Here is a 45,745-nt window from a genome sequence, read left to right as displayed (position 1 = left end):
AAAGTTGACCGGAAAGGGATCGGGTGTTGGCGTGTTGGGATGGACGAACGCCCCTCCTCCTTAACCGAGTGGCATTGGACCCTAATCTCGCATGGCTCGGATTTGTCGAAGCGGAGAGAAGACTCAATGGCCCACGGCAGCAACCTGTGCGCCCAGCACGTGGCCGGTGCTTCCTGGTATGGCAACGGTCTAGATGCCGGCTCCTACCTCGCAGCCGTCCGCGCGGAGACCGACGCCCTACCGCGCTCGTGCTCACAGGACGACCACATCGTGCGGCATGGGTATGGCGTCGGATTCGGCCAGTGGTTCTTCTTCTACGACCTCGCGCCCGCACTGGCATTCAGCAGATCCGCCCGGATGTCGCTGGACTGCCGCGGGATCGGAGTCTACCAGGCCGTGCACGAACTGCGGTTCTGCCACCGCCACAACACAGACGAGCGCGTGCTACACCTCGCCGGCCCCAGCATCACCACGACCGACGAAGACCAGGTGGCCCACCTCAAGCGGTTCGTGCAGGGCGTGAAGGAACGACCCTGGTCTGCAGCCTGGCACTCGCCAACGGGCTACATTACGGACTACAACAACGGGCGTCCGGTCCAGACCAAGCGGCGATCACTGCCCCTGTAAGGTTTTTCATGGTGCCGCCGGCACCCACGTCTTCGGGCCGCGATGCCTCGCAGTCACCCAGCGCCAGCGGGACCAGCTCGACGAGGCTGAAGAGAGCATTCGTGCTGCGCTGAACCTTCTGCCCGCCACGCGGGCCGGGGCCTGGGACGTGCCGCCCGGCGACGACTCGCCGGCCAGACTGCGCTACCTCGACGAGTCCGCCCGGATCGTCGAACGTCAGCGCGAGCGGGCGGCGCTCGACAGTATCGTCGCGGCGAACCCAGTGGTGGGTGAGGAGCTCGAGACCCCGCGGTGGCTGCGCGATCTCCGCGTGTTGGCCCAGCCGGCCCTGATGGTCGCCGTCCTAGCTGCCACTCGCTTACACCGCCTCCCGTGCGGCGATCTCGGCATCTTTGCAAGCAGGACAAGGAGCAAGAAGATCATCCTTCGCCTGGAGACTCGATCGACATCCGAGGGGCCCGTCAAAGTACGGGGTAAGTACGGGATGATCTCCGAAGCACGCAAGGTTGATCACCCTAATGTTGCCGTCTACCTGCGGATTTGGTGGGGCGGGTGGGGCTCGAACCCACGACCGGAGGATTATGAGTCCCCTGCTCTAACCGGCTGAGCTACCGCCCCGTGCCGGCACTCCACGCGGTGGATGTGGCTCCGGCCTCTACAGGGTAGCGGGTGGGCGGTCAGCTCGGTCCGGATACCGGCTGTGGGCACCGCGAGCCAGGGTGTGGGAACATGCCGACAACGTTCGGCCGGGCGGGTCCAGGCCCGCCCGGCGCGGTGCGGGTCACGTCGGCCGGGGCCGGGTGGTCGATGCGGTGGCCGCCGGCGCGGGAGGCGGGTGACCTCACGCGGTAGCGGTCGGTCAGAGGTAGTCCTGCGGGCAGGCGGCGTGGTTGCTCGCGTAGCTGGCGGTGTTCCACAGGGTGGCGTCGCCGATGCGGCGGCGGTAGAGGCCGCACATCTTCGACTTGCCCGAATAGACGTACGCCAGCAGGGCGAACGGCACGTCGCCGTAGCGCGGGGGGAGCGCCAGCAGGGCGGTGCGGACGCTGCTCTGGCCGGTGATGTAGGCGGGGCCGACGTTGTAGAGCCAGTCGACTAGGGTATCGAACTGGTGCTGGAACAGCGGCGTGCTGGGAATTCCGGTGCGGATCGCCGGGACAATGCGTGATTCGATGTCGACATAGGCGATGAACCTGGCCTGGTCGCGAGTGATGGTTCCCCACTGAAGCCGGTCGGCATCGGTGCACACACCACGGTGGATCAGGTGGCCGCTGCCGATGGTGCAGTTTCCGGTGGCGTCGTCGTACGGGGTGGCGCGAAAGCCTTCCCAGGTGAGGATGTATTCCAGTCCGGCGGCAGAGAGGTCGAGGTCCTTCGGGAACGCGGCGAACAGGCCCGCCGCGGGGCTTGCGCCGGGCAGTGCCGACGGCACCGCCGCGACCGCGGCCGACGCGGACTCGACCACCCCGGCACCGGCGATGGTCAGCGCGAGCCCCAGGGCCAGCACTCCCCGCGGTCCGCGGGACACGGCCCGGGCCGTCCGTCGGGCCTGCCGGCGGCGGCGCGCCGGTCGCATGACGGCGGCGGCTGTGCGCCGTAGCGCGTGCGCGGTCGCAGTGCGCACCGATCCTCCTGATATTCGGAAATCCGTGGATGAGAACCGTCCGGCCCACGGGGAATCGCACCATACGAGCTGGGCCGAGCAAAGCCAGGAGCACAAAGATTGGGCCGTCTTAACAGACTCGGTGCACCTTCCGCACTGACCCGAGGGTGGACGGACATGCGTTCGGGCCCGGTCCGTCCCATAGTCCGGACGGACACATCCAGCGCGGCGACTCCCTTCGGTCCGGTGGGGTCGATCCTTGCCGGCGACGGGCCACGGGGCGCGGACGGTGGACGGCGAACCTGCGGTCGCGGGGCGGCGAAGCCGGGCCACGACCGGCGGATCTGGGCTGCGGGCGTGGCGGTTTCGGGCCGTGGGCCGGTGCGGGCCTGGGCGGGATGTTTCCGGATGAGCCGATCACAACCGGCAAACCGGCGAGCCCCGAAACAGACCGATAGTTGTCTCTCGTCTGTCGTCCTCAGCAGGACCCGGACGGGTACTCCGACCCCCGTGGCAAGGTCGTTACGGCACTCGACTCACCCTCAAGAACCCCACACACTGGTTTCATGCGATGGATCACCGAAACGGGAAGCCGGATCGAGCTACTCAACCCCCGAGCGGCGGAGGAGTACGCCGACTACCTGCTCCGGGTCACGGCCGCCGATGGCACCGAGATCGGCTTTTTCGCGTCCGTCACCGACCTGCAGAACAACGTCGACCTTGCCGGTCTGCGGGCCGTGGGAACGGCCGAGATCTGAACCGCGCCGACCCGGACGGTCGGCGTCTCGTCCAGGTGGATCTGATGTTCGGACGGCGTGTTCACCCTGCGGATACCCATCGCCCCGCAGGCTGGATCACGCCGCGTCACTGGCGAGGCGGTCCGTGTCCCGGCCGGCCAGGGTGGGCGGTGCGCCGCCAGGGGCCAACGGTGCGCCGGACGGGGTGGGGGTGCGCATCGCCGCGACCAGGGCGGCGCGGCTGGTCAGGCCGAGCTTGCGGTACATCTGCTCCAGGTGTTTCTGGACGGTGCGCGGGCTGATGCCGAGCGCGCGGGCGATGTCGCGGTCACCGAGCCCGTCGGCCAGGCAGGCCGCCACCTCACGTTCGCGTGGGGTGAGCGCCGCGAGCCGGTCGGCGGCCTGATCGGTGGCCGCGCCGTGACGCTGGGCGTCGCGTAGGGCGGTGGTCAGGGTGGCGAGCCGCGCCCGCTGCGCGATCGCCTGGCAGATCAGCGGTGAGGCGAGGTCGAGCAGCTCCCGGGTCCGGCTGGAGAAGCCATGCCTGGAGCGGTTGAACACGAGCACGCTGCCCTGGCGGCGGCCGATCGTGACGAGGCTGAGCAGCTGGTCGCACATCTGGCGCGGCCGGTAGAAGTCGGCGTAGATCGGCAGGTCGCGCAGGGCCGCGCCATCCACCAGGTCCGTCAGGGCCACCGACATGCCCGACCGCAGCTGTCGGTTGCGATGGGCGATGAACGCCGGATGCTGGCCGAGCACCGCCGCGAATGCGGCCGATCCACTCAGCTCGTCGCACGCCGGTGTGATGACGGCGGACAGCACCCGCCGGCTGGCATGATCCACCCGACAGTACGATGCGGAGTCGCAGCCGACCATCCGCGCCAGGTGCGCGAGTGCCGGTGTGGGTAGCTCGCCGCCGGGGCCGTCGGCGTGCAGAACACGCACCAGCTCGAGAACGTCCCGCAGGTCCTTTTTTGTGGTTGCGCCCGACATGTTTCGCTACCCTCCCTGGTTATGGTGCGCCGGTGCGCGCCAGCATTCCAGGATGGGTCGGCGCCATCGTGGAACTGACCGGAATCCGACACCTGCAATGCGCCCGCCACCCGCGTCCGCGCCCGGCGCTACGCACAAGTGCGTATTACCCGACCGCCGGTCGACCTGGTTCCGTGAGGCATCGCATTCACCGGCCACGCCTGCTCGAAACGGCGTCGCCTTACGCCAGCGGAGGTCACCACAATGTCCCGTTCCCTCATCACCCGTCCCCGTCTGCTCGTCGCCGCGGCCGCGCTGGCGGTCACCACCGCGGTGGGCGGCACCGCCTTCGCCGCCGACAACGCGCCGGAGAACGTCGGGGAGACCTCGCCGCGCACGTCGGCTGCCGCGGCGGTCAGCGCGCTGCCGGTCGACGCGCCGCGGTTCGCCGTGGTCAACGCGGCCGGTCAGGTCGTGCGCGGCAGCGCGGGCACCAGCGCCGGGCTCACCAGCGGCAACAACGTCGAGGTGCTGTTCGACCGGGACGTCCGTGCCTGCGCGTACACGGCGACCGTCGGCGGAGTGGGGACGGAGAGCCCCGCGGCGTCGTTCATCCGGGTGGCCCAGCGCTCGGGTAAGCCCAACGGCGTCTTCGTGTCGATGAAGTCCGGCAGCCAGGCCAGTGTGGTCGTGCCGTTCCACCTGGCCGTGACCTGCTGAGCCGGTCGGCGCGGACGGGGTTCGCCGGCCACCCCGGGCAGCGGCCCCGGGGTGGTGGCCCCGTCCGTGTCAGCGAAGGTCGTTCAGGGCGTCGGTCAGCTCCGCCCAGGGGAACACGGTGTTCTCACGGCCCGGCTGGTCCGCTCCCCCGCGCGGGTCGCCGGGCCGGCCGAACACCAGCCGCACACCCCAGCCGCGCAGCGCCTCGAGGCTCGCGGCATAGGCGGGATGACCGGCCAGCGCGCTGTTCGGGTAGGGCGCCATGACGATCGGCCGGCCGCCGCCGAGGGCCTCGTTGAGCAGGCCGAGCGCCAGGGTGTCCGAGATACCGGCCGCGATCTTGTTGATGGTGTTGAAGGTGGCCGGTGCGACGACGAACGCGTCGGCCGGCGGCAGCGCGTCCGGCTCGCCCGGGCGTTTGTACCGCGACCGGACCGGATGGCCGGTCAGCGCGGCCAGCCGCTCGACGTCGAGGAAACCCAGTGCCGCCGGTGTCGCCACCACACACACGTCCCACCCGGACGCCCGCGCGGCCTCGACGAACACCGGCAGCTCAGCCGCGGGATATCCCCCGCATGCCACGACGTACAGCACCCGCGGATCGGCAGCCATCCACCCATCCTCGCGTGTTCCGGCGTCGCGATCAGGTGACCAGGACAGGTGACCGGGACCACCGAACGGGTGGCCGATATCCGACCCGTCCCGCTCCGGCCGGACATCGGTGCTAGCCTCCGCCGACCGCACTATTCCGGGGGTTGACGTGGCACGCATGCGCATCATCGGCACTGCGAGATCGGTAGTGCTCCCGGCGACGATCGGTCTCGCTCTGGTGCTGGGTGGATGCCAGGGCGATCAGAAGGGCGGCACCGGCACCACCGCGCCAACCACGGCGTCCCCGACCGCCAGTGTCACCGCGTCCCCGGTGCCCCTTGTCACGACGACCCCCGAGATCGCCGCCACCGCACCGCCGACGTCCACCGACGAGCCTCTCTCGCCGTACGCCGAGATCGTCGCGGCCGTGAAACGTGAGCCGGCGCTCGCCACCGACGCGGCCGTGACGGCGGTCGCGGTCTCGACGATCGATCCCACCTGGGCCACCGCCGCCACCGACTCACCGACCGCCGGTGGCGCCAGGGTGCTTCTGCACCAGACCAGCGGCGTCTGGAAGGTCACCAGCCTCGGCTCCGCGGACATCGGCTGCGATGACGGAACACCCCGTGCGATCCTCACCGAGTTCCATCTGGAATGCCCCGAGTAAACGGTCAGTACTCGACCGGTCCCACCTGGGCCGGCGCCGGTGTCGTTTCGCCCACCGCCGGAGGGGTCCGGGCGCTGTTACATCGGACCGGCGGCACCTGGAAGGTCGTCTTTCTCGGCTCCGCCGAGGTCGGCCGCACCGGGCGCCTCTCCCCCGCGATCCTGGCCGAGCTTGGTCTGGACTCCCCCAGCTGAGACTGCTCACTCCCGGTCACTCCGCGGCAGAGCGACGGGCCGGACGGACGCATCCTCACCGCCGATGCCAGAATGGCAATACGGGCCTGTGGTCGGGGGTGGGTCCAGACGGGGGTGGGCCTGGTGTCGCCAGGAGAAGAACGCGACTTTCTCCTTTCCTACGTCGCGCAGGACAAGGACTGGGCAGAGTGGCTGGCCTGGCAGCTGGAGTCTGCGGGTTACAGCACTCTGATAAAGGCCTGGGATCTGGTTCCGGGCTCGAACTGGAGTGCGCATACGAACGCCGGCATCACCCGTACCAAACGCACGATCGTCGTGCTCTCCGCAACCCATCTTCGCTCTCTCGACGGCTCGCCCGAATGGCAGGCCGTGGTCGCGATGAACCCATCCGGGTCGGAGCGGCGGCTCCTTCCGATCCGGGTTGAGGAATGCAGGGCGTCGGGGCTGCTCGCCACCTACGTCCCGATCGACCTGTTCGGTCTCGGCTTCGAAGCAGCCCGTGAGACCCTCCTGCGGCAGGTCGGCCATGCCGTGGACGGCCGCGCCAAGCCCACGGTCGAGCCCGCCTTCCCCCGTCGTATCCCTGGCCTGGCGATGCGGCCCGAACCCGCCTTCCCTGCCGCCGCACCCGACCGCGCGGTCACGCCCGACCGCAGCCCTCCCGAACGCACCTCTCCCGAACGTCCCAAACGCACAACCGCGCCTGGGCGTGACGGGTCAACCACCCGTCGTCGAGGGATACCGGACAGATGTGAAGCGGGCCGGCCGGCCGGCAACGGTGATGGCGGACGGGGTGCCCACCAGAAACCTCTTCGCGCGGGGCGGCCGGCAGTGCCGTCGCCCCCGGTTGTTCAGGAGGCGCCGGCAGCCCGCATGTCCTGGGAGGCGTTGCCGACCACTCGGATGATTCTGCTGCAGGCAACGACCGACGCCGCCGTCCGCCGCGCGCTCGATCCGCTGCCCGAGGACGCTCCCGCGGCCGTGGCCTACCGCCCGCCGGCTCACACATCCATGTCGGCCCAGCGCCAGGCACTGCTCGACGAGCTGGAATCGCTGGCTATGGCCATGGTGCCCGCCTGGCTTTCCGGCAGCGAGGCGCTCGGGTCCGCTGACGCGTCCGCATCGGCCGCGATTCGCCGGCTTGCCGCCAGCGCCGCCGACGCCCACGGCGGTTCCGGACCGTATGTGGCGGCTTTGGCGGAACAGGCGCTGTTGGGCGGATCACGGTCCCGGACGATCCGTTTTCCGCTGGATGTGCGGGCCGCCGGGGTCACCCGGGCGATCTCCGCCGCGTTCGACCGGACGGACCTCGCGCTGATCGTCGACCCCGCCACACAGCCACAGCCCGCCGGGCAGCGCGCCCTGCTGCACGCGCTGGAGTGGTTCGCCTATCAGGGACGCGCCGGAGTCTGGCTGACCGGCCCGCCCGTGGCGGCACACGCCGACCGAATCCGCGTTCTGGCCTGCCCGGTAAGCCCGAGTCAGCGACTTCCTTCCCATGGCGACCCACCGGACGTACCGACCCGCGGCGCGAACGCGGACACGGACATCGGCACGGACACGGACATCGGCACGGACACGGACATCGGCTCGGACACGGAGTCGCGGCCAGCAGCATCATCGCCCGGCATCCCGCCACCAGCGACGACGCCGGCGGTACGGGGGCGGCCACACCCGGCGAGCCTGGCGGAGCAGCGGCTCGAACGCATGCTGAGCCGCCAGGCCTGGGCGCACGGTCGGGCCTGGAACCAACCGCATCGACCGGGGGCACTCTCCTCATTGATCTACGTCGACCTGGCCTGGTTCGTGGAGCGAGTGATCGTCGAGGTCGACGGCCCGGAGCATCGCGCGATGACGCACTACGCACGGGACCGTTGGCGCGACAACGAGCTTGGGCTCGAGGGGTTCACCGTGTTGCGGTTCGTCAACGAAGCAGTTCTCGGCGACGTGGAGACCGTCGTCGAACAGATCAAGCGTTGTGTCACCGCACGCAGGACAAAACCGAAAGAGAAAGTGAACCCATGACCCGCGATTCCTCGGCGACCCGCCATGGTGGCGCCGCCACTCTCACAGGCCGGCAGGCCGCCTTCCTCATCGCGCTGCTCGCGCAGAGGCAGCCCATCTCCAACGGCGAGTTGCGAGACCGTTTCGGGTTCACTCTGGTGGGCGACGACCGGCGCCGCCTCAACGACCTCGGCCTGATCAACAGCAGCAAGATCCGCGGTCACGGCAACACCCTGTTCCACGAGGCGACCGATGCCGGCTGGGCCCGCGGGCGTCGGGAGCTTGCCCCGCGTGCCGAACCTGTTCGCATCAGCGTGCCGGCCGGGCTCCTGTTCGCCCTCGCCGAAGGTGTGCACCGATTCCTGGATCGGGCGGACCAGACCATCGGCGACGTCCTCGGCGATCACACTCCGACCGCGGCTGAGGCGCTCGAGCAGGGTCCGGACCCCGCCGCCGGGCAACCCGACAGCGATGCTGTCCCGCTCGAGGCAGCGATTCGCGCGGCCTACGCCCGGCTGGCGGCGGCTCCCTACGACTGGGTGCGACTGACCGAGCTCCGCCCGCTGCTCGGTGGGGCCGCCAGGACTCAGGTTGATCAGGTGCTGCGGCGGATGGCACGCCAGGACGATGTACGGGTCGTACCGGATGAAGACCGGCGCTCCCTCACCGCCGGCGACCATGCCGCGGCTGTCCGGATCGGGGATCAGGACAACCATCTCCTGCTGATCGGGCCCGCCTGATGGACGCGCTGACTGCCCTGAGCACCGTAAAACTGGACTGGGTGCATGGCCTGGAAGACGTCTGGCAGGCCTCACCGGTGCACGTCGACGATGTGCACATCATGCCCCGGCAACGCATACTGCGGGCACTCGCCGCCGCGGACACCGGCAGGTCGCGCGGGATTCTTGTCCAAGGGCAGGCTGGAGCCGGCAAGACGCACATGCTCAACTGGGTTCGGCAGGTGGTGCAGAAGCACGGCGGATACTTCTTCCTCATCGGGCCCGTCGGCGGTGACGATTTTGTCGAGAGCGCCGTGGGCGCGATCCTTTCCGGCCTCTTCCAGACCTTCGAGGGCGAGATCCAGGTCCGCCGGTTCCTGCGCCGGCTGTGCGGCCTGCTCGGCGCCACCACGGAACTGGCCGCCGCGCTCGCCGGAGACACAGCGCTGGGGCCGACCTCGCTGAAGGATCTCATCGTCGCCTTCAACAAATACAATAACTCCCTGGCTCGACAGTGCCAGGACACGCTGTGCGCACTGGTCCTGTTCACCTCGGACGATCTGGACGACCGGGCCGTTGGCGAGACGTATCTGCGGTCCATGGAGGAGCTGGAGCCCGGCGAAAGAATTCGGCGTGGTATCCAGCCACGGACCCGCAACAGCAGGGAGATAACCCGCGATCTGTCCCGACTGCTCTCGCTGACCGGAGCGAGCGTGATCGCGATCGACCAGGTCGACGGGGTCATTGCCGAGGCCACCGCCCGTGACTCCGACCAGGACGGGCAGACCGGCGGCGCCACGACGCGGCTGAACATGCTCGCGGACGGCCTGATGGTTCTACAGGAATGCACAGATCGAACGTTGTTTGTGCTGACCTGCCTGCCGGCTGCCTGGATCGCGTTCCGCGAGCGTGCCATCGCCTCGGTCCAGGGTCGGTTCGAGGAGATGCTGCCACTGAACCGCCTGGACGATCCCGCGATCACCGCGAAAATCATCGAACGTCGGTTCCAGGAAAATTATGACCGGGTCGGCTTCGTACCTCCGTACCCCACCTGGCCGGTCACCCGGGCCGCGTTCGACCAAGCACCGCACTTCACTCCACGCGAACTGCTGCAGCGGATCAACCACCATCTTGAATGGTGTCTTTCCCATGGTGTCGTACGCGAACTTCACGACTTTGCCACCGAGGACAGAGCGGTCTCCGGTCCCGCTCCCACGGTGCGGTCAGATGGCGGCGATGACGGTGCCCGAACCGCCGGCGACGGCCCCGATCGACGCATCTTTTCCAGCGACGTCGCATGGTCCGCGGCGGCATTCACGGTGGGCGGCGGCAGCGCCGGCCAGGTATCCAGCGGCCAGGGTGCCGGTGGCCTCGCGGAGTTCGACGCCGAGTTCGCCGCTCTGCGCGCGAGCGTGCCGAGCGTCACCGATACGAACGAGGACAACCTGATGCCCAGGCTGCTGGCCGCGGGCCTCGAGGCGTGGATCATCGAGAACGACCGCGTGCACGACTACAGTCTCGAAACCAGCCCGAGCACCCGCCCGCCGCTGCATGCCCGGCTCACCCGAACCCTCGACGTCGACACCGGCGAACAGATGCACTGGTGTTTCCGGGCCATCACCGCCAAACACGGAAATGCTATTCTGCCGCGCGTCACCGCGGCCTGCACCTCGGCGACAATCGCGGCCGACAATCCGCGGCGGCACCTGTTCCTGCTGCGCAACGGCGGGTGGGGTACCGGCGCAAAGGTCCTGCAGGCGCTGGATGCCTTCCACGCCGCCGGTGGACGCAGCCTGCCCCTGCCCTCCGACGACCTGGCCACCTTCGCGGCTCTGCACACCCTGCTCGATCGGCGTCCGCCGGGCCTACGCTCCTGGCTGACCACCCGGCGGCCAGCGAGCGGCACGGACCTGCTGCGCCAGGCACTCGGCAGCGTGGCTGGGGCGCCTGGGAGCGGGCACCTTCCGACGCGGCCGGCGACGCCGCGTGACTCGGCGCAGGCCAGTAGCGAGGCCAGGGAATCCGTGGAGTCCACCGCGCGGCCCGAAGAAGGGGATCATCGGATCGGCGACGAGCGCGGCGCACAGTCCTCCCAGGGGACGGCCGGCACAGCCCCTGACCCGAGGCCGGAGTCGGCGGAGTTCATCCTCGGCACGGCGGTGCGTGCCGGCGTGCCGGCACGTCTGGACCTTGCCGTACTGCGGCGGCATGTGGCGATCTTCGCCGGGTCGGGGTCAGGCAAGACGGTGCTGATTCGCCGGCTGGTCGAGGAGTGCGCCCTGCGCGGGGTGTCCTCGATCGTGCTTGACCCGAACAACGACCTGGCCCGGATGGGCGATGCCTGGCCGGTCGCGCCGACCGGCTGGCGCCAGGGCGACGCCGATCGCGCCACCGAATATCTGGCCAGGACCGACGTGGTGATCTGGACGCCGCGCCGTGACGGTGGCCGGCCGCTGAGCTTCCAGCCGCTGCCCGACTTCACCGGCCTGCGCGCGGACCCGGACGAGTTTCGTGCCGCGGTCGACGCCGGGGTGGCCACACTTGCCGCCCGGGCGCATGTCACCGGGACCACCCATCGGGCCAACGTCGGCCGTGCCATCCTGACCGCGGCGTTGCGGCACTTCGCCCGGGGCAACCGCGGCGGCCTGGACGCGTTCGTCACCCTGCTGGCCGAGTTGCCCGACGGGGTGGCCGACGAACTCGATCCGACCGGCAAGCGGGCTGCGGAGCTGGCGCAGGCACTGCGGGCGGCGATGGTCAACGATCCGTTGTTCGGCGGCCACGGTGAGCCGGTCGACCCGGAGGCGCTGCTGTGCCCGGCTCCGGGACGACTAGCCCGCGTATCGGTGATCAGCATGGTGGGCCTGGCCAACGACGAGCAGCGCCAGAGCTTCGTCAACCAGTTGCAACTCGCGCTGTTCTCCTGGGCCAAGCGCAATCCGGCTGCCGATCGGCCGCTCAGCGCGCTGTTCGTGATGGATGAGGCACAGACGTTCGCCCCGTCCGGTTCGAGCACCGCGTGCACCGCGAGCACATTGGCGTTGGCATCACAGGCCCGCAAGTACGGCCTGGGTCTGGTCTTCGCTACGCAGGCACCGAAAAACCTGCACAATGGCATTCCGGGGAACGCGACCACCCAGCTGTTCGGCCGGCTCAACGCGCCGGCTCAGATCGAGGCGGCCCGGATGATGGCCCGGACCGCCGGCGGGGAAGCCGCCGACATCGGCCGGCTCGGTGTCGGCGAGTTCTACGCCACAAGCGAATCCCTGCGATTCAGCCGGATTCGCACCCCCATGTGCCTGTCCCATCACCCGGCGGCACCGCTCACCGCGGAGGAGGTGATTTTTCGCGCCCGTCCGCAGTGAGCGGGCCAGCATCGGTTTTCTGGCAACCGGGACGCCCGCTCTGAGCCGCTGGACGGCAACGGATGCCATGGCCAGGCCAGGCCCATCGGTCCCGTCTCGCGGATGTCCTGATCGGACGGATCAGTACAGGACGCGGCGGCCGGGTCCGGCGACACCGGCGGCGAGATCACCGGCGGTGAGCCGGTACACGCCCGCCTGGGAGGCGTCGTTGCAGGAGTAGTACAGGTCGCCCGCCCGGTCGACGGCGACGCCGAACAGCCGCTCGGTCGCCCCCACGCACGTCCCGCGCACCACCACCCGCGTCGCACCGGGCCCAGCCGCCGTCGGCGGGTCCAGCAGTGTGATGGTGCGCGCGTCCGCGTCGGTGAACAGCACGCCGCGTCCACCGGGGGCCGGGGCGAGTGTGGTGAGGGCGGACTCGTCGAGGCGGCGCTGCACGACCGTGGTGATCCTGGCGTTCTCGATCAGGTGGATGCGGGCGTAGCCGGCGGCGTACGACAGGACGAACACCCGCCCGACGCCATCCACCGCGACCGCGTAGGCGTTGTCCAGCCCGACCGCGGTCGCCGACTCGGCACCGTCATAGCGACGTTCCCCGGCACCGCGCCGATCCTGGCCGCCACCGCCACCGCCACCGCCGCTGGTGCCGGTGCCGGTGCCGGCGACAAGGGTTGCCGGGGTCGAGCGGTAGTCGCCGGACGCGCCGGCCGGGTCGAGCCGCCACACCTGCCCGGCGTAGCCGGTGGTGAAGTACACCGCGCCGTCCCCACCCACCGCGACCGAGGTCGGCGTCCCGACCCTCGTGCCGAGTGCCCGCGGCGTGGACGACGCCCCGCCGGCCGGGCAGATCTGCTCCGGTGCCCGTCCGGCGTTCGGATCGCCCCCGCCGGCTCCGGCTCCGGCGATCGTGGTGCCGGTGGGTTCGGCGGCGGGACGTCCGGCGATGGTCTCGGCCCGCCAGGGCTGGCCGAGCGGCTGGTAGAGCCGGCGCACCACACAGTTCCACTCGTCCGCGACGAACACCGATCCCCCACCGGCGCTCAGTCCGGCCGGGCGGTGCAGCCCCGCGTCGGCCGCCGGCTCGTCCCGGGCGACACCCGGCAGCCCGATCCGCTCCGGCCGTTCCAGTCCGCCGGTGCTGCCCGTCCCGGTGGGGGTGCTCGTCCCGTCGGGGCCGGGATCGGTCGAGGTGGTCGCGACGTTCGCGGGACGTCCCACGATCGAGGTGACCTTGCCGTCGACGAACCGGGTGAGGGTGTGCTGGCTGGAGTCGGTCAGCAGGATGCCGCCGGCCGGGTCCGCGGCCAGGCTGATCAGCCCGCGCAGCGGCAGCGGCGCGCTCACCGGGTAGACGATCGGCGCGGCGGCGGTGGACGTGGCTCCAGCCCCCTCACCGCTGGCCGCGGTGTTCGGACGCCCGACGCTCAGGATGCCGGTGGCGAGCAGCGCCACGACGATCGCGACGACCGCCACGGTGGTCGCCACCGACACGCCGACCGGCGCCGTCCACCAGCGCCCGAACCGCGCCGTCGACCAGGGGCCGAATCGCGCCGACGGGCCGAGGCTCGGCGACGGGCCGCCTCGTCGCGCCGGCCCGACCTGGCCCGGCATCCGCGCTGACATGCTGGCCGGCCCAGGCGGCCCAGGCGGCCCAGCCGGCCTGGGCTGGGCCGGCGGTGCGGGCTGGGCGGGGCCGTGGGTCCGAGCGGGGCGGCGCAGGTCGTCATCACCACGGAAGCGGATGCCGGTGTGCGTCAGCCAGTCGGGGCCGAACGTCAGGTCGGCGGCGTCGCACAGGTCGGTGGCGAAGGCCAGGGCGCCGGGCTGACGGTCGGCGGGGTCCTTCGCCAGTGCCCGGCGGGTGACGGCGTCCAGCGCGCCGAAGCGGGCCGGCAGCGGTGGGGGCAGCGCGCTGCGATGGCGTTCGGCCATCACGTGCGGTCGGGGATCGGCACCGAACGGAGGCGTCCCGGCGAGCAGTTCGTAGAGGACGGCACCGAGGGAGTAGACGTCGACGCCGGTGCCCGGCACGGCCAGTTCGAACTGTTCGGGAGCCAGGTAGGGGGTCGAGCCGACCACGCTCGTCTGCGCGATCCCGACGGTCGTCTCCAGCAGCCGGGCGATCCCGAAATCGGTGAGTCGGGGCGCGCCGTCCGCGGTGAACATGATGTTCGACGGCTTGATGTCGCAGTGCAGCAGCCCCTCACGGTGCACACGGTCGAGCGCGACGGCGATCGCGGCGGCCACCGCGCACCCCCCGGGAGCCGACAGGCCGTCCCGGACCCGTTCGTCGAGTGTTCCGCCGGGCAGCAGTTCCATGACGATCAGTGCCGTCTCCGGCGTCCGCACGAAGTCGAAGACCCGAACGATGTGCGGATGGTCGAGGCTCGCGACGATGTGCGCCTCCGCGTCGACCCTGCCCGCCGCGAGCACGGCCGTCCCCGCGGACCGCCGCCCGCCGAACAGAACGCCAACGGTGCCTGTGCCCGAGGGGGTGTCCGTGGGTTCGGCCTCGACCGCGTCATCGTCGGCCGCCAGCGGCAGGACCTTGACGGCCACCGCACGGTCCAGCCGACGGTGGCGTGCGGCGAAGACCCGCCCGAACCCGCCGCGCCCGAGTTCACGCCCCACGTCGTAGTCCGGCAGCGCCGACCGCACGTACTCCGGCAGAATCATGAGCGGCTCATCAGGAACACCCGCCGCGGGAGGACCCCGGCCTCGACCAGGCGCACCCGCCGCGGTCTCGCCGGTCATCGCCCGGTTCACAGCTCGCGAGAAGGCCCTGTACGTCACTCAGCCGCATCACGCGCCCCCCGCGCCACCCGCGTCACCCGTGGCTTTCGGCCGACTATAACCAACGACCCTCCGGGTCGGCCCCATTGTGATCCGACGGCTTTGACCCACCCCGGGTCAGCGCCTCGGAACCGGCCCGCGATCACGGTGTTCCGCGGAACCGGCGGGCGGCCCTGCCCGGCACGTCCATCCTGGCTGTGCCATCCCTGCGATCAGGGTGGGCTCAGGCCGGACGGTGTTCCCACAGCGGCCGGCGGGAAGGTCCGGGTCAGTCGGTGCTGAGACGGACGGGAAGGGTGCTGGCGCCGCGGACGGCGAGGTGGGGGCGGTAGCTCGGGGCCGCGGTGACCTCGACGCGGGTGGCGTGGTCGAGCAGCGCGTTCAGCATGATCTCGGCCTCGAGACGGGCCAGTGGCGCGCCGAGACAGTAGTGAATGCCCTGGCCGAAGCCGAAGTGCCGGGCCGGTTGGGCGATGCCCGCCGACCCGGGGACCGCGTAACGGGTGACGTCGAAGCGGTCCGGATCGGGGAAGACGGCGGGGTCACGTTGGGCTGCGGCGAGCAGACCGAGGGCTCCGTCACCGGGACGCAGGGTGTGGCCGGCGATGTCGACGTCGGCGAGGACGGAACGGGCCAGCCACTGGATCGGCGGGTCGTAACGCAGGGTCTCCTCGATCGCGGCGGGGACGAGGTCGCGCCGGGACCGTAGCAACGCGTACTGCTCGGGGTCGTTCGCGAGCGCCAGCACGGCGCCGGAGACAAGGTTGACGGTCGTCTCGTAGCCGGCGACGAGCAGCAGCACGCACAGATCAACGAGTTCGTCGCCGGCGAGCCGGTCACCGCCATCGGAGACGGCCACGAGGGCGCTGAGCAGGTCGTCCGCGGGGTCGGTGCGGCGACGGGCGATCAACGCGGTGAAGTACTCGGCGAACCCACGGGTGCCTTCGGTGCGGGCGGCGCGTTCGGCGGGCGAGAGCATCTGGTCGGGATCCAGGCCGCGGGTCAGGGCGGAAGCCCAGTCAGCGAAGATCCGATCGTCCTGTTCCGGGACGCCGAGCAGCGTGCAGATGATCCGCAACGGCAGTGGACGCGCGAAGGTCTCGACCAGGTCGACCTCGCCGCCGCGGCGGCGCACCGCGTCGTCGAGCAGTTCGGCGGCCAGCAGCCGGGCGGAGTCACCGAAGCGGGCGATACGCCCGGCGGTGAACTCCCGACTGACCAGACGGCGCAGCCGGGTGTGGGTCGGCGGGTTCGCGCGCAGCATCGAACGCAGGCCCTCGTCGACGTCCGTCACCGGACGGAAGGCGCTCTGCGCCATGCTCAGATGACCGAACGCCGGGTCGGTCATCAGCTGACCGCAGTCGTCATGGCGGGTGAGCACCACGATGCGCGGGGAGGTCTCGGACAACCAGTGGACGCGACCGGCCTCGCGTAGCGCCCGGAGCACCGGATAGGGATCGTCCCGGCGCCGCGGATCGAAAACAGCCCGCACGTCAACAGGCTCAGTGGTCACGGTCGCTTCAGTGGTCACGGTCGCTTCAGTGGTCATAGCCGCCCTTGGTCATAGCCGCCCTTGGACATGCCCTGCCTCCGCTGCCCGGAAAACCGGCGAGGCCGGTCCGCCGGCATACTATCCGAATAGTTTCGGACGCGGACCCGAGTCGTCCACCAGGTCGCGGAGAATTCGCCGAAAAAATACCGTCCCGACAGCCGCCGGTAACACGGTTTCCAGCACGCCAGGAAGCGACCACAGGGGCCGTCCATCTCGTTTCCTGATCGCATGATAAACAATGCGTCGAAATGATCTGCTGTCTCTTGACCCGGACTGACACCGGCCCGGACGATGGCGCCCGCGCCTGGTCTTTTCCTCGTCCGAAGGAGCCGTATCCATGACTTCAACGGAGATCATTTCCGACGGCACGGTACCCGACGCGCGTGCGGTGTTCGACGCCGCCCAGCACCTCAACCCCTACCCGGGTTACCAGCGGATGCGTGAGACGCCCGGGCCGACCACCGTCCGCCTCGGCGACACCGAGGTCAACGTCCTGTCCCGCTTCGCGGACTGCGCCGCGGTGCTGGGCAGTCAGGCCTGGGGGCACGGCAACGTCGACCGGCTCAGCCCGTTCTGGGATCAGGAGGCGAGCCTGCCCGGCTCGTTCATCCGCATGGACCCGCCCGATCACCGCCGCCTACGAGCCCTGGTGAACAAGGCGTTCAGTGCACGGATGGTCGCTGATCTGGCGCCGAGGATCACCGCTCTGGTGGACGACCTGGTGGACCGGGCCGTCGCGGCCGGCGGGCTCGACGTGGTGCGCGACCTGTCCGCGCCGCTGGCCCTGGCCATGGTCGGACGCCGGCTGCTCGGCGTCCCGGAGCAGGACGCCGAACTGCTGCGGTCGTGGGAGCTCGCCGTCGCCCGCGGCACCGACCCGGAACCGCTGCTGTCCCCCGAGGAGATCGCCGCGCGGGACACCGCCGGCGCCAGCGTCGTCGCCTACCTCGCCGAACTGGCCGCGAAGCGCCGCGCCCACCCCGAGGACGACCTGCTCAGCCGGCTGGTCGCCGTCGAGGAGTCCGGCGAGGTGCTCACGCCCGCCGAAGTCATCGGCATCTGCGTGCTGCTGCTCGTCGCCGGCATGGAGACCAGCATCAACCTGGTCGGCAACGGCATCCTCGCCCTGCTGGCGCACCCCGAGCAGCTGGCCCTGCTACGAACCCAGCCCGATCTCGCCGGCCCCGCGGCCGAGGAGATCCTGCGCTACGACACACCCACCCAGTTCACCATGCGGGTGGCCCTGGCCGACTCCACCATCGACGGCCACGACTACCACCGCGGCGACGGCGTGATCGTCCTGATGGGCTCGGCGGACCGCGACCCCGATGTCTTCCCCGCCGCCGACACCCTCGATGTCGCCCGCTACGCCCGCGCCGGCCGCGCCCCCCGCCACCTGGGCTTCAGCCTCGGCCTGCACTACTGCCTCGGCGCCCCGCTGGCCCGCCTCGAGGCCTCCACCGCGATCCGCACCCTGGTGCAACGCGCCCCCGGCCTGCGCCTGGCCGTCGACCCCGCCGACCTGACCTACCAGCCCAGCGTCATCCACCGCGGCCTGCGGTCCCTCCCCGTCGAACTCACCGCCACGACCGCCTGACCCCACCAGCCCCGTCCGACCTGGGCGCCGACACGAGCCGACTCGAGCCGCCCCGAGCCGAGCCGCCCCGGCCTGGCCTGGCCTGAGCCGGAAACCAGCCTGGCCACAGTGACCAGCCGGCCCGCCGAGCCTTCCGTCAGCGATATATACCCAGGGTCGCCGTCCAAGAGCGCATCGGATTGTCGCGGCTCGGTTCCTGGCCGCTTTCCCATCCACGGTCCGGCGCCTCGCCCATTGGCGGCCGACGCGCCGGGCCGCAGCCACATGCCGAGGGTTGTGAGGCCGCATGCCGAGGGTTGTTCGGATCTCGGAGGCCGAAATCCCCGAACAACCCTCGGCATATCGTGATCTTGCTGGATGGCGCGGGTCGGACGCGACACGACACGACGGGACGAGGCGCTACGGGACGAGGCGCTACGGGATTCGGCGCGATGCGACGGGTTAGACGGGTCAGGCGGCGTGGAAGCGGGTGGGGAGGGCGGCCAGGCCGCGGATGAGCATGTTGGGCTTGTACGGCGGGGTGTCGGTGAGCAGGTCCATGGTGGCGACGCGGCGCAGCACGGCGTGCAGGAGGATGTCCATCTCCAGGAGGGCCAGCGGGGCGCCGAGGCAGTAGTGGTGGCCGAGGCTGAACGACAGGTGGCGGCTCACCGGGCGGGCGCCGGGCGCGACCGGGCGGGAGCGGTCGAAGCGGGTGACGTCGAAAAGCTCGGGGTCGTCGTAGGCGGCGGGGTCGCGGTTGGCGCAGGCGATCAGCGCGACGGCGCCGTCACCGGGGGCGAAGGTGCGTCCGGCCACCGTCATCGCACGCTTGGCGGCGCGGGTGTTCATGTGGATCGGGGAGTCGTAGCGCAGCATCTCCTCGACGGCGGGGGCGACCAGGTCCGGGTTGGCGCGCAGCAGGGCGAGCTGGTCGGGGTGGCGCAGCAGGGCCAGCATGCCGTTGCCGACGAGGTTGACGGTCGTCTCGTGGCCGGCGATGAGCAGGGTGACGCACGTGCCGAACAGTTCGTCGGCGGTGAGCCGGTCACCGGCCTCCTCGACGATCGCGAGCTGGCTGATCAGGTCGTCCCCGGGTTCGCGGCGGGCCCGCTCGACGAGCTCGCGGAAGTAGCCGAGGAAGTCGGGGATCACGGCGTTGCGGGCGGCGAGTGCCTCGGAGGTCATCAGGACGTCGGGGTCGAAGGCGCGGGCCAGGGCCTGCGACCAGACCTGCACCTGGGGGTGGTCCGCGGCGGGAACGCCGAGGATCTCGCACACGACCGTCAACGGCAGCGGGTAGGCGATCGTCTCGATCAGGTCGAACTCGCCGGCGCGTAGCGCGGTGTCGAGCAGCTCGTCGACGAGGGCCTCGATCCGTGGTCGCAGGCCGGCGACGACCCGCGGGGTGAAGCCCTTGGTCACCAGGCCACGCAGCCGGGTGTGGTCGGGCGGTTCCATCCACAGGAAGGTGGTGGGGAACGCGCCGACGGGCATCGTGGGGTGCAGTTGTTCGGGCTCGCGGTCGTGGCCCCAGTCCAGGTTGGCGAGGATCGCCGAGCAGTCGGCGTGGTCCGTGGCCAGGGGCAGGCCGAACGGTCCGTCGTGCAGCGGGCCGAGGGCGCGCATCCGGACGTAGATCGAGTACGGGTCGTGCCGGTTCGCCGGGTCGAACAACTCGGTGAGCAGGGCCGCCGACCTGTCCGTGGCCGCCGGGCCCTCGGCGGTCTGGGTGGAGTGCGGGGGGTGGACGGTGACCATCGGGTCTCCTCGGAAGGTCGTGCGGCCGGACGCGCTCACCTGCCGCGGGGTTCCGGTGCCAGGACGCGGGCCGCGAGCGCGGGACGTAGCAGCGCGGTGGGGGGATCGACGAGGTTGACGACACGCATGAGGGTGCGGGCGACCGCCGGGTCGTGGTGCGCGCGACGCTGGGCGCGGGCGGCGTAGCTGGCGGTGATCCGTCCACGCAGGTCGCGGTGGCCGGCGACCTGCGGGTAGCGCAGGTCGGACGAGACGGCCATGTCCCAGGCGACGTCCACGATGGGGGTGACGGCCGTGTAGAAGCGGGCCGGGGCGCCGGCCGGGCCGTCGCGCAGCGCCGCGCCGAGCACCAGCGCCTGCTGGGCGGCGACGGTCATGCCCTGGGCGTAGAGCGGGTTGAAGCTGCACAGGGCGTCACCGAGGACGATCAGCCCCTCGGGTGGCTGGCGCTGCCGTTCGTAGTGGCGGCGCACCGACTCGCGGAAGCGGTAGGGCACGGGGTCCCCGAGCGCCTTGGCCTCGCGGATCAGGTCGTACACGTCCGGGACGGGCAGCGCCGCGGCGAACTGCTCGAACCCGTCATGGTCGGCGGGCGGATGGGCGCCGAGCAGCCCCGCGAGGGTGACCAGCCAACGTCCGCCCTCCACCGCGACCGCCCCCGCGCCGACCAGTCCCGGCGCGGTCGCGACGATGATGCTGCGCTGCCCGTCCAGATGCTCGGGCCTGCGTTCGTAGAGCCGGGACGCGTAGCCGAGATCGATCGCGACCCGGGTACTCGCCGGCGGTGGCAGTCCGACGCCGACCAGCCAGTCCAGGCTGCGTGAGTTCCGTCCGCTGGCGTCCACGACCAGCTCCGCCGCCAGCGACTCGCCCATGCCCGCCAGCTGCCCCTGACCGGACGGCCCACCGCCGTTGGACGGCCGGATCCCGCCGGGTGGAACGGAACGTCCGGTGGGGGTGGGGGTGGGGGTGGTGTCGGAGCGGATGCGGACGCCGACGACGCGGGTGCCGTCGACGATGAGGCCGACCACGGTGGTGCGTGGGCGAATCCGCACCCGGGGCAGTGCCGCCGTACGCCGCCGCAGCTCGCGTTCGAGGAGCGGGCGGCTGGCGAGCACGCTGGTCAGGCCGGTCGGCGCCGTGCGCAGCCGGCGGCCGTGCATGTAGTAGCGACCGCCGACGAGCACCTCGCTGGTCTGGGCACCGGCGGCGACCAGGTCCTCGACGATGCCGGGATGCAGCTGCTCGACGATCTGGCGGCCGCGGTCCATCAGCGCATGCAGGTGCCGGGCCTGCGGGACTCCGCGCCGCTCCCCCAGCCCCGAACCGTCCACGCCCACACCCACGAACGCGCCACGAGCGGCCCGCGAACCTGTCGCGGGGAGGTCCGCGGGATCGGCGACATCCGAAACATCCGGGACGTCGGGGAGGTCGTCCCGGTCGAGGATGGTGACCTGGTCGAACGTCTCGGCCAGGACGCGGGCGGCGAGCAGGCCGGCGACGCCCGCGCCCAGGACGACGGCGTGCCGGGAGCCCACCGATCCGGTGCGGCCGACACGAGCGCCACCGTCAGCGGGGGCGGGGGCGGGGGCGGGGGCAGGAGTTGCGGAGGCGGCGGAGGCGGGACCGGGAGCCCCGGCGGCGGGGTCAGAGGTCAAGGGTCAGCCGCTCCGAGCGGGCGCGCGAGACACAGATCATCATGGTGGAGTTGCCGGCGCGCTCGTCGTCGCTGAGCACCGAGTCGTGGTGCTCGACCTCGCCGTCGAGCACCGGTGTCTCGCAGCTCGCGCAGGTGCCCTCGCGACAGGACGAAGGGACCTCCAGGCCGGCGCGGTCGAGCGCGTCGAGCAGGGACTGGTCCGCGCGGACCCGCACCGTGCGACCCGAGGCCGCGAGCACCACCTCGAAGGCGCGGGCCGGCGCGGCGTCCGTCAGGGCGTCGGCGCGCGGTCGGAACCGTTCGAGGTGCAGGCTGCCGACGCCCCGGCCGGCGAACGCCTTCTCCACCGCGGTCAGCAGGCCCTCCGGACCGCAGCAGTACAGCCGGGAGTCCTCGTCGAGCCCGGCGACGATGTCGGCTACGGGCAGCAGACCGTGCTCGTCCTCGGGCAGGATGCGCACCCGGTCGGCGATGTCGCCCAGCTCCCCGGACAGCGTGGAGCCGCCGGGCTGGACGGGCTCGGCCAGCCCGGCGAGTTCGGCGAGTTCGGTCAGGAAGGCCATCCGGGAGCGGGTGCGGCCGCCGTAGTAGAGGCGCCAGTCGGCGCCGCGGCGGTGCAGCTCGCGCACCATCGGCAGGAACGGGGTAATGCCGATTCCGCCGGCCAACAGATGGTAGGAGCCACCCGGAACCAGCGGGAAATTGTTTCTTGGTTCGCCGACAAATATTTCCGTGCCGGCCACTGTTCGTTCATGGATGTAACGGGATCCACCTCGGCTGTTCTCCTCGCGGAGAACCGCGAACCGCCAGGTTCGCCGATCGTCGGGATCACCGCACAGAGAGTACTGGCGGATCTGGCCGTCAGGGAGTCGTATATCGATGTGGGCCCCGGGTTCCCAACGCTCCAGCGCTTCCCCACGCGGGTCCGTCAGGGCGATGACCAGCACGTCCTGCGCGGCAAGGCTCGCCTCATCCACCCGCAGGGCCGTCCAGCGAGATGCGGAAGTCACCGGCGAACCGTCTCATGGTGCACCGGGTTCAGGCGGCGATCAATACAACGACAATCACCCCATCGAAAACGTCGATAGCGCTGGCCCGGGCGGCCCCTGTTCGCCACTCTGATCCAGCACACAGCCTATTCCTGACCGGTGTCGACGCCGGCGCCGCCGTGGTCGCCGAGGAACGGCGAATTACCGCAGGGAGCATCCCGTGAGCGAAACAGTCGTCGAGGCCCGCGAGACCGCCCGTCCCGGGCTCACCGCCGCGGCGGCGGTGGGCACGGTCAACGCGGCAGACCCGGTGGAGCTTGCCGCGCGGACCGCGCGGTTCGTGCGGGAGACCGTCATCCCGGTGGAACGGGAGATCATCGTCGAGCACCGTCCGGTGACCGACGAGCTGCGCCTCGAGCTGGTGGGCGCGGCCCGGGCGGCGGGGGTGTTCGGACCGCTGTCACCGGTCGAGTACGGCGGGTTGGGGCTGGACTTCCGGGGGCAGGCGCACGTGCTGGCGGCGGCCGGGGAGAGCCTCGTCGGGCCGCTCGCCCTGCACTGCTGGGCACCGGACGACGGCAACATCCACCTGCTGGCCGAGGCCGCGACGCCCGAGCAGCGCGAACGGTATCTGGCGCCGCTGGCACGCGGCGAGGTGCGTTCGGCGATCGCGATGACCGAACCCGCGCCCGGCACCGGCTCCGACCCGAGCATGCTGCGCACCACGGCGACCCGCGTCGCCGACGGCTGGTCGATCAGCGGTGCGAAGCACCTGACCACCGGCGCGGACGGCGCGGCGTTCACGATCGTCGTCGCCCGCACCGAGGCCGGCGGCGACACCCTGTTCGGACCCACGATGTTCCTGGTGGACGCGGACAATCCGGGGATGCGGGTGGTCCGCCGGATGCCGACCCTGGACTTCACCAGCGCTCCGGGCGGGCACTGCGAGGTCGTCTTCGACGACTGCCGGGTGCCCGACTCGGCCGTGCTCGGGCAGGTCGGCCTCGGCCTCGAGCACGCGCAGGCGAGGCTCGCTCCGTCCCGGCTGACGTTCGCCATGAACTGGCTGGGGCTCGCGAACCGGGCGCACGGCCTTTCCGCGGCCTACATCACCGGACGGCAGTCGTTCGGTGTCCCGATCGCCGAGCATGGCCTGGCCCAGGGACTTGTCGCCGACAACGAGATCGATCTCGCCGCCGCCCGCGCGCTGGTGCACGCCACCGCGGCCACCCTCGACGAGCAGGGTGCGACCAGCTCCGCGGCCCGCCACGGCGCCGCGATCACGAAGACGTTCGTCTCCGAGGCGGTGTGGCGGGTGCTCGACCGGTCCGTCCAGCTCTTCGGGGGGCTCGGCGTCTGCGAGGACCACCTGGTCGCCCGGTTCCTGGTCGAGGCACGGGCGTTTCGCATCTACGAGGGGCCCTCGGAGGTGCTCCGGGTCTCGGTGGCGCGCCGCGTGTTCCGCCGCGTCACCTCCACCCGCCCATAACCCCAGGCCGCCCATCACCCCAGGCCGCCCATCACCGCCAGGCCGTTCAGGGCCCCGGGGACGAACGGGCACGTCCATCCTTCGTTGGGAGATCCACGTTGAGCAACCCGACCGTTCTGGCTCCGGGCGCGTCCGCGTTCGCGGCCTTCGCCCGACCGGGAGCGGACCTCCCGGATTTCGAGCACATCCGCCGGCTGGCGAACCAGGTGGTCCCGTTCGGCTCGTTCGTCGGGGTCGAGGTGACCGAGGTGGACGCGGAGCACGCGGTGGTCGAGATTCCCGACCGTCCGGAGCTCACCAACCAGATGGGCACGGTGCACGCGGGCGCCCAGTTCCTCGCCGCCGACATCGCCGGGGCCTGCGCGTTCGTCGGCGCGACGGCGGTGCGGATCGCGGATGTGGCCTGGCTGGTCGTCCGGGACAGCTGGTCGTCGTTTCGCCGGCCGGCCACCGGGATCGTCCGGGCGGTGGCGACCATCGAGGAACGCGGCGCGCGCCGCGTGCTGGCGGCCAGGCCCGGTGAACGTGTCGAGCTGGACGGCAAGGCGCAGCTGTACGACGCCTCGGGCGCGGCGGTCGCCACCTTCCGCTTCGCCTATGTCGCCGAGCTGGTCGCCGCCCCCGCGGACGGTGCCCGCTCATGACGGAGACGACCCCGGCGGACGCCTCAGCCTCGGCCTCGGCGTCGGCGTCGGCGTCGAAGGGGCGGGGTGGCGGTTTCGCCGAGCTTCCGGCGATCACGGTCGCGAGCACCGGTGGGACGTCGTTCGTGCTGCGCGTCCTCGCCGCCGACGATCCGGACGCGCCGGTCGTGCTGATCATGCCGGCGATGGCGCTGAAGGCGAAGTTCTACCTGCCGCTCGCCCGGGCGCTGCACGCCGCCGGCCTGTCGGTGGTGACCACGGACCTGCGGGCGCAGGGCGAGGCCCAGCCCGGGCTGCACGACCAGCCGACGTTCGGCTACCGCGAACTCATCGAGGATGACCTGCCGCGGGTGCTCGCCGCCGTGCGCACGCGTTTTCCCGGGATTCGACCCCACCTGTTCGGTCACAGTCTTGGTGGTCAGATCGCTCTGCTGCACTCCGCCGCGGCGGCCGCCGACGCCCGCCAACACACCAACGGCACCAGCGGCGGGACGGACGGCCCGGGTGATCCGGGGATCGCCGGGATCTGCGTGCTCGGGACGGGCACCGTGTACTGGAAGGCGTTCGGTCCACGCCGCTGGGCGGAGGCGCTGTACTCGATCCAGACCATCGGCCTGGTCGCCCGCTTCCGCGGCTACTGGCCGGGAGGCATGCTCATCGGCGGGGCGATGCCGGGGCGGGTGATGACCGACTGGGCGCGGCACTCGCGGACCAGCCGTTACCGGCCGTACGGGACCCGCCGCGACTACGACCGGCTGCTGGCCGAGCTCGACCTGCCCGTGCTGGCCATCTCGCTGGACGACGACCGCCTGGGACCCGCGTCCAACGTCGACTTCCTGTGTCGGCGGATGCCCAGGGCCCGCCTCGACCGCTGGCACATCACCGAGGCGGACGCCGTGACGCACCGTGACCACTTCGCGTGGGTGAAGGACTCCGCCATCCTCGGCCCGGCGCTGGCCGGCTGGATACGCGACCGGCGCCATCCCGGCACCGGCAACCCGTGAGATCCGCTCGTGTAGCGCATCCACGCCGCCGGATGAAGGTGCCGCACGCAGGTCCTTTCGCACCATCGAAAACTCCAATCACGGGTCGTCAGGGACGTTCTCGTCGCGATCCGTTCACCGCCCATACACCGTGACCTGTTGAACTTCGGCCGGTCGACATCGAACCGCACGTTTCGCACCTGAACCGAACGCCGGAAGTTCATTCCGGCCCCGGACGATCCACCAGCTGACCCGGCTCCGACATCGGGGCGGCACGGGACGACATGACGGTCCGGTCGCGGGTTCGCCGGAAACGCAAGGGGGCACCAGTGAGCCGCATCACCGTTGAGAACGTCACCCGCCGCTACGGCGGGACGAAGGCCGTCGACGGCGTCAGTCTCGACATCGCCGACGGCGAGTTCCTGGTGCTGCTCGGGCCGAGCGGCTGCGGAAAGTCGACGCTGCTGCGGGCCATCGCGGGCCTGCTCGCACCGAGCGAGGGTCGCATTCTCGTCGACGGTCGGGATGTCACCGACATTCCCGCCCGGGGCCGTGACCTGGCGATGGTGTTCCAGAGCTACGCGCTCTACCCGCATCTGACGGTGGCGCGCAACATCGGCTTCCCGCTGCGCGCCCGGCGGGTGCGCCGGGCCGAGATCCGCCAGCGGGTGACCGAGGTCGCCGAGATCCTCGATCTCTCGGCGCTGCTCGACCGGCGACCGCGGGAGCTCTCCGGCGGTCAGCGCCAGCGGGTGGCGCTGGGCCGGGCGCTGGTCCGCGACCCGGGCGCGTTCCTGATGGACGAGCCGCTGTCCAACCTCGACGCCCAGCTGCGCACCGCCACCCGCACCGAGATCACCGAGCTGCACCGCCGGCTCGGCCGGACGTTCATCTACGTCACCCACGACCAGGTCGAGGCGATGACGATGGCGACCTCGGTCGCCGTGCTCAACAAGGGCCGTCTCGAGCAGATCGGTTCGCCGACCGACGTGTACGACCAGCCCGCGTCCGCGTTCGTCGCCGCGTTCCTCGGCTCACCGCCGATGAACCTGCTCGACGCCGAACTCGCCCTGCGCGACGGCCAGCTCCACGCGGTCGCCCCCGGCGTCAACGTCGCGCTGGGCATCGAGACCACCACCGCGGGCACCGCCGCGGGGCGCGCGATCCAGCTCGGCATCCGCCCCGAGCACCTCCTGGCCACCACGACCACCGCCGTGGTGGCGGACTCCACGGGCGCGGGCCACGCGGGGCTGCGCGGCACGATCCGCACCGTGGAGAACCTCGGCAGCGAGGAGATCGCGCACTGCGTCCTCGGCGCGGCCGAGGTGCGGGTGCGGGCCCGCCGGCCAGCCGGGTTCACCGCCGGCGACGCGATCACGCTGGACGTCCGCCCCGAGCACACCCACCTGTTCGACCGTGACTCGGGCCGCCGTCTGGCCTGGCAGCCCGACGAGGACCAGGCCGGCGCCATCCCGTCCGCCCGGGTACCCGTCACCACCTGAAGCCTTCCGCCGCACCACCGGGGCCCTCTCCCGCACCACCCGCCACACCGCCACACCCGCCACACCGCCACACAGGTTCACCCGTCACACCGGTTCACCGTCACGCCCTTCACTCCGTCAAGGAGCACCCGTGAAACGACCATCCGTCCGCAGGCCACTGTTCCTGGTGACCGTGGCGGCCGCGACCGCCCTGTCCGTGCTGGCCGGCTGCGGCTCTCCTGGCGGAGACGCGGACACCAACACGACCTCGAGCCAGGTCCCCGAACTCGGCAAGGACCAGAAGGTCTCGATCGTCTTCGAGAGCTACAACTTCGGTCAGGCCGGCGCCTGGACCACCACCTTCAACGACCTGATCGGCAAGTTCGAGAAGGCCTACCCGAACATCAGCGTCACGCCGCAGAAGCCGAAGGGTTCGAGCCCGAACCCGGCCGCCGACACGGTGTCGAGCCTGCAGAGCCAGATCGCCGCCGGCGCCCCGCCGGACGTCGCCCAGCTCGGCTTCTCCGACCTCGACTTCACCATCAGGTCCCTGGGCGCGAAGCCGCTGGACGACCTGTTCGGCAAGGACGCCGTCCAGAAGAACTTCGACGGTGCGAAGTACCCGTACGCGCCGACCGCGCGGACCCTCGGTGACTCCAACGGCAAGACCTACGGCGTGCCGTTCGTCTTCTCCACCCCGGTGCTGTACTACAACGCCACCCTGTTCGAGAAGGCCGGTCTCGACCCGGCGAAGCCGCCGACGACCTGGGCGGAGGCGGAGGCCGACGCGAAGGCCATCGTCGCCAAGGCCGGCGGTAAGGGCCTGTACCTCGACTGCCTCACCAAGATCGCCAAGGACTGGTGCTTCCAGAGCCTGGTCCGCTCCAACGGTGGACGGGTCCTCTCGACCGACCGCACCCAGCTCACCTACGACCAGGCCCCGGCCGTCGAGGTCGTCCAGGACGCGCAGCGCTACGTCAAGGAGGGGCTGACGCCCGTCCTGGCGCAGAAGCAGGCGTACGAGAGCTTCGCCCGCGGTGAGATCGGCATGCTGCTGGAGACCAGCGCCATCCAGGCGACCCTGCAGAAGGGCGCGAAGGGCGGCAACTGGGACCTGCGGGCGGCGAAGATGCCGGCGTTCGGCACCAAGCCGACCGTCCCGACGAACTCCGGTGCGTCGCTGTTCGTGCTGTCCAAGGACCCGGCCAAGCAGCGCGCCGGCTGGGAGCTGATCAAGTTCCTGACCAGCGAGGCCGCCTACACCGAGATCTCGCAGAAGATCGGCTACCTGCCGCTGCGTCCGGGTCTCGTCGACGACCCGGCCGGCCTGCAGACCTGGGCCAAGGAGAACCCGCTGTTCGCGCCGAACATCGCGCAGCTCGGCGGCATGGAGCCGTGGGTGGCCATCCCCGGCAACAACTACCTGCAGATCCGCGACGGGATGATGGACGCCGTCGAACGGTCCGTCTACCAGGGTGCCGACCCCAAGTCGACGCTGAGCTCCGCCCTGCGACAGGGCACATCGCTGCTGCCGAAGGCGTGATCTGACATGACGACGACCGGACCGGCCGAGATGACCCTGATCCAGGTGAGCGACACCCATCTCGTCCCGCGCGGCCAGCTGATCCATGACCGGGTCGACACCTACCGCCTGCTCGAGGCGGCAGCCGCCACCCTGGTGGACTCGGCCGGTCCGGTCGCGGGGCTCCTGCTCACCGGGGACCTCGCCAACAACGGTGACCCCGAGGCCTACCGGCGGCTACGTGAGGTGATCGACCCACTGGCCGATCACCTCGGCGCCGCCGTCATCTACGCCATGGGCAACCATGACGACCGCGCCGCCTTCCGCACCGAACTGCTGGACGAGGACCCCACCCCCTCCCCCGACGATCCGTGCGACCAGGTCCGTCTGATCGACGGGCTGCGGGTCGTCGTGCTCGACTCGAGCACCCCCGGACGCCACGACGGCTGGCTGACCGACACCCAGCTCGGCTGGCTCGCCGATCAGCTCGCCACCCCGGCGCCCCGCGGCACCCTGCTCGTGGTGCACCACCCACCGCTGCCCTCGCCGATGCCGACGGTGCACCTGCTGCGCCTGGTCGCCGCGGAGCGCCTCGCGAAGGTCATCGAGGGCACCGACGTGCGGATGGTGCTCTCCGGCCACGCCCACCACCCGGGCGCGGGCACCCTCGCCGGCGTGCCGGTGTGGATCTGCCCGGCGCTGTCCTACACCGTCGACGCCCTGCCGGCCAGCGGCCGTCACCGGGGCCTGCGCGTCGGCGGGCTCAGCCGGATCGACCTCATCGACGGCCAGTTCGTCGCCACCGCCATCCCGTTGGACGTGGAGCACGTCTACGACCGGGACGCCGGCGAGTACCTCGCCTACGTCCGCCGGCTCACCCCGACCTCCCCACCGGGGGCATGACGCGATGTTCGTCGAGGTAGCACCGCCCACACGGCTCGTCCCGGCGTTGCCCCCCAACGCCGGGACGAGCACCACCCGTCCGTCCCATGGCTCCGACACCGCTGCTACCGGCGCTGCCGGTACCGGTGTTGCCGCTGCCAGCGGTGCCGCGGACGCATCCCCGGCGCCTCGGGACCGCCGTTCGGCGGGGAGCCTGGCCCGGCTGCTCGGGCGGGGCATCGTCCCCTACCTGTATCTGGCGCCGGCGCTGGGCATGCTGGTGGTCTGGATCTACCGTCCGCTCATCCAGACGGCGAACTACTCGTTCTACTCGTGGAACCTGTCGCCGGACCAGCCGGCGATCCCGCAGGGCTGGCACAACTACCACCGGCTGTTCACCCTGCCGGAGGTCGGCAGCTCGGTGCTGCGCACCATCTCGATGATCGCCCTGCTGCTGCCGTTCACCATCATCATCCCGATCATCGTCGGCCTGCTCACCGCCGAGGTCCGCGGCCGGGCCCGCACCCTCTACCAGGCGCTGATCTTCGCCCCGTTCCTGGTCGCGCCGGTCGCCAGCGCCGCGGTGTGGCAGTGGATGCTCACCCCCGACTCCGGGATCGTCAACCGGGCCACCGGCCTGAAGACGAACTGGCTGCACGAACGGCTGCCCGCACTGCTGTCGATCACCGGGATCGCCGGCTGGCAGATGCTCGGGTTCGCGGTGCTGGTCGTCTCGGCCGGGCTCGCCTCCATCAACGGCGACTACTCCGAGGCCGCGTCCGTCGACGGCGCCTCCCGCTGGCAGTCGACCCGCTGGCTCACCCTGCCGCTGCTGTCCCCGACGCTGGTGTTCCTGGTCCTGACCACCGTCCTGCTCGCCGGGACGTGGACCTTCCCACTGATCGACACGCTCACCCAGGGCGGCCCGGTCAGCGCCACCACCAACATCTACTACCTGCTCTGGCAGTACGGCTTCAAGAGTTTCGACGCGGGCTTCGCCGCCGCCGCCGGTGTGATCTTCTTCGCCGGTTTCACCCTGGTCGCGGCCTTCCTCGTCTGGCTGTCCGACCGCCTCACCTTCCACGACAACTGACATCCGTCCAACCGCAGGAGACAGGAGGGCCGCCGTGGTACTCGCCATCGAGGGGCCGACCGCCGACCAGTCGGTCCTCGAGCCCGTTGCCGCCATCGCGGCTGCCGACGGCGACGACATCCCCGGCGGCCGCTCCCGGGTGATGACCGTCGTCGGCCACCTCACCCTCGCCCTGCTGGGCCTGGCCTGCGTCTTCCCGATCTACTGGATGTACGCGACGTCGCTGCGCCGACCCGACGACGTCTACAAGACCTCGGTGCTGCCCTGGCCGCTGTCGGTGGGCAGCTACCGGGACGCCCTCGACGAGCTCGACCTCGCCCGGCTGCTGCTGAACACGACGATGGTCGCCGCACTGACCGCCCTCGGGCAGTTGCTGACGTCCATCCTCGCCGCCTACGCCTTCGCGGTGTGGAACTTCCCGCTCAAGCGGCTGCTCTACCTGGCGTTCGTCGGCACCTGGCTGGTGCCGTTCCAGGTGACGATGCTGCCGAACTACGTGCTGCTGCACCAGCTCGGCCTGCTCAACACCCTGACCGGTGTGATCGTGCCGAACCTCGTCTCCGCGCTCGGCGTGCTGCTGCTGCGCCAGCACTTCGACAGCTTCCCCAAGGAACTGCTCGAGGCGGCCCGGATGGACGGCCGCTCGTCCTGGTCGACGCTGTGGACGGTCGTCGTCCCGAACCTGCGCGCGGCCCTGTCAGCGCTGGCGATCCTGCTGTTCGTCAACGCCTGGAACGAGTACTTCTGGCCGGCGATGGTTCTGCAGCGCGGCAACAGCGTCCTGCAGCTGGGCATCAACAGCTTCCTCAACTCCACCGAGACCGAGGCCTGGGGCCCCCTCACCGCCGCCGCCGGCCTCGCCTGCCTGCCCATCTTCGCCCTCTACCTCGCCCTGCAACGCCAGGTCATCAACGGCTTCGTCCGCTCCGGTCTGCGCTGACCCGCCCCATCGAGGCCACCCTCGGCCGCCATGCTCCGCGCCGCACCAATCCACTCTCTGTAGCCAAAATACCCACATTCCGCACACACGGTAACCGATCTCGGTAACCGTCACACCCCGCAGCGGGCCACACAGCAAGATCCGCCTACCCGGGTCGCCGTGGGGGGCAAATCGGACACGAATGCCCCCACGGCGACCCGTGTAGCTCCCGCACCCCCGCGACGCCCGACACTCCGTCACATACCGCGACCTCGGGTCGATGGCTGGGCGTTCCAGCAGGCGGGCACGCGGCGAACGGAGGTCCCGGCGCAACCTCACCGGGCTGGTCACCATTCCGCGTGCGGAACTGGGCTCCCTGCGCGCCAAGATGCGGCGCGTACGGCTCGAGCTCGGCCGGGCCGTCACCCGGGCCCGGATCGAAGCCGATGCTGGCCCAGGTGACGGTGCGCCGATCTTCTCCCGCGACGAACTGGCAGACGCGTGGAAGAGATGAGCGAGGACGAAAACCCGAACGCCGGGGCTCCGACCCGAGTCATCCGCGACCATCAGGACGTCGTCCTCTCGATTGCGGTCCTGCGTGAACACGCAGCCCTGATCGTCGACTTCCGGCAGGCAGCACAGCACGCACGAGAACGTGTCGCTGTTCTGCTGAACGGCGCCGTTCTCGCCAGCGGAAAATCTCCCTACGCACCGGCCGATGGGGTTTTTTCCGACGAAAGGACGAGAACCACTCCGTCGAGAACCGAAGAAGTACCGACACGCAGCAGGCGGCGGAGTGGAACTCGAGGATCGCGGGGCCGCCGAACCTCCTCTCCGCGCTCGGCATACCGCTGCTGAGCCAGCACGTCGACAGCTTCCCGAAGGAACTGCTCGAGGCGGTCCGCATCGACGGCCGATCGTCCTGGTCGACCCGGTGGACCGCCGTCGTCCCGAACCTGCGCGCTGCGCTGTCGGCGCTGTCGACCGCTGTCGATTCGACGAGTAATCCCCTGTCCGCGGGAGGTGAGCTCGTCACGTGGTCGTCGAGGCTGCTGGGCTGGGACGCGCAGTGGACACCGACCTCCGGCCACTGCCCGCGGCAGGTGGCGTAGGCGCGACGCTGCTGGTAGGGCCGCGAGACCAGGGTGGCCGATGCCGGTCTGATGCCGTCGGGGCGAGCAGGTCACGGGTGATGTTCCCGCCTGTGCTGCGCCCCGCAACCTACTCCATCAGTAGGCACAAAACAGCAGTTGCTGCACGAGTCGGATATAACCAGGTTTGTCAGCGACGACACAGCACGACGATCGAAGCGGTGGGGGACCGGCATGGCGATGAGGTTGGGCAGTTCCTACACCCTGGAATCCCTGGTCGGGCGGGGTGGGATGGGAGAAGTGTGGCGAGGTCACGACCAGCACGGCCGAGCCCTCGCCTTCAAGCTCCTGCTGCCGGAACTCGCCACCGACCAGAAGATGGTCGCCCGGTTCGTACGAGAACGATCTGTGCTCCGCCGCATTCAGTCGCCGTTCGTGGTGAACGTCTGGGATCTGGTCGCCGAACACGATCGACTGGCCATTGTGATGGATTTCATCGAGGGTCCCGACCTGCGCCAGTATCTGCGTTCCCGGGGGACGCTGTCGCCGGCCGAGGCGGTTGCCCTGACCGTCGACATCCTGACCGGTCTTGGCGTCGCCCATGCCCTTGGCATCGTCCACCGCGACCTCAAACCCGCGAACGTCCTGCTTGACGCCAGCGGCCCGGCGCCGCACCCGAAGGTGACCGATTTCGGGATCGCCAGCGTGGTGGGTTCCACCAAGCTGACCACCAGTCAGGATGTCTTCGGCACGCCGACCTACATGGCTCCGGAGATGGTCAACGGTGCCCAGACCGGTCCGCCCGCGGACGTCTACGCCGCCGGCATCATGCTCTACGAGCTGGTCAGCGGGGTCGCACCGTTCGCCGGGCCGATGCCGCTGGCCGTCATGCGCGCCCACGTCGATCTCCTGCCCGGTCGCCCTCCCGGCCTTGACGACGCGCTGTGGGCCGTCCTGTCGGCCATGCTCGCGAAGGATCCCGCGGACCGGCCCGGGGTGGCGGACCTGTGCGCGCTCCAGCCTGGCCTCGCGGGCCGACCCGCCCTGCCGCCGCTGCGATCGCCACCGCCACCCGTCGCGACCGAATCGTGGCCAGGGCCGGCTGACACCGCTGATCCAGGCACCGCGACTCCGCCACAGCCAGCGGCACTCGCAGCGGCAGCGGCAGCGGCCGGCCCGGAACCGGAAGCGCCCGAACCTGCGACGGAGACACCCGAACCCGAACCGGAAGCGCCCGAACCCGAACCGGAGACACCCGAACCCGAACCGGAAGCGCCCGAACCGGAACCAGCCGACGCCGCCAACCCGAGGACCGCGGCACCGCTACAGCTGCGAGCACATCCACCAGCACCGGCAACGCCCGTCCCGGCGACAGGGGCGCCTGGGCCGAAGCCGCGCCGCCCTCGCCGCCCGCTGGCCGCGCACGGCACCGGCAGCACGCACGGCGCCCGCTGGCGGCGGTTGTCCGTCGTTGTCAGCGTCATGGCGGTCCTCATCGTCCTCGGGACGACGGCTTTGAAAGCCCCATCGAGCCGAGGGTCGGACCCGGACGCCCAGCAAAAGCTGGCGGCCAGCGACCCGAGACCCAAAGCCCGTCCGTCAGCGGGGCGCGTGGCCTCCGCGGCCGGACCGGTCGCTCCCAGGACGCAGCCGGCAGCCGCGAACGCAGGTAATCCCGCGGCGGTACCAGCACCAGCGCCGGCGAGCAAGACCTGGGTCGACACCGCGACCGGCGCCTGCCTCGACAGCGATGGCAGCAGGGTCTACACCCTCGGTTGCAACGGTGGCGACTATCAGCAGTGGATCCGTGACGGGCTCCGGCTCCGCAACGTCCATTTCGGCAACTGTCTGACCAGCAAGGCCGGCGGATACAACGCGGAAGGCGCCCAGTATCCGGACGGCCTGTACGTGATTGCCTGCGACGGGACGAGCTCCCAGCAGTGGATGGCCTCGTCGGGCACCCGTTTCGGACAGACCCTGCGTAATGCGGGTACCGGAAAATGCCTGGACAGCAATCAGTCAAGCCCGAAGGGAAAGGGCTACCAGGCCTACATGCTGCCCTGTAACGGCGGAAACTACCAGAACTGGACATAGGCGCCAGGTCGCCATGTTGCTTTCAGTAACCGAATCGGCGTGTCCGTGCTCGGTGCGTCGATCTTTGTGGTCCTTCTACCAGGCTCCGAACGGAAAAAATCCGGTTCGTTCCGGTAGAAGGACCCATTGGCGCCGACAGCCCGGCGGGGCCAGCCGCGCGGTGACATTCGCCCGTACGTGACCTGAGTTCAGGCGCCGATCGAAACGGTGGGCACGGTGGGAAGGACAGGTGCGGAGTTCGCGGGGACAGCCGAGGGAGCGGGAGCCGCCGCGAGGTAGGTGCCGATGAGGGAGGTGTCGTGCGCGGCGGCCCGCACCAACGGATGGGCCAGCAGGTCGGACAGGAAGGGGGCGGTGGTGGCGAGGCCGGGGCCGTCGACCACCGTTTCGCCGAGGGCGCGGCGCATCCGGGCGAGGGCGCCGGCACGGTCGGGGGCCCAGACGATGACCTTGGCCAGCAGCGAGTCGTACAGCGGCGGGATGCGGTAGCCGGTCTCGAGGTGGGTGTCGACGCGGACGAACGGGCCGCCGGGCAGGCCGAGCCGGGTGACCAGACCGGGGGTGGGGCGGAAGTCGCGGGCAGGGTCCTCGGCGTTGACGCGACATTCGATGGCGGTGCCGCGGAACTCCACGTCGGCCTGGGTGTAGCCAAGCGGCTCGCCGGCGGCGACACGCAGCTGTTCGGCGACCAGGTCGATGCCGGTGACCATCTCGGTGACGGGATGTTCGACCTGTAGGCGGCAGTTCACCTCCATGAAGTAGTAGCCGCGGCGCAGCGGATCGTAGAGGAACTCGACGGTGCCGGCGCCGACGTAGCCGGCGGCGAGCACGGCGCGCACGGCGGAGCGGCCGAGTTCCTCGACGCCGGCCTGGTCGACGTTCGGTACCGGGGACTCCTCGACGAGCTTCTGGTGGCGGCGCTGCAGCGAACAGTCCCGGGCACCCAAATGGATGCCGGCTCCGTGGGTGTCGCAGAGCACCTGGATCTCGACGTGCCGGGCGGAGGCGAGGTAACGCTCGAGGTAGAGGCGTCCGTCGCCGAAGACGGCGAGGGCGGTGGCGCGGGTCTGGGCGTAGGCGGCGGCGACGTCCTCGCGGGAGTGCACCACGCTCATGCCACGTCCACCGCCGCCGGCCACGGCCTTGAGGATGATCGGGTAGCCGATCTCGTCGGCCAGGGCGAGTGCGGCGTCGGCGTCGGCCAGCGGTTCGCGGCTGCCGGGCAGCAGGGGCAGGTCGGCCTCGCGCATGATGCGGCGGGCGATCGCCTTGTCGCCGAGGTCGGCCATCACGGACGCGGGCGGGCCGATCAGGACGATGCCCTCGTCCTCGCAGACCTCGGCGAACTCGGCGTTCTCGGAGAGGAAGCCGTAACCGGGGTGGATGGCCTGCGCGCCGCGGGTGCGGGCGGCCTCGATGATGGCGGGGATGTTGAGGTAGCTCGCCTTGGACGGTCCCGGCCCGACCTGCACCGACTCGTCGGCGGCGCGGACGGCGGCCGAATCCCGGTCGGCGGCCGAATGCGCCACGACCGTGCGGATACCCAGCTCCTGGCAGGTGCGCACGACCCGCAGGGCGATCTCGCCACGGTTGGCGATCAGCACGGTGTCGAACATCAGCCGTTCCCGTCGGTGGCGCCGGCACCGGCTACGGGGGCGAGGACGAGCAGGGGCTGGTCGTGCTCGATGGCGCTGGCGTCCTCGACGAGGACGCGCACGACGCGGCCACCGCGGTCGGCCTCGATCGGGATCATCAGCTTCATCGCCTCGACGATCCCGACCTGCTGGCCGGCCCGCACGATGTCACCCTCGGCGACGAACGGCGGCTTGCCCGGTTCGGGCGACCGGTAGAACATCCCGACCGAGGGTGACCCGATGATGAACGTTCCCGGCTCGTCCGTCACCGTCGTGGCGGCCGTGCCACCCGTGCCGTTCAGCGTGCCACCTGCACCGTTCACCGCAACGCCCTGCGCGCTGGCCGCGCCGTTGACCGCACCGGTCGCGCCGTTGCCGTTGGGGAGCGCGCCGGCGCCGCCCGGGACGTCCGCGGCCCCCGACAAGGTCGAGGTGAGGGCCGCGGGGCCGCTGGTCAGCGCCGACGGGGCCGCCGACCAGCGGGTGCGCGCCGCGGCGGGGTTGGCGGGAGCGGGTCCGGCGGCGGTGGGGGCCCAGCCGATCTCGACGCTCACGTCGCCGGCGCAGGCGCGCACGAGGCTTGGCGCGTAGGGCGCGCGGGCGGCGAGGTCGAGCAGGTGGGCGCCGAGCAGGCCGACCACCGCGTCCACCGCCGGCAGTGCGCCGCCGCCCAGGTGGGACACGCGGTTCTCGTCGTCCGCGTCGCCGCCCCGCACGGGCTGGGTCGCCTGGTCGATGGTCATCGGTGTGCCTCCACGGTCTGCTCGTGCGGGGACTGCTCGTGCCCGGGCTGGTCGTCGGTGGCGGCGGCGTGCTCGCCGGCCGCGTCCGACGGGGTGGACGTGTCGCTGTCGCTGTCAGTGGCGTTGGCGGCGGCGGTGGGGACGCCGAACTGGCGGAAACGGGTGCGGCGGCGGGTGACCAGGGTCATCTGGTCGAGGGGGGTGAGTTCGGCGAGGCAGATGCGCAGGGCGGCGCGCAGGGCGCTGGCCGCGGCGGCGGGGTCGGCGTCGGCGCCGCCGTCGGGTTCGGGGATGACACCGTCGACGATGCCCAGGCGCAGCAGTTCACGGGAGTTCACCCGCAGGGCGGCGGCGGCGCGGGGAGCGGCGGCCGGGTCCTTCCACAGGATGGACGCGCAGCCCTCGGCGCTGATCACCGAGTAGACGGCGTTCTCGCACATGAGCACCCGGTCGGCGAAGGCGAGTGCCAGCGCACCGCCGCTGCCGCCCTCACCGGTGACGACGGCGACGACCGGAACGGCGAGGCTGGCCATGAGCCGCAGGTTCTCCGCGATCGCGACGGCCTGCGCCTGCTCCTCGGCTTCCATCCCGGGGTAGGCGCCGGCGGTGTCGATCAGGGTGATGACCGGGAGGCCGAGCTTGGCGGCCAGTCGCATCACCCGGGCGGACTTACGGTAACCCGACGGGGTGGGCATCCCGAAGTTGCGGTGGCGCAGCTCGTCGGCGGTGTGACCCTTCTGGGTGCCGATGACGGCGACGGGGACGCCGTCGAGGCGGCCAAGGCCCGCGACCAGGGCGGGGCAGTCGGCGGACATCCGGTCACCGCGCAGTTCGGTGAAGTCCTCGAGGATCATGTCGATGTAGTCGAGGGTGGAGGGGCGACCGAGGCGGCGGGCGGTGCGCACCGACTCCCAGGAGTCACGCTCGGGCAGGTCCGCGATCTTGGTGAGGATGGCCCCGCCGGCGCGCAGCGGCTGGCGGGGAATGCCGTCGTCGCGGCGGCTGGACACCGACAGCAGCCGGCCGAGGGTGGGGCGCAGGTCGCGGCGCGGGCTGATGATGTCGACGACGCCGTGGGTCCGCAGGAACTCGGCGGTCTGGAAGTCGGCGGGCAGCACCTGCCGGATGGTCTGTTCGATGACACGGCGGCCGGCGAACCCGAGGCGGGCACCGGGTTCGGCGATGATGACGTCCGCCAGGGTGGCGAAGGACGCGGCGACCCCGCCGAACGTCGGGTCGGTGATGATCGAGACGGTGAGGATGCCGGCCTCGTCCAGTTGGCCGAGTGCCTGGCTGGTCTTGGCCATCTGCATCAGGGCGATGGCGCCCTCCTGCATCCGGGCGCCACCGGAGGCGGTGACGGTGATCAGCGGCGTGCGTTCCCGCAGCGCCACCTCGGCGCCGCGGGTGAACACCTCGCCGACGGCGGCACCGAGGCTGCCACCGAGGAAACGGAAGTCCATGACGACGACCACGACCGGGTTGCCCTCGATCGTGCCGTGGACGGCGAGGGCGGCGTCATGCAGGCCGGTGGCGGCCCGGGCGGCGCGCAACCGGTCCGGGTAGGGCCGGGAGTCGACGAAGCCGAGCGGGTCACCGTCGATCGCCAGGACGTCGATGTCGCGGCGCGAACCGGGGTCGAGCAGCTGTTCGAGCCGGCCGTCGGCGGTCAGCGGCGCGTGCCAGCCGCAGTCGGCGCAGACCCGTGCGGCCCGGTCGAACCGCCGGCCGTAGATCATCGTGTTGCAGCCGCCGCACAGCAGCCAGGACGATCCCGCGGACCCCTTCGTGCTGGCGGTACCAGGATCGCGGCTGCTGCTCGCTCCCAGGGTGGCCTCGATCGTCATGACGGACTGCCTTTCCTCTTAGCCCTGGCCCAGTAGCGGCGCGGTCGGTATGTAGGTGGTGGCGGACGCGGGCAGGCGGGCCCCGGCCGCGCGCAGGGCGGCGGCGCGTTCGTGGAACGCCGCACCTGTCATCAGGTGGGCGGCGACGTCGGCGACCTGGCGGTTGCCCACCTCGGCGAGGTAGGTCCCGGCCGCCCAGCTGTTGAACGCGCCCATCGCCGGGCCGCACCACACCTGGTAGTCGGCGGCGCGGTCGGGTTCGCCGGCGATGCTCCAGCCGGACGAACGCCCCAGGTACCAGCGGAAGATCAGCGCCATCCGCCGCCGTGGGTCGCCCTGGGCCCGGATGATCTGGTCGGGGTCGCGCCGGGTGAAGAACTCGACGCAGTCGGCCCACACGTCGTCGAGGGAGCGGCGGAACACCTTCGCCTCGAGGTTCGCCCGGACGTCGGCGGGCAACGCGTCCACCCCGTCGTGGGCGCGGTAGAGCTCGTAGAGCGTGCGGGCGCGGCCGGGGAACAGCGTGCCGCGGCGCAGCACCTGCACCTCCACGCCGAGCTCGAACATGTCCGCGGACGGCGCCATCGCCGTGTCGGCGACGCCGGTGGCGCCCAGCAGCCGCTTGGTGATCGCGGACTGGTCGGCTTCCACGGTGGCCTGGTTGACCGATCCGGTGACGACATAGGCGGCGCCGAGCGCGAACGCGGCCGCCACCGCCGCCGGGGTGCCCAGGCCCCCGGCCGCGCCGACCCGCACGGCCTGGCGTGCGCCCTGCTCGCGGCGCAGCCGTTCGGCCAGGGCCAGCAGCTCCGGCAGCAGCACGGTCAGCGGCCGGCGGTCGGTGTGCCCGCCGCTGTCGGCCTCGGCGCTCAGATCGTCGGCCAGGGGCACCTCGCGGGCGAGCGCGGCCTGGTCGGCGGTGACCGCGCCGGCCGCGAGCAGGTCGCGCACCAGCGCCTCGGGGGCCGGACGCAGGAACCGTTCGGCGACCTCCGCCCGCGACACCTTGCCGACCACCCGGTGGGTGGCCTCGACCCGCCCGTCCCGGCCGCGGCGCAGCCCGGCGAGCCGGTAGCGCACGAGCTGCGCCGTCGGTTCGACGAACGCGGACGCCTCCAGGGTGGTGACCCCGTGGCGCAGGCAGGCGTCGATGGTCGCCGCCTCCAACGCCGCCTCGCTCGGGCTGTGGATGAGGTTGCAGGCGAACGGCGCGCCGGCGGCGTCGCGGACGATGGCCGCGAGCGCCTCGTCGATCCGCGCCGGCAGCACACCGGCGGCGCCGAACGAGGCGAGGAACCCGGCGCGGGCGAGGGCGGCGACCATCGGTGCCGACGCGATGCCGTTGGCCATCGCACCGGCCATGTACGCGTACCGCACGCCGTGCGCGGCGCGGAAGGCACCGTCCCCGAGCGCCGTCGCCGGCCGCGGACCGGCGGCGGCGAGTACCTGCCCGCCGGCGGCGACCACCCGGGCGACGTCGGCCTGGTCGCCGCTGGTGCGCACCCGGGTGCCCTCGCGCAGCACGTAGCAGGGTGCGTCGAGGGCGAGCAGATCCCGGTAGGCCTGCCCGGTCACGCCGGTCCGCGGTGGAGTCGACGCGTCCCGCGGTGGCGCGGACGGGCTTTGCGGTACAGCGGACGCGGTTTGCGGTAGGGCGGAAACGGTCTGGGCGGGGACGGGTTGGGGGGACGTCATGGTCACCATGGCGCGGCTCCATCCTCACGCAGCTCGACGGCGATGTCGGTCATCTCGTAAATGCGCAGACCTGGCTTCCACACACTGGCGTCAGCGGTCACCCGCACCCGTCCCGGACCACGGCGCACGGCCTTGATGTGCACCTCCAGACGGGTCTCGCCGTCAGTCGGCAGGAACTGGCCGCGATACTTCCAGGAGAAGGCCGCGCCGACCGGCAGGATGAACGCCGCCGTGTCGCCGATGTCGGCGGCGTGCGGCGAATCGAGCAGCCATTCCTGCATCGCCTGGACGACCGATTCGACGCCGAGCGAGCCGGGAATGACCGGGTCGAGGTTGAAATGGCGGGCGAAGAACCAGTCATGCGGGTCGATGGGGCGCACCGCGTGCAGATAGCCCTCGCCGTAACGGCCACCGCCGTCGACGACGTCGACGATGTCCAGCAACGCCAGATGGTCGCGGGCGACCAGCCGGGCGGCCGGGTCGGCGCGGCGGGCGGCGACGTCCAGGGCGCGGGTCGCCGGGCGTGGCGTGACCGTGTCCAGCCAGGTCGGGACGAACTTTCCGGCGTCCAGACCGGTCTGGTTCGCCAGCGCCGCGTCGCTGAAGTAGCCGAACAGCGTCTCGCCCTCGTAGAACGGCTCGCCGTCGGCGAACAGGGTGTAGGCGAAGTTCTGCAGCGACGACCCGGGCATGTCGGTGGTCGACAGCAACCGCGAGTGCTGGCGGATCGTCACGTCCCGAAGGTCGATCTCGCGCAGCACCGTCGCGGAGCCGCCGAGGTTGCGCAGGCTGACGACGGCGTCCGGATCGCCGAGGGTGGCGCCCAGGTAGTAGCCGACCATGAGCGCGGCCTGCAGCGATGTCTCCATGTACACGCAGTTCGGCATGGACGCGTTCGCCGTGTCGGTGAAGTACCAGCTGTCGGCGTGCGCGTCGTACTCGGTGATGTGCCAGGAGCCGCCGGCCAGCGACGCGGGCTCCCCGCGGGTGCCGTGCAGTTCCAGGACCCGGTCGACCAGCAGCAGCCCACCGGAGGGCAGCCGGGTGGCCTTGCGTCCGGTGTAGCCGGCGAACTCGGGGCCGAGCGCGATCGCCTGGTCCCCGCGGCAGAAGTGCGCCATGTGGAACTCCGAGAGCAACGCCCGGTCGCCGTACCCGTTGCGCCGCCCCAACCACGCGGTCGGACGGCCACCGCGCGCCGGCCCGACCGCCAGCCCGTCGCCTTCACGCAGTCCGATGACCAGGTCGTCGACCCGCGCGAGCAGCTCGCCGTCCGTCCCGGTGCCGCTGTCGGCACCCAGCCGGCGCAGCTCGACGTCGGCGCGCAGCCACGGCCGCGGCACCAGGTCGATCTCGGCGATCTCGACGACGAGCACCACGGCCTCGGCCGTCCCACCGCCGCGGACCAGCCGCGGTCCGCCGTCGTCGGCGCCGCCGCCGGACGCCGTGGTGTTGTCGACGAAGTGCGCGTGCGGCAGGCACAGGTGCAGCCCCGTGTACAGCGCGAACAGGCGGACGGCCTGGGCCGCGGCGGCCACCAGGTCGGCGTCGGTGAGGTCCGCGCCGGTCGCGGCGCCCCCGGCGGGCAGCGCCGGACGGGCCAGCAGCAGCCCGCGCCCGGACCGCCCACCGCGCGCTTCGATGCGGTCGACCGCGGCCAGCAGCAGGGGGCCGCCGGCGGTGAGCAGGACCGCGGCGTCGAGGCCCTCCTGGTCGTAGGCCGGGCCGAACACGGCGGCGATCTCGGCGCGGGCGAGCCGGCCCAGGTCCGCGCTGTCCAGAGCGGCGACATCGGTGCGGGCCAGCGGCTTGAACGATCCCTCGCTGGTCGCCCTGGTCCGCACCGGTCCCGCCGGCAGCACCACCGCGGCCGCGGCCGGCTCCGCAGGCGCCAGCCCGGTCGCCACCGTTTCCGCCGGCGTCGTTCCCGCCGGTGTCGTTCCCGCCGGTGTAGCCGACGGGACGAGTCCGAGCTGGGCGAGCGCCCGGCGCTGCAGGCCGCTCTGGGCCCGCAGCGCGCTGGCATGCGCCGCCATCGTGGTCGTCCGCAGCAGCCGGATCATGTCCGCGACCGTCACAGCAGCGGCACCGGCCGAGGTACCGACCGTCGGCAGAGCATCCGTGGCCGTGGGAACGGCGGGGACGGCAGCCGTGGCGGCCGCCACGGTAGGGACAGTCGAAGCAGGGACCGTCGGCGTAGGGATGGCGACGGACGGGGCGGGAAGGGCCGGCGTGACGGTACCGGCGAGGGAGGTGGGGTCGAAGGGCTCGCCGTCGAAGCCGAGGTCGTCCTCCGCCTCGGCCACGGGCTGGTGGTCCATGACGGTCATCGGCGATCGTCCTCGTTCTCGGTCGAAGTGTCGTGCCAGGAACGGACGGCCTCGCTGAACTTCGCGGCCATCCCGGGCGTCGCGGCGACGGTGACGTCGCGCAGCCGGACGAGCACTGTCCCGTCGGGGGCGTGCGCCGTCGCGGTGACGGTGGCCGTGCCGCCACCGTCGTCGACCCGCGCCTGGTCCAGGACCAGGACGAACGGCTCCGCGTCCGGCAGCGGCCGCAGGTATTCGGCGCGGCCGATGGCCAGCGGCAGGCAGGCCTGGCCCAGCAGCGCGTGCCCCAGCACCGGTGGGCCCTGCAGCAGGACGTCGACCAGCACCGGGCTGTGCAGCGCACCGCCGTAGGCGGTACGCAGGTCACGGTCGTCGGCGAGCGTGCACTCGAGGACGAGCCGGTCCGCGCCGCGGGCGAGCACCCGGCGCATCCCCTGCAACCGTGGGCCGTGGAACTGGGTGCCCTCGGTGTAGATGGCGAGCCCGTCCAGTGGGCCGGTACCGAGCGCGTACCCCGGCCAGCCACCGCCGCCGCCGGCATCGCCGCCGTCCGGGCTGGTGGCGCTGTCGTTCGGGCCGGCGAGCAGGAGGGTGGCGGCGTAGTGCGGGACGGGCAGGTGGCCGGGGCGGTCGCCGCGGACGGCGGCGCGCAGGAGCAGGCGGCCATCCGGGTCGGAGCCGGCGGGTTCGAGGATCACCTGGGCGGTGTCCGGGGCCGAACCGTCGAAGACGATGCCCTTGTGCACGGTGAACCCGTGCACCTCGACGACCCGGCGTCCGGGGTGCGCCCGCTCGGCCACATTGATCATCCAGCCGAGGCCGAACGTGGCCGGCAGGACCAGGTGCGCGCCGACCCGGTGCGCCGCGATGACCGGATGGCTGTCGATCCCGGCCAGGGTGCGCCGGGCCCGCAGGGTGGTGCCGCCCTCGGCGGCGGTCTCGGCCAGCGCCCGATCCGGGCCGACGAGCACGCACACCTCGCCCGCCCGGTCGGCGCGGAAGGTCTCGACGAAGGCGCCGGCGCCGGCGTCCGGGGCGAGCAGTTCCACCCCGCGCGCGGCGAACAGATCGCGCAGGCCCGGAGTCACCATGCCGCCGTCCCAGGCGCCCCAGTCGATCGCGACGACGTGCGTGTCGGGATGGGCGTGGCGGTGCGCGGCGGCGATCCGGCACAGCGCCTCGTTCGCCGCGGCGTAGTCGGCCTGCCCCGGGTTGCCGAACAGGCCCGCGACCGAGGTGAACAGCACCAGGTGGCGCAGCGGCGCGTCCTGGAGTCCGGCGAGCAGCGCCCGCAGCCCGGTGAGTTTCGGCGCGAACACCCGGGCGACGTCGGCGGGGGTCTTGTCGACCAGGCGGGCGTCGGCGAGCACCCCGGCGCCGTGCACGATGCCGGTGACCTGCCCGCGCACCTCGGCCAGGGCGGTGCGTACGGCGGCCGGGTCGGTGACGTCCACAGCGACGTACTCGGCCCGCGCCCCGCTGGCGGTGACCGCGGCGAGCGTCGCCCGGATCTCCCGGCCCGCGAGCAGCCCCTGGTAGATCCGTTCCACGTCGCGGGGCGTCGGTCGGGTGCCCTCGGCCCGCAGCTGGGCGATGACGGCGGGCTTCAGCGCGGCGTCGGTGACGCCGGCCGCCCACCCCGGCTCGTCGGCCAGCGGTGACCGTCCCAGCAGGACGAACCGGGCGGGCACCCGCGCGGCGAGTGCCCGCACACACAGCGCGGTCACCCCCCGCGCACCGCCGGAGACGACGATCACGTCGTCCGCCCCCACCGTCAGCCCCGCCCCCGCACCCATCACGCCGGACGGCTCGGTGCTGCCGGACGGCTCGGGTCGGATGTTGGCGCGGGGGTCGAACAGGCCGGGCACGATCGTCCACCGGGTGACCGGGTCGCCGGTCAGGCCGACCTCGGGGGTGTCCCGGGCGGCGTCGTGCAGTTCGGTGTCCAGGAGCGCGGCGAGGGTGTCGACGCTCAGCCGCGGGGACGCGTCGAGTGCCCGGCAGAACACCGTCGGCGCTTCGGCGTCGAGTGTCTTGACCACGCCGCCGACGCCACCGAGCAGCGAGGAGACGGGCCCGGCGGTGCCATGGTGGCCAAGTCCGCCGTCGAGTCGGGTCAGGGTGACGAACGCGGCACGGGTGCCGTCGGCGGCGGTGGCCGTCAGCGGAGCGTGGGCGTGCCGCGCGATCTGGATGGTGTCGGCGAGTCGGGCGACGGTCGGCTCCCAGCCGTCGCCCGGGGTGAGCACGGTCAGGCTGAGGTCGACCCGTCCCTCGAACGCCCCGGTCAGCGCCCGCTCCACCGCCCGCGCCCGCTCAGTCACGTCGTCCGGGCTGGTGTCGCCGTGGACGGTGGTGTCGAGGTCGAGGTCGAGCTCGCGCACCGTCCAGCCGCGGGTGCGCAGGTCGGCGGCCAGCGGCGCGGCGTCCGGGCCGGCCCAGTGGGTGAGGACGGCGACCGGTGCCTCGGCGTAGGGGCTTTCCAGCCGGTCGACGGCGGGCAGGGTTACCAGCCGGACGACGCGGCGAGGCGCCGGGCCCGGCTTACCGGCTTTTGGGTCGACACCACCTGCCTCCGCGCCGGCCTGGCCGGTGGTGGTGGTGGTGGTGGCTCCTACCGCTGGTGGTGCCGCGGCGGTGACGAACTCGGTGATCTGGTCAAGCGTGCGCAACTCGGCGAGCTGCTCAGGGCCCACCGTCGGCGCCTGCGGGAACCGCTCCCGCAACGCACCCAGCACCTGCACCCGCTTGATCGAGTCGACACCCAG

33 protein-coding genes and 1 tRNA gene are annotated in these 45,745 nt (G+C 71.6%); 19 read left to right on the top strand and 15 right to left on the bottom strand.

Features of this window, described 5'->3' with window-relative positions; translation table 11 throughout:
- The first annotated feature begins 126 nt into the window (after positions 1-126).
- A complete protein-coding gene (locus MXD61_RS17490; RefSeq protein WP_248814545.1) occupies positions 127-627 on the top strand; it encodes a hypothetical protein in 501 nt (166 codons plus the stop codon).
- 541 nt (positions 628-1,168) lie between these two features.
- On the opposite strand, the gene MXD61_RS17485 is transcribed toward MXD61_RS17490, so the two are convergent.
- Both MXD61_RS17485 and MXD61_RS17480 read right to left on the bottom strand, forming a co-directional pair.
- Positions 1,169-1,245, bottom strand: a tRNA-Ile gene (locus tag MXD61_RS17485).
- A 241-nt stretch (positions 1,246-1,486) separates the two neighbouring features.
- A complete protein-coding gene (locus MXD61_RS17480; RefSeq protein WP_248814544.1) occupies positions 1,487-2,134 on the bottom strand; it encodes a lysozyme in 648 nt (215 codons plus the stop codon).
- A 662-nt stretch (positions 2,135-2,796) separates the two neighbouring features.
- On the opposite strand from MXD61_RS17480, the gene MXD61_RS17475 reads away from it, so the two are divergent.
- Positions 2,797-2,988, top strand: coding sequence for a hypothetical protein (locus MXD61_RS17475; protein WP_163550569.1), 192 nt, complete (start codon positions 2,797-2,799; stop codon positions 2,986-2,988).
- A 96-nt stretch (positions 2,989-3,084) separates the two neighbouring features.
- Here MXD61_RS17475 and MXD61_RS17470 read toward each other — a convergent pair whose 3' ends face one another.
- Entirely contained in the window at positions 3,085-3,960 is an 876-nt protein-coding gene (locus tag MXD61_RS17470) for a helix-turn-helix transcriptional regulator (protein ID WP_248814543.1), read from the bottom strand.
- 243 nt (positions 3,961-4,203) lie between these two features.
- On the opposite strand from MXD61_RS17470, the gene MXD61_RS17465 reads away from it, so the two are divergent.
- Complete coding sequence (locus MXD61_RS17465) at positions 4,204-4,659, top strand: chaplin family protein (protein WP_248814542.1); 456 nt, start codon at positions 4,204-4,206, stop codon at positions 4,657-4,659.
- Between the two features lie 69 nt (positions 4,660-4,728).
- Here MXD61_RS17465 and MXD61_RS17460 read toward each other — a convergent pair whose 3' ends face one another.
- Positions 4,729-5,271, bottom strand: a complete 543-nt coding sequence (locus MXD61_RS17460) for a flavoprotein (RefSeq protein ID WP_248814541.1) — start codon at positions 5,269-5,271, stop codon at positions 4,729-4,731.
- 157 nt (positions 5,272-5,428) lie between these two features.
- On the opposite strand from MXD61_RS17460, the gene MXD61_RS17455 reads away from it, so the two are divergent.
- From MXD61_RS17455 to MXD61_RS17435, 5 genes are all read left to right on the top strand, one after another.
- Positions 5,429-5,917 (top strand): hypothetical protein, encoded by a 489-nt coding sequence (locus tag MXD61_RS17455; protein ID WP_248814540.1) that lies wholly within the window; start codon positions 5,429-5,431, stop codon positions 5,915-5,917.
- Positions 5,905-6,111 carry a hypothetical protein gene (locus tag MXD61_RS17450; protein WP_248814539.1) on the top strand — a complete coding sequence of 69 codons (207 nt, stop codon included), beginning with the start codon at positions 5,905-5,907 and terminating at the stop codon, positions 6,109-6,111. Before MXD61_RS17455 ends, MXD61_RS17450 begins: the two co-directional genes overlap by 13 nt.
- Positions 6,112-6,234: 123 nt before the next feature.
- Complete coding sequence (locus MXD61_RS17445; RefSeq protein WP_248814538.1) at positions 6,235-8,136, top strand: TIR domain-containing protein; 1,902 nt, start codon at positions 6,235-6,237, stop codon at positions 8,134-8,136.
- Entirely contained in the window at positions 8,133-8,855 is a 723-nt protein-coding gene (locus tag MXD61_RS17440) for a hypothetical protein (RefSeq protein WP_248814537.1), read from the top strand. Before MXD61_RS17445 ends, MXD61_RS17440 begins: the two co-directional genes overlap by 4 nt.
- Positions 8,855-12,199: a helicase HerA domain-containing protein gene (locus MXD61_RS17435; RefSeq protein WP_248814536.1), complete on the top strand. Its 3,345-nt coding sequence runs from the start codon at positions 8,855-8,857 to the stop codon at positions 12,197-12,199. Before MXD61_RS17440 ends, MXD61_RS17435 begins: the two co-directional genes overlap by 1 nt.
- 120 nt (positions 12,200-12,319) lie before the next feature.
- Here the strand turns inward: MXD61_RS17435 and MXD61_RS17430 are convergent, their stop codons facing one another.
- Positions 12,320-14,875 carry a serine/threonine-protein kinase gene (locus MXD61_RS17430; protein WP_248814535.1) on the bottom strand — a complete coding sequence of 852 codons (2,556 nt, stop codon included), beginning with the start codon at positions 14,873-14,875 and terminating at the stop codon, positions 12,320-12,322.
- Between the two features lie 385 nt (positions 14,876-15,260).
- Positions 15,261-16,505, bottom strand: coding sequence for a cytochrome P450 (locus MXD61_RS17425; protein WP_248814534.1), 1,245 nt, complete (start codon positions 16,503-16,505; stop codon positions 15,261-15,263).
- A 376-nt stretch (positions 16,506-16,881) separates the two neighbouring features.
- Here MXD61_RS17425 and MXD61_RS17420 point away from each other — a divergent pair, with 376 nt between their 5' ends.
- A complete protein-coding gene (locus MXD61_RS17420) occupies positions 16,882-18,141 on the top strand; it encodes a cytochrome P450 (protein WP_248814533.1) in 1,260 nt (419 codons plus the stop codon).
- Between the two features lie 450 nt (positions 18,142-18,591).
- Here the strand turns inward: MXD61_RS17420 and MXD61_RS17415 are convergent, their stop codons facing one another.
- Genes MXD61_RS17415 through MXD61_RS17405 form a run of 3 tightly spaced genes read right to left on the bottom strand, consistent with a single transcriptional unit; the run spans position 18,592 to position 22,551 of the window.
- Positions 18,592-19,881, bottom strand: coding sequence for a cytochrome P450 (locus MXD61_RS17415; protein WP_248814532.1), 1,290 nt, complete (start codon positions 19,879-19,881; stop codon positions 18,592-18,594).
- A 35-nt stretch (positions 19,882-19,916) separates the two neighbouring features.
- Positions 19,917-21,539 carry an NAD(P)/FAD-dependent oxidoreductase gene (locus MXD61_RS17410; RefSeq protein ID WP_248814531.1) on the bottom strand — a complete coding sequence of 541 codons (1,623 nt, stop codon included), beginning with the start codon at positions 21,537-21,539 and terminating at the stop codon, positions 19,917-19,919.
- Complete coding sequence (locus MXD61_RS17405; RefSeq protein WP_248814530.1) at positions 21,529-22,551, bottom strand: PDR/VanB family oxidoreductase; 1,023 nt, start codon at positions 22,549-22,551, stop codon at positions 21,529-21,531. Before MXD61_RS17405 ends, MXD61_RS17410 begins: the two co-directional genes overlap by 11 nt.
- Positions 22,552-22,750: 199 nt before the next feature.
- On the opposite strand from MXD61_RS17405, the gene MXD61_RS17400 reads away from it, so the two are divergent.
- The 10 genes from MXD61_RS17400 (at position 22,751) to MXD61_RS17350 (ending at position 34,728) form a co-directional block, all read left to right on the top strand.
- Positions 22,751-24,019, top strand: a complete 1,269-nt coding sequence (locus MXD61_RS17400; protein ID WP_374629115.1) for an acyl-CoA dehydrogenase family protein — start codon at positions 22,751-22,753, stop codon at positions 24,017-24,019.
- Positions 24,020-24,117: 98 nt separating this feature from the next.
- Positions 24,118-24,663 carry a PaaI family thioesterase gene (locus MXD61_RS17395; protein WP_248814529.1) on the top strand — a complete coding sequence of 182 codons (546 nt, stop codon included), beginning with the start codon at positions 24,118-24,120 and terminating at the stop codon, positions 24,661-24,663.
- Positions 24,660-25,667 (top strand): alpha/beta fold hydrolase, encoded by a 1,008-nt coding sequence (locus MXD61_RS17390; RefSeq protein WP_248814528.1) that lies wholly within the window; start codon positions 24,660-24,662, stop codon positions 25,665-25,667. The genes MXD61_RS17395 and MXD61_RS17390 overlap by 4 nt, the downstream gene beginning before the upstream one ends.
- Before the next feature lie 308 nt (positions 25,668-25,975).
- A complete protein-coding gene (locus MXD61_RS17385) occupies positions 25,976-27,148 on the top strand; it encodes an ABC transporter ATP-binding protein (protein WP_248814527.1) in 1,173 nt (390 codons plus the stop codon).
- A gap of 130 nt (positions 27,149-27,278) precedes the next feature.
- Positions 27,279-28,670, top strand: coding sequence for an ABC transporter substrate-binding protein (locus MXD61_RS17380; protein WP_248814526.1), 1,392 nt, complete (start codon positions 27,279-27,281; stop codon positions 28,668-28,670).
- A gap of 6 nt (positions 28,671-28,676) precedes the next feature.
- Positions 28,677-29,552: a metallophosphoesterase gene (locus tag MXD61_RS17375; RefSeq protein WP_248814525.1), complete on the top strand. Its 876-nt coding sequence runs from the start codon at positions 28,677-28,679 to the stop codon at positions 29,550-29,552.
- A 4-nt stretch (positions 29,553-29,556) separates the two neighbouring features.
- Entirely contained in the window at positions 29,557-30,624 is a 1,068-nt protein-coding gene (locus MXD61_RS17370) for a carbohydrate ABC transporter permease (protein WP_248814524.1), read from the top strand.
- A gap of 142 nt (positions 30,625-30,766) precedes the next feature.
- Complete coding sequence (locus MXD61_RS17365) at positions 30,767-31,564, top strand: carbohydrate ABC transporter permease (protein ID WP_248814549.1); 798 nt, start codon at positions 30,767-30,769, stop codon at positions 31,562-31,564.
- A 259-nt stretch (positions 31,565-31,823) separates the two neighbouring features.
- Positions 31,824-32,057 (top strand): hypothetical protein, encoded by a 234-nt coding sequence (locus tag MXD61_RS17360; RefSeq protein ID WP_248814523.1) that lies wholly within the window; start codon positions 31,824-31,826, stop codon positions 32,055-32,057.
- Positions 32,058-32,868: 811 nt separating this feature from the next.
- On the top strand, positions 32,869-34,728 hold the full coding sequence (locus tag MXD61_RS17350; RefSeq protein WP_248814522.1) for a serine/threonine protein kinase: 1,860 nt from the start codon (positions 32,869-32,871) through the stop codon (positions 34,726-34,728).
- A 188-nt stretch (positions 34,729-34,916) separates the two neighbouring features.
- On the opposite strand, the gene MXD61_RS17345 is transcribed toward MXD61_RS17350, so the two are convergent.
- The 6 genes from MXD61_RS17345 to MXD61_RS17320 all read right to left on the bottom strand — a co-directional run.
- A complete protein-coding gene (locus MXD61_RS17345; protein WP_248814521.1) occupies positions 34,917-36,344 on the bottom strand; it encodes an acetyl/propionyl/methylcrotonyl-CoA carboxylase subunit alpha in 1,428 nt (475 codons plus the stop codon).
- Positions 36,344-37,105, bottom strand: coding sequence for a biotin/lipoyl-containing protein (locus MXD61_RS17340; protein ID WP_248814520.1), 762 nt, complete (start codon positions 37,103-37,105; stop codon positions 36,344-36,346). The genes MXD61_RS17345 and MXD61_RS17340 overlap by 1 nt, the downstream gene beginning before the upstream one ends.
- Positions 37,102-38,952, bottom strand: a complete 1,851-nt coding sequence (gene accA / locus MXD61_RS17335; RefSeq protein ID WP_248814519.1) for an acetyl-CoA carboxylase carboxyl transferase subunit alpha — start codon at positions 38,950-38,952, stop codon at positions 37,102-37,104. The genes MXD61_RS17340 and accA overlap by 4 nt, the downstream gene beginning before the upstream one ends.
- An 18-nt stretch (positions 38,953-38,970) precedes the next feature.
- A complete protein-coding gene (locus MXD61_RS17330; RefSeq protein WP_374629122.1) occupies positions 38,971-40,647 on the bottom strand; it encodes a PfaD family polyunsaturated fatty acid/polyketide biosynthesis protein in 1,677 nt (558 codons plus the stop codon).
- A 2-nt stretch (positions 40,648-40,649) separates the two neighbouring features.
- Positions 40,650-42,977, bottom strand: a complete 2,328-nt coding sequence (locus MXD61_RS17325) for a beta-ketoacyl synthase (RefSeq protein ID WP_248814515.1) — start codon at positions 42,975-42,977, stop codon at positions 40,650-40,652.
- Positions 42,974-45,745 (bottom strand): SDR family NAD(P)-dependent oxidoreductase (locus MXD61_RS17320; protein ID WP_248814512.1); only part of this gene is annotated, 2,772 nt, incomplete at its 5' end. The genes MXD61_RS17325 and MXD61_RS17320, both read right to left, overlap by 4 nt.

Source organism: Frankia sp. AgPm24 (assembly GCF_023243055.1).
Taxonomy (GTDB): Bacteria; Actinomycetota; Actinomycetes; order Frankiales; family Frankiaceae; genus Frankia; species Frankia umida.
The sequence above is the reverse complement of the archived record's forward strand: the minus strand, read 5'-3'. Positions and strand labels throughout refer to the sequence as shown.

Excerpts from the sequence above, each read along its gene's own strand:
- MXD61_RS17470 (WP_248814543.1), bottom strand. The coding sequence starts at position 3,960 with ATGTCGGGCGCAACCACAAAAAAGGACCTGCGGGACGTTCTCGAGCTG.
- MXD61_RS17330 (WP_374629122.1), bottom strand. The coding sequence starts at position 40,647 with ATGACGTCCCCCCAACCCGTCCCCGCCCAGACCGTTTCCGCCCTACCG.
- MXD61_RS17415 (WP_248814532.1), bottom strand. The coding sequence starts at position 19,881 with ATGGTCACCGTCCACCCCCCGCACTCCACCCAGACCGCCGAGGGCCCG.
- MXD61_RS17450 (WP_248814539.1), top strand. The coding sequence starts at position 5,905 with ATGCCCCGAGTAAACGGTCAGTACTCGACCGGTCCCACCTGGGCCGGC.
- MXD61_RS17490 (WP_248814545.1), top strand. The coding sequence starts at position 127 with ATGGCCCACGGCAGCAACCTGTGCGCCCAGCACGTGGCCGGTGCTTCC.
- accA (WP_248814519.1), bottom strand. The coding sequence starts at position 38,952 with ATGACGATCGAGGCCACCCTGGGAGCGAGCAGCAGCCGCGATCCTGGT.
- MXD61_RS17350 (WP_248814522.1), top strand. The coding sequence starts at position 32,869 with ATGGCGATGAGGTTGGGCAGTTCCTACACCCTGGAATCCCTGGTCGGG.
- MXD61_RS17435 (WP_248814536.1), top strand. The coding sequence starts at position 8,855 with ATGGACGCGCTGACTGCCCTGAGCACCGTAAAACTGGACTGGGTGCAT.
- MXD61_RS17345 (WP_248814521.1), bottom strand. The coding sequence starts at position 36,344 with ATGTTCGACACCGTGCTGATCGCCAACCGTGGCGAGATCGCCCTGCGG.
- MXD61_RS17475 (WP_163550569.1), top strand. The coding sequence starts at position 2,797 with ATGCGATGGATCACCGAAACGGGAAGCCGGATCGAGCTACTCAACCCC.
- MXD61_RS17365 (WP_248814549.1), top strand. The coding sequence starts at position 30,767 with ATGACCGTCGTCGGCCACCTCACCCTCGCCCTGCTGGGCCTGGCCTGC.
- MXD61_RS17455 (WP_248814540.1), top strand. The coding sequence starts at position 5,429 with ATGCGCATCATCGGCACTGCGAGATCGGTAGTGCTCCCGGCGACGATC.
- MXD61_RS17465 (WP_248814542.1), top strand. The coding sequence starts at position 4,204 with ATGTCCCGTTCCCTCATCACCCGTCCCCGTCTGCTCGTCGCCGCGGCC.
- MXD61_RS17430 (WP_248814535.1), bottom strand. The coding sequence starts at position 14,875 with ATGATTCTGCCGGAGTACGTGCGGTCGGCGCTGCCGGACTACGACGTG.
- MXD61_RS17420 (WP_248814533.1), top strand. The coding sequence starts at position 16,882 with ATGACTTCAACGGAGATCATTTCCGACGGCACGGTACCCGACGCGCGT.
- MXD61_RS17370 (WP_248814524.1), top strand. The coding sequence starts at position 29,557 with ATGTTCGTCGAGGTAGCACCGCCCACACGGCTCGTCCCGGCGTTGCCC.
- MXD61_RS17325 (WP_248814515.1), bottom strand. The coding sequence starts at position 42,977 with ATGACCGTCATGGACCACCAGCCCGTGGCCGAGGCGGAGGACGACCTC.
- MXD61_RS17340 (WP_248814520.1), bottom strand. The coding sequence starts at position 37,105 with ATGACCATCGACCAGGCGACCCAGCCCGTGCGGGGCGGCGACGCGGAC.
- MXD61_RS17440 (WP_248814537.1), top strand. The coding sequence starts at position 8,133 with ATGACCCGCGATTCCTCGGCGACCCGCCATGGTGGCGCCGCCACTCTC.
- MXD61_RS17460 (WP_248814541.1), bottom strand. The coding sequence starts at position 5,271 with ATGGCTGCCGATCCGCGGGTGCTGTACGTCGTGGCATGCGGGGGATAT.
- MXD61_RS17375 (WP_248814525.1), top strand. The coding sequence starts at position 28,677 with ATGACGACGACCGGACCGGCCGAGATGACCCTGATCCAGGTGAGCGAC.
- MXD61_RS17360 (WP_248814523.1), top strand. The coding sequence starts at position 31,824 with ATGGCTGGGCGTTCCAGCAGGCGGGCACGCGGCGAACGGAGGTCCCGG.
- MXD61_RS17390 (WP_248814528.1), top strand. The coding sequence starts at position 24,660 with ATGACGGAGACGACCCCGGCGGACGCCTCAGCCTCGGCCTCGGCGTCG.